Genomic DNA, 47,135 nt, shown 5'->3' on the forward strand with positions numbered 1-47,135 from the left:
AGACGAAGCATCTCCTGCACCTTCGCCGCAAGCCCATCGTGGCCACAGCGGAAGTCGATCGGCCGCGTCGCGATGTAATTTTCAGATCGGCACGGGCCGCGATCATCGTGACGCTCGCATCGCGCGGATCACACGGGACAGCTGCTCGCCATCTATGGCTGTGTCCGTCCGCAGCACGACATCGCCGATCGAGATCTCGAGCTTGATCGCCGGAACCTGACGCTCCTCCAACGCACCTTCCACGACCAGCGGCGCGAATGTCGGCTGCGATGCATCGCGCGGCGGCAACATGCCTCGCTGTCGAAACCGCCGCCGCCAATCGTAGATCTGCCAGCGCGTCGCTCCGTGCTTGCGCGCCACCTCGGACACCTGGGCACCGGGTAACAGACTCTCGGCGACGATCCGAGCTCTCTCGGCTTCCGAACGTACGCGGCGCCCCGATGGTCCTTCAAGAACCTCCAGCCGGCTCACCGACCCCCTCGTTGAGCCGTCCAAATGGACGTCCTTTTTGCTGTCCAATCCCATCCCAAACCTCCGTCCAAGCCGGAGGCTTCTTTCGCACGTTCATTCGAATTCTGAAGCAAGGGTATCGGCTTCGCGCTTACTGTGTTCGTTGCTGGACATAAAGACCTCCTGTTCGGCTCGACAGTGGGGACTGAATAATCTCGCACGCAGCTCCAGGCGGCTAGTCCAAAAACTGCACTACTGCGCGCGCACCTTCTGTGCTACTTTGCGACATGCACCTGTATGGCCAATATTGCCCGGTAGCACGTGCAGCCGAGATTCTTACGGATCGCTGGACCGTGCTCATCATCCGTGAGCTTCTCGCGGACGTAAAGCACTTCAACGAACTCGAGCGCGGTCTCCCTCACATGTCGCGCACGCTACTTACCGAGCGGCTGCGGCGGCTGGAGCAAACGGGCGTACTGGAACGGCGGGGCGCATCGCGCGGTAAGCCGACCGAATATCGTCTGACACCGGCTGGACGCGAGCTCCAGCAGATCATTGATCTATTCGGCGAGTGGGGAGCGCGCTGGGCCTTCGGTCCTCCACGACCGAGCGAGCTTGATCCGATCATTCTCCTGTGGTGGATGCGCCGGCGGGTCGCTGCGGATCGTTTTTCACGCCGTCGCGTCATCCAGTTTGAATTTCGCGGCGCACCGCAGCGCGCCTACTGGCTAGTCATCGATCCCAGCGATATCTCAGTCTGTCTGAAGCATCCCAGGTTCGACGTGGATGTGGTCGTAACCGCCAACATTATGACCTTTTACCAGATCTGGCTCGGCCGCTTGTCCTTGTCGGACGCCGTACGCAAGAACCTCGTCCATCTTGACGGTGCGCCGGCTGATATCCGCGCGTTCCCAAGCTGGTTCACCTGGAGTCCCATGGCGGAGACCGTTCGCGCGGCATCAGCGGACCGTCGTATAGCGCGTATCGGCCAATCTCGACCACCAAGGCTGGAGACGAAGGCGCCCCGGATAGCCTCGTAAGCCGTCTCAGTCTTATCCGTCAAGCAACCCGCCTTCAGGCTCCTTGCGTAGCACAATCGCCGCCCGGGATGACCACGCTCCATGACCGCTTTGGGTCACAAGCCGCCGAACTGGCAACCGGCTGCAAACTTCCGGTCTAACCTTATGAGCCGACATGCAGCGACACCGCCCAACGGAAGCGATGGGCCAAGAGGCGACATCACTCGATTACCTCATCGGCACGGCCGAGCAGCATCGCCGGCATTTGGAGGCCGAGCGCTTTCGCGGCTTTGAGATTTATGACCAACTCGAATTTGGTAGGCTGGTAAAAAGGGATGTCTCCGGGATTGGCGCCTTTTAGAATCATAGCGACAAGGCTGGCGAGGCGGCGATAGACGTCCACCTGATTGATCGAGTAAGCTATCAGTCCACCAGCGTCGGCAAATTCGCGGAGCGGATAGATTGTTGGGATCCGGCTCTTCGCCGCCAGTTCAACAATCATCGCTATATAGGCAGCGTGCTCAGGTTCTTCAGATATCATTAGCGCATCCGTTCGATCTTGTTCCAGCGACCTGAAGACGCGCTCATACTCTGCCTCGTTAAAGGCGTTGCCCAATATAGCCGGTGACAACGCAATGCCCGCTCGTTTAGCCGCCTCTCGCGCCGCCGCACCTCTCGCATCCTCCCAGAATGGTCGTGATGCAAGGTAACCGACGGTGGACAGCTTCTGCATCGCCTCGACCAGCAGCCCCATACGTTTCCCAATAATGTCTAACCCTCCGGCGATAGTAACGCCTGTGATGTTGCCGCCCGGCCGCCCGATGTTTGCTACGAGTCCCAAAGCAACCGGATCGATGACTATCGTCACAATCGGGATTGTCGTCGTCGCCATTTTAAAGTCCAACGATAGACGACCGCCCACCGCTAAGATCAAGTCGGGATTTGTGCTGACGACATCGCGCGCAAGTGCGGGATAGCGATCGGTTCGCCCTTCTCCAGAGTACCTCTCCACTCCGAGGTTTTTGCCCTCGACGTAGCCAAGACGACCTAGCTCGTCGAAAAACGCGCCGTACCACGGTGGACCGCTCACGGTCATTCTGCTGACCTTGCTCGCCGACTGAACGAAGGCCATCCGCTTAATCTTCGCCGATTGCTGCGCGCGGGCCGCAAGCGGCCACGTCGCGGCCGTGCAGCTGAAAAGCGTGATGAAATCGCGCCGTCGCATACATCCCCCTGAGGGAAAACTTCATCGTCGCCTCAACCCTAGTACCTTGCGACGACGGGTGGAAACGAAACAGTCAATTCGACCCAGATGCTGCCACCCCGATGTCCGCTCCGGGTCAAAAGCGTCGGTCTAGCGCTCGGCTGCAAACTTCCGGTCTGCCTCCGTGAGCCGACATGTAGCGGCACCGCGTCAACGGAAGCGATGGGCCATGTGCGGAACTATTCAATCACCTCGTCGCCGCGGGCGAGGAGTGCTGCTGGTATCGCGACGTCGAGCGCCTTTGCCGTCTTGAGGTTGACTGCCAGCCACAGCTTGCTTGGAAATTCGATGGGGAGGTCGCCTGGGTGTACCCCCCTGAGTATCTTATCCACAAAATAGCCTGTGCGGCGATAACACCAGCGCAAGTCAACGCCATAGCTCACAAGGCCCCCGTGAATAACATGCTCGCGGTATCCGAACACGGTCGGCAGCCGCCTTTCAAGGGCAATGGCACCGATCTGCTCGCATCGGACAAGGAGCAGATTGGTCTGAAGGACTACGACAACATCGACCTTTTTGTTTGCGAGCGCAGCGAGCGCACCCGGAATATCGTTCGGCGTATTGGCGTCGGCTTCAACCACGCTAAGGCCTATAGTTTGGCAAGCTGCCTTCAAGTCCTCGACCTGAGGCGGGCCCTTGGGATCGCTCATGTTGGTGAGCAGTCCCACGTATCTTGCCCTCGGCGCAATTTCCCGCGCAAGTTCGATTTGCTTGGTCGGCAATCCCGAGATGTAGGGTTCGATGCCCGTTACATTTCCCCCCGGGCGAGCTTCGCTGGCAATCAATCCGAGATGAACCGCGTCTGCGAGTGCGCCGCAAACAATCGGTATCGTCGATGTCGCCTTTCGGGCCTCGACGGCTTGCAATGTCGCGGGCGCGACGATGACATCGGGTTTGGCTAGGGCCACCATCTCTTCCATGGTTGCTACTCGATCAGAAAACATGTCAAAGCGCTTTATGACCTCCACATTCCGACCATGCTCGTATCCGAACTCCGCAAGACCCTTAACAAAATTGCCGTACACCAGGTCTAAAATGAATTGCGGCACGTTTACGCCTGCAGGCGCACCTGCGGGCGGAGCTCCCGCCCACGCAATGACCGGCCGTTTTCGCGCAGGCTGAGCGCTCGAGCCCCGACTAAACAATGTCGATCCTGCTGCAGCGCCAAGAACGCCGAGATTTCCAATAAATTCTCGCCGTCGCATGTGTCCCCCCTCGTACGGGCCACGCCGTTGCGGGGCAAGGTTAGCACGTTGCAGCAGTCTATGCCGGCAATTTAGGGAGCTCGTTACCCGGCGACATTCGTGTGAGGGTGGTCGAGATCGATCAAATGCGGTCTTGTTCTACGATTGCAACAGGGTCTGCTCCGGGTCACAAGCGGTCCTTTAACGGCTGCGCGCACCAGGTCAGCTGCGGGCCAAAACCGGACTCACGGTGTCATACACATGTGTCGCGCGTAGTCTATTGCTGCGATCTGCTTTCAAGCAGCCGGTCGCGGACGTCCTCCGATACAAAACGCTCCGCCCGCTGCCATGCCTCGTCGTTGTCGCCGCGGAACTGGAAGTATTTCCTAAACACGATGCGCTGAGATTTTGCATCGATAGCAACAGTCTGCGCAAACTGCACCAGCGTGCTCATCTTATGGAAGCCGCCGATGATCAGGATCTGCGCGCCGGCCAGTGACGCAGCGCGCAGCCGATCGCGCAACATTGGTCCATCGGTCGGGCAATTTGAAGCGCAGGAGGACGGCACAAGTTTAAAACGGTGGTCCGCCGTGACATCGTCCCGCAGCGCGGTCATGAATGCCCGCAATCGCTTTTCATGTACGGCCGTCTGATCGGTGGGCTCGTTCGACGTGTCTCTATACTTGAAATCGTCGACGGAGACAGCCAAAGCGTGGCTGGCGGTCTCGGCGGATGCATCTGCGATGAGGCTGGTTCCCAGAAGCAGACCGGCTGTGGTAACAGCGTGCAGGATTGAGCTGTGGCGCATCGTGATGACTCGATCTCCTCGGCTAAGCCCATCTTAGAAGATCGATTCTTTCCGTCTCCTGTCGAAGAAATTAATCCTTGGTAACGCTACGCGGCCGCCCATCCCAGCGCAGCGCGAACGTCTGCAGTGAGTCACAAGCGGTCCTCAGCCGCATGCACACGGCGGGTCGGCTGAGGGCCAAAAGGCGATCATGCGGGATATTACTCTATCAAGAGCAGCCCCCGCTTCTCGTCGCCGTCGAAGGTATTAACAGCGTCGAACAGCCGCTTCCGCTCGACGAGCCAGGGCTGGAAATCGAGATTGACATCGAGCACGAAAACGAGGTCTTCGGCTTCCAAATAGCCCCCGATTGGCGAATGGTGGCCACTCCCAGCACCGAAAATTTGAGCGCGATCGAAATTCACGATGTAGCGTCGCCCCGGATCGTTGGAGCGACGGAGATGCTCCAGAAACAGGGTCTCGCTGAGTTCACGCAAGACTGTAACTTTCCGGCTGGTGTGGGACTGGGCGACTTTGGCCAGCTCGTCGAGCGTGAGACCCATGATGCATACGCCTGTCCAGCAGCTCCACGTGCGGGCCAACACCTTGCCCTCCGTCCTCGCCGCCTCGCCAAGAGACCGGTACGTATTCGCAACAGCGGCAGGTCCGCAGCGAGAGCCATTTGATTGCCAATCAACATGTCTTTGGAATGTGGCTGCCACGGGCAGGTGCCACGCACGCTCTATGAGTTCAGGCGTACGTGTTACCGATGAAGCTATGGCTTCTGATGGAACGTGCGATCGGCTGACCACCAGGGCCCCGGCCCACACCAGACCCACGGCGAGAACCATGCTGCTGATGCTGACGCGGTGCCATCGCTTCATCGGTCAAAACCTTTGGCGGCAACGACGACATCGGCCGGCAAAATGATATTCAGTAGCCTATCGGCAGGAAGAAATTTCATGTGCGCGTCCGTTCGGGCTGAAAATGCGACCGCATCTCGACGGGGCCGACCAAGTCTTCAGGAAAAGCGACAGCCAATCGGACCCTTTTTCCGCGACATCGCCGACACGTTTCAGCGTCGCGATCCAGATGCTAGATTTCCGACCCTACCCCGTATAGGAGGACGACATGCCCGATAGCGTCTACAAGGTCATTGAGCTGGTCGGCACCAGCACCGACTCGTGGGAGAAGGCGGCTGCCAATGCGGTCGAGCAAGCCGCTAAATCCCTCCGGGATCTTCGCATTGCAGAGGTGGTCAAGCTCGATATGCAACTGGACGACAAGGGAAAAGTCGAGGCCTATCGCACCAAGCTCAACGTCTCGTTCAAGTTCGAAGGCACCTGAGCCTCAAGCACCTCGCCCTTGCGGGCGAGGATGCCTCATGGGAAAAGGCGCGTTGCGCGGTCCGCCCAACCGGGCGCTGTGGTCTATCGCGGAAGTTGGCACTGGTCCGACTGGGACCGATATGCTCTGATGCGGGGAGCGTATGGCGCGTGGTGGACCCATGTACATGGTCATTCGCAAATACACGAAGGTTCGTTCGGTGGCGGACGCCGCTCGTCGCGCCAAGAGCGGCGTCGGTGAGATCCTGAGGCAATCGCAGGGATTTAGATCTTACCATGTGCTGGATGCGGGCGACGGTGTCGGCATCGCCATGATGATATTCGATGACCGCGAAAGCGCCAACGTAGCAAACGCCAAGATACTGGCGTTTGTTCAGGCAAGTCTACATGACCTCGATCTTGGGGTTCCCGAAATCACCAGCGGCGAGCTTTTGGTTGACATAGAGTCTGATGGGTTTTCGATCAAGTAGCCTCGCCAGTTGCGTGGCGGTGCTGCCCCTGCTCATGTCGTCGACCTGATGTCACCCTCGCGTTTGCGACAGTCGCGCGCCCTGGATCTGCGCGTGCCGCCGGTCAGGATTTCACGGAGGATGCTTTTCGAGGAGCAGCAACACATGAAGCAACACACCTTCGAAGCTTCCATCACGGCGATCTGCTGGACACCGCTCGTGCTTATGGGCAGCGCGACGCCCCCAAGAGATCCCGATGAAGATGAAGAGGATGAGGAGGATGAAGATGACGAAGGCGGCGATGACGAACCGGCGGTCGTGCGCGAGCCGGACGAAGACTAGATTGACGCGTGTTCGGCCGTCGGTGCTATAATATCCCCCATGGGCTGGGATGCGAAAGACATAGAGCTCCTCACCAGGCTCTGGTCCGCAGGACATAGCGCGGCGCAGATAGCGCGGCGGCTCGGGTGCAGTCGTAACGCGGTCTGCGGCATGCTGACCCGTCAGGGCCTGAAGCGCGGTCACAAGTCGCTCACGGCAAGGCCCAAGATAAGGCAGACACCGAAGCTGAGGGCGACGTCGTCGGCAGCTTGCGCCCTTCCAGTCGCAAAGAAGGTGTCGCGGAACGCAGCGGAGAGGCAGCAGCCTAAGCAATTCAGCAAGCAGCAGCTTTACGAGATACTGGCTGAAGCGGTCAAAAATACCGGCTAAGAGGTCACCGCGAGCGCCGTTGCGCTGCGCTCAGTATTCGGCTCGGCTCGGCAGTTCGGGGGTCGTGCACCTTCCCAAGTTCGTCTGCTTCGGGTCAAAATCGGTCCTGCCATCGTTTGAATTGAATGCAAGTACGTCTTCAATCGTCTAGAAGCGGACGTCGGATTGGAAGGTCTCCGAATCGAAAATGACCAGCCTCACTAGCTGAGGAGGTCAACATGACCGATATCCCAAGCACCATCCCTGCTGTCTCGAAACACGTTCCTTGGAACAAGGGCAAGGTCGTCGGCGCAAAGCCGCCGCTCCGTCCGAAGCACGTCTGGTCAATCCGAACCAAGCTCCAGGTCGAAGGCCGAATGCGCGATCTGGCGCTGTTCAACGTCGCCATTGATAGCAAGCTGCGCGGCTGCGACGTCGTAGCCTTGAAGGTCGATGACCTTGCGCCCGGCGGATATGCCGCCGACCGCGCGACCGTCCGACAAAAGAAGACCGGCCGGCCGGTCAAATTCGAACTCACGGAATCGACCCGGCAGGCAATCGACGGACTACCTGCGGCTTACTGGCAAGAAGTCAGGAGAATACTTGTTCACTGGCCGGCGGCGGAGTGGACATATGACGACCCGCCAGTACGCCAGGCTCCTGTCTCACTGGATCGCTGATATCGGACTGGACCCGCACTTGTTCGGGACGCATTCCCTTCGCCGGACCAAGGCGACCTTGATCTATCGCCGAACCGGCAACCTGCGAGCCGTACAGCCCTACTGGGGCATACCAAGATCGAGAGCACCGTCCGATATCTAGGCATCGAGGTCGACGACGCCCTCGCGATAGCGGAACAAGTTGACGTCTGAACTTCGGGGGCGGAGCAGACGTACTCTGCGCTGCCCTCACAGACGGCTACGGGCCACAAGCGGGCATAGCTGCGGGATGTCCTGTCAGTGATTGGTCTCGTTCTGTCTTCGGATCAGAGACATGTCCGAGACGCGGGTAGCGATGGGCAATCCATGCTGTCTAAGACCACTCCATCCGACCCATAACCCGACGAGGCCGAACAAACTGGCCGCAGGAAGAACCCAGGTCATCCTTCTGGCGCCGAACGCAGCGGCCATCGCAGCGCAAAATACCGCGACCAACACGATGGGAAGGACATATGGCCAGTTTCCGACAACTCCGTCCAACCCCCTTCGGCCAATAAGCAGTAGCGCAATCACTCCGAAGCAACTCATGCCTAAAAGGAGGACATTCCCGCCGATGTCCAACACAAGACCTACCCCGTGCTGTGGGATGGATCGGCCGCCGAGCATGAGTTCGTAAAGACGAACGCCCGAAGCATAGGTCATAAGAAGACAGAACAACCCGAATACTAAGCCGACCGTCTTGAAGAGAGGCCTTGCTGTGTGTACATCCATGCCGGGCACCCATCGCGCCTGTGAGGCGTTATCGAAAACAGCCTTAGTTCTCGGCGAAAGAATCGAGGAGCGCACGAAACCGCTTCCTAATCTCGTCCGCTTGGGAAACGTATTTGCGACTAAATTCTAAATTCAGAACGCCGTATTCTGCGCCGGTGTGCTCGGCGAGAGTGCAGTAAGGATTCTTGTCGGAGATCTTGTTGCAGGCAAAAATCAGAGGTCCCTCGGTCGTACCTCTCATAAATAAATCGGAATCCGCCTGGCATAGCTTGTAATCGGATTCGACCTCTCGAAACTGACCTTGGCCTTTCTGTTCACACCGACTCTCCCACTGTCGCTTTCGCTCGGAAAAATCCAACTCTTCCTGTCCTCCTCGGATCGTTGCGCTCAGCTGATCATGGAAGCCGTCGCGATATGGATGCTCAATAAATCCATCAGCATTGTTCGCGTTCCTAGGCGTCAAGCCGGGGAGCAGGACGTGAATTTCGAACGTCGTCGTTAGAGGATTGGGGGCGACAGCTGACCGATCTAGATCCACGAGGTAATTGCGCGGCACCTTGTATACTTTTTTGCCAAAAGGGATCAAAACCACCGTGGTGCTACTGGACGGATGCTCAAGCAGTTGATCTGCGCTAAACGCATTCCGTTGTACCATCTCTGCAAATGACCCCCGCTTATTCAAAAGTGGATCTGGATTGCCGGGATGAATAAACAATCGGTAACTGAGGAATAGGCCCGCTATCAGCACCGCGACCGCGGAGGAAATGACCCACTTCATCACGTCGGATGTTTCGGCGTGAGTCTCGCGGTATTGCCTACGTCCAAATTCAGGCATGTTCCCTGCTCGGCTCGCCTCCACTGAGGCACACCTTCTTGGTTGCAGTTGGTTAGTCCGTCAACCAAGAACCGGGCAATTACTCAATTTTCCATGAACAGCGAGGTCCGCTGTGGGTCAGAAGGCGAAATGCTGATCTCGCCTACCTTGGTCTGCTTTACCCCGAGAAGCGGCGCTTATTGAGCGCGCGCCCAAGACCCGCTCCTGACGACCAGGAGCGCGCGCATCGCACGGACGAATGTCCCACTCCGCCCGATCGGTCGTCCGGGGAAGCGGCATGGCGCGGCGGCATGGCGGGACCCCGCCTGAATTCCCGGCGCGCTTGAGCGAACGTCGCGAGCATGGCGCCACGACGGCGGTCTGGCTGGAGGATCTTTCCGGCATCGTCAACCCGGCCCCAACCCTGTCGCCTCCCTCGGGTTTGCTGCGGTCTGCGCCCCCGGCGGTCCGCTTCAAGGCCAAGTCGCAAGCGACCGGAGACCGCCGATCTCGGCAAGGCCCGGCCGCGTCCGGCGCAGGGCCCAGTAGCGTGGCCCCGCTTGTCCGCAACCGAACCTCGCTCGCCTGGCGGTCCCCGGACCTTGAAGCGGCCCTCATCCCGGCGGCGCTGGGCGACCGCACCCGAGGGGAGAGCCGGCAGGGGCCAGACCAAACCCGACGGCGAAACCAGAAAAGGACTTCACCATGACCAAGACCGCTCGCGCACCCCGCACCAACGTCCGCGTCGTCCCGCTTCGCCGCGGCACCACCATCGAAATGGTCCGGCTCGTTTGCCCGGACGCAGCCCAGGCCACCCGCATCGCCGAGAGCTTCGGCCTCCCCGTCCTCGACAGCGACGGCATCCGCGACCTGCATCAGCGGCTCATCAGCGAGACCGCCGACGCGCTCGGCGAAGGCGTCAACGAACGCGCCATGCAGATCCACCTGCAGCGAATCGTCGGCTCCTATGTCGGCTCGGCCCACGGCGCCGGGCAGTTCTACAGCCGCGCCGTCACCGAAGCGCGCGAGGCGACGGCAAAGCTCGCCAACGACACGCGCGACGAGGACCTCGACGGACCTGTCGGGTTCGAATCCGCGGCCCAGCGCAAGCGCGAATTCGCCGCCGAGGTCGCCGTTCAGGCACACGCACTGCGCATGGCGGCCGAAGGCGCCATCGCCGCCTACGAGCACGTTGTCGGCGAGAGCTGGAAGCCGTTCGAGCGCCAGCCCGACCAGCCGGGCGAAACCGTCAGCCGCAAGGCGGCCGAGGTTCAGATGGCGGCGTTCGGGTGACGCCGCCGGCGGGGCTTCGGCCCCGCCATTCTCTTTCACGATCGGATATCGGCCGGTCCCTGCGGGCCGGCCGTTTTCATGTCGCACGGCGCGGCGGCGCAAACGAGCAAAGAGAAATGAATCGGGATGGAGCGCACGTCGCGGCCCGTACCGGCTTTCGGTCGATGCTCCGGCCGGCGCGGCAGCGCAACGGCTTTGCCGTCCTCCACTGCGTTCCGGTCCGGCGTCTCTCCCCTCACCCCGACCACCAGCGTCACCGGATGCGCGGCCCCGCAGGCCTTCGCAGCGGACCGCCGTGACGGGCCGCGACGGGCGCGGCCTCCAACGGAGGTTAGGATCATGACTGGTAAGGAAACCAAACCCCGCGCCGACATCTATGCGCGGATCACCGATCGCATCGTCGCAGACCTTGAGCGCGGTGTGCGTCCGTGGGTCAAGCCATGGAATGCGGCCAACGCGGCTGAGCGCATCACGCGCCCGCTGCGTCACAACGGCATGCCCTACCAGGGCATTAACGTGGTGCTGCTGTGGTCGGAAGCCGTCGCGCGCGGCTTCACGTCACCGATCTGGATGACGTTCAAGCAATCACTCGAGCTCGGCGGCCACGTCCGCAAGGGCGAGACCGGAACGATGGTGGTCTACGCCAACAAGATCACCAAGACCGAGACCGATGACCATGGCGACGACATCGAACGGACCGTTCCGTTCCTGCGCGCCTATACCGTGTTTTGCGTCGACCAGATCGACGACCTGCCGGATCACTATTACGGGTCGCCCGGCGCCGACCATCACGCCGGCGCAGCGCATCGCGCATGTGGACGCCTTCTTCGCCAACACCGGCGCGACCATCCGGCATGGCGGTGACAAGGCGTTCTTCGCACCATCGCTCGACATCATCCAGATGCCGCCATTCGAAAGTTTCCGTGACGCCGAGAGCTATGCCGCCACGCTCGCGCATGAATGCGTGCATTGGACTGCGCCGGCGCATCGCGTCAATCGCGATCTCAGCCGCTACGCGAAGGATCGCAATGAGCGGGCGCGCGAAGAGTTGGTCGCGGAGCTCGGAGCGTGTTTCCTCAGTGCGGATCTTGGTATCGTACCCGAACTCGAGCCGCGCGCCGATCACGCAAGTTATGTTGCGTCGTGGTTGGAGGTGCTGTCCAACGAGAAGCGCTTCATCTTTTCCGCGACCGCCCACGCTCAGCGGGCAGTCACCTATCTGCACGATCTTCAACCCAAGCCGGCCGAGATCGACCAAGCGGCATGAGGCGCAACGATCCGTGTCTCGGCCGCTTGCGCTCATCGTTCACCTTTCTAGATAATGACGAAGGCCTCATCTCACGGCGGGAGGCCTTTCCTTTGTGCGTCGTCATGCCTGTGCCGGCGGCTGGAGAGGCGGTGCTTCCCATCCCGACGGCGTAGGCGAGATGCGCCGGGCCGGTTCTTCTGGTTTCCGAGATGCCCGTCTGTTTCTGGGCGAGCGTCTTTCCGAAGCCGCAGAAGGCTGGTGTGATCACGATACGACAGTCCGGGGTTGTTATTGCGTCCGCTGGACTGGCGGAAAGCTTACGCGGCGCGCGCGAGTGCCTTTCACCAACGCGCCCGTCGTCGTGCGGTGTGGCTTGCCTGTGGCTCAGCCGTATCCTCACCGTTCGGCCTGTCGCGCCCAATGCGTCCTCGATTTGGCATGTCTAACCGAAGGCCGTCGTCGCTGCGCTCCGCCTCGATCAAAAGACCGCAACGGCCGTTCTCGGCTTTCTTCCCCTGGCCGCTGCGCGCCCATTCCTCGCGAGACAAGAAAGCCTCACCCTGGCCGTCCTCTACTGCGTGGCGGCCCTTCGGGTGCAGCCCGATCGCCTCCGATCAACGACAGCCATCGAGGTCGCGATGGTCGCGGCCCGAGAACGAAAGAGGACACGAACATGGCTACAATCGGCAACTTCACCGTCAACGGCAACGGCTTCGTCGGCACCGTCAAGACCCTCGCTCTAGGCACCGTCAAGACCAAGATCGTTCCGGCCGAACGCACCTCAGACAAGGCCCCGGACTACCGCATCTTCGCGGGCGCGAACATCGAGTTCGGCGCCATGTGGAAGAAGAAGTCCCAGGACACTGGCCGCGAGTACCACTCGGTCAAGCTGGACGACCCGAGCTTCCCGGCTCCGATCTACGCGACGCTGGTCGAGGTCGAAGGCGAGGAAGGCCACTCGCTCATCTGGTCTCGCCCGAGTCGCGACTGAGACGCCGCGCAGGTGGCCCCGCCGCGAGGCGGGGCCTTCACCCCGTAGGCGTAAGGTCGGCATGCGCTGCCTCATCGTGCAGCTTATCCCTTCACGGACAGCTGATGGGGAGACCGGCAGGGCCTCGTCGGCAGTCACACCGCATCACCTGCGGGCCGTGGCGACGGCCCACCTACGCTCATCCAAATAGCCGAGCCAGCGCATTCGATTGCTCGGCGAATTTTCGGGCGTTGGTGTTCCGAAGCCTTTCCAGGTTTTGCAGCTTCCATCGCACGCCGGGAAGCTGCTCCAAGTGCGGCACGCCCAGTAGCACCCATTCAGGCTCTGCGGCGACCAGCGACAGCAGGAAGCGGCGCTCATCGGCGCTCAGACCTTGCTGCAGTTCGCGCATCATTCGCTCGCGCGCTGCCAAGAGCGCGTCAAGTTCAACGGGCTCGGTGGTCATGCCCGCGAAATTGTGTTCGAACTCCTGGCGGAGATCCCGCAGCGATGGAAACAGGACCTCGTGCACCGGCCGGTTATGGCTCGCAAGATAGACGACGAAAGCGCGGCGAATGCCCGCCGTGATTCCCTCGTGCACAAAAAGCTGCGTGACATCGAACAGATCGCGGGGATGCTGCCGGTCCATCGCCGCAACCAGTTTGCCGCCATATACGTCTTCGAACGACACCACCGGGATTTCGAGATCCGCCTGCATCGTGTCGCGCGCGGCCTCTGTCAGCGACGCCATGTGCACCGGATGGACGGTGCCGCGCATGACGAAGTTGACCTCGATCTTGACCTCAATGCCCCCTCGCCGCACCATCAGCTTGGTCTCGCCGGATTCCGTCGCGGCCGGCGCATGGGTCAGAAAGCCCTGCTTCTGCAGGCGCGCTGCCGACTGACGGATGGCCTCGTTGATGCGCCGCAGAGCCTGCTCGCGCGGCAATGTGTGGTCGGGAAACACCAGATCGAGATCGACCGAGAGCCGCGGCATGTCGCGTACGAACAGGTTGATCGCCGTGCCGCCCTTGAGTGCGAACGTATCGTCGACGAGCACCAGCGGCGCCACGCGCGTCAGCAACCGCGCGCTGTCGAGGTAGACCTGGTTCATGGCTTCAGCACCAGGAGCCCGTCACTGGAGCGGGACACCCAGGCCCTGTCGCTGCCCTTGGGCAGTTGAGACGGATCGAGCTTGCTGGCCCAGGGCTGAGAGAGTTCGCGGCCAAGCTGCAGGCACAGACGCACGGTCTTGACGCTGGTGCAGCGCTTGAGCAGGTCTCGCAGCAGATCGGCACGCAGGCTGTAAGTGCTTTCGACCAGCTCGCGCGCTTCTTGCAGCGGCTGCCGGACGCCGACTTCGCTCAGCACCTCCAGCAATGCGCGTTCCGGCGCCGAGACGAGCGGGTCGTCCTTGCGGCTCTCGAAGGGCCGGACATGAAGCAGCGCGCCGGGTTCTTCCTTGAAGAGTCGCTTGCGGTGGTACTCGGCCGGGAAGCGCTGGGTGAACCATTCCGGAAGGCGTCCGGCTTTCCAGCCGTATAGATGGAGGACGGGCCGCTGGGGGACGTACTGGCGGATGCCGTGCCAGTCGAAGGCCGACTTGCCGCCGACATGCAATCCTTCGAAGCTCCGCTGCAGCAGGACGAGGCTCGGGTGCAAAGTGGGCGGATCGTTTGGCCGGCAATAGACGCCGCGTGCCAACCGTTGCAACCAGCCGGCACGGACATAGTGGACGGCAAGGTCGGCCGATATCCCGAGGGCGGCGAGGTCATCGGAGGTCAGCGGCGTTCCCGGCGCCAAGCGGGTATAGAGCCTGTTTAGCTTGTTTCTGTGGGTCGTAGCCATGCTACGATAATAGGAATAATATAAAACTTCTGCAAGCTTGAATTGGAGGTCGAAGTCGTAGTCAGGCTACGATAACCTGGATTAAGCTAAGAGAACCACGGCCAGGAACTGGTCAGCTGCGGTTGCGCTGCGCTCCGCGATACCCGCCAGGCACCATGTGGTGCGCAATTCGGGTCTACGCACCGGTGCACGAACGCGCCTACTCTCCGCTGACAAGAAACCGGCCGGCGAATACACCCCATGCAGAAGTCAGTGCTGGATCTTAATGTCGCCGATGCCGCGCCGACCGCGCCGATTCTGACCGGCTATGACGAGCAGCACCTAGTCACCTATCTCCGTCTGCTCGATGCCGCAGCCGATGGCGCCGACTGGAAAGAGGTCGCGCGGACCGTGCTGCATATTGACGTCGCGCGCGAGCCGGATCGGGCGCGCCGGGCGTGGGAAACCCATCTCGCTCGTGCCCGCTGGATCACCGAGCATGGCTACCGGGACCTGCTGCGGGGCGGGGCACCGCACTGAGGGCGCCTACAGAATCCCCCAGGCCCGATATCGTCCCCTGCCGGTCACCTCCCGCAGGTCAAGCTCGCCGACCAGGTCCTGAGCGGCGCGCGGCGTGATCTTAAGCTCCTTCGCGATCATACCGGCCGAGGCGATCGGCCGGGTCAGCATATAGTCGAGCAGCGCCGGCAGTTTTGACGTGGCGCGACGGCCGGCGAGTTTTCGGGTGAGCAGGGTTCGCTGGTTAAGCCAGCGGTCGTGGTCCTTGAGACCGGCCGCCGCGGCAGCGGTGATGGCCTCGAGTTGCACGGCGAGTCGCGCCGCCGCGTCGCGCGGCCGCCGGCGTTCGCGGGGGATGGCCTTCAACCCGTCATGCAGGCAGGGCAGATGCCAGCGGGTCTTGGCCCGCGCGCGCAACACGCTGGCTGCCAGCAGCCGGCCGAGCCAGGGCGTATGCTGCAGCGGGGCGATGGCGTCCCAAGCCTCAGTCGCAAGCGCGGCCGCGAGCGTCGGCGGCAATATGCGGGTCCGCTCGACCACGGCGCGCCAGTCGTCGAGACGCGCGTCCTCGTCCCAGTCGGGGTCGTAGACCAGCGGGTCCCGCTCGGACTGGGTGCGACTCCCGCCGGCGAGTGTCCGCTCCGCCTTGGCATTCGCGGCGTCGACCGCGGCGAAGGCGGCGGCTAGGTGCGGGTCGGACTCGATGCCGCCAAGCGGCGTGTCGAGATCAGCGTCTCCGCTATCGTAGCCGCCGACGAAGCTTCGCTCCCCTTCCTTTCGGATGCCCCTGCCCTCCTCCCACTCGCCCTGCCCGGTGCGGCCGCGCAGGCTGTCGAGCCCCGCCGGCGATGGCGCCCAATCCGGCTTCGCGTCGGCGATGCGGCGCCGGGTCCGTAGCACGGCGTGGGCGCGGGTGAGTTCGTGGGTCGGGGCGCGGATGTCCATGCCGGCGTCGTGGAGAACCAGATCTTCGAGGTGGACCAATTCGCCTTCCAGCCACAGACTGGCGCAGGCGTCAGTATAATGTGTGCGCGCAATCCAGCCGTCGCGGATCGGGCTCTTGGCCAGGCGTTCGTCGAGCCGGGCAAGCGCGTCCTCGGCGATGGCGAGTGGGCCGGCTAGCTGAGCCCAAGGCAGTGGATCGGGAATTGAGTAACAGTTTTGCAAGGCCTTGATAACCTTAACAAGAATCGTTCAAACGGAAGCTATCACGGGAATAACTTCGGTCATAGCGACAGGCTGGTTCCCCGTGGCGCTCGCTGTCAATAACCACTGCTTATCGATTGAGCAGGCCGTTAATGCGCATCAGCGATCCGAGGGCCGCTCCCCGGTAAACTCCCTGCCCTGGTCCGGACAAGCCCCCTTCTTTCCGCGCGCCGCGGCCGCCCCAGCCGGGTCGCTTAGGCGGCTTCGATATCGGTTTGCGGAAAGTCACCGCCCTTGAACATCAAGGGCTGCCCCAGATGCCGGGCGCAAGCGTAGGCAAAACAGTCCCCGAAATTGAGGCTCGCCGGATGCCGGCCCTTGCCGAATCGGTCGAAGGCGTCGAGAGCGAGCCTTGCCGTTTCAGCCGGCACCGCGACAACGGCGATCTCCATCAGCGCCAAATACTCTTCGATCGCTTCGGCGGCGGCGCTGACCGAAAGATCCAGCACGCGCGCGACCGCGACCGCCGCCTCCCATACCGCCAACGGTGACGTCAGACGCGTTCCGGTCTGCTGCAGGCGAGCCAAAAGCTCTCGTGCCTCCTCCTCGTCGGTCAGGAGCGCGGTCAAAGCCGAAGCGTCGATGAACATTAGGTGTCCTCATACAAACTGTCGCGGAACGCCTTATCGGCGGGCAGTCCCTTGGCGGCGTCGCCCCTCGCGCGTAGATCCCGGCAGAACTGGACGCCAAGGTCGACCAAAGACGGCTTGCCCTGCTCGCGCTCGAGCTCATGGGCGAGCGCCACGTGCACTGCTTCGGTGAGGCCGAGTTTTTTTAGCGAGGCCACCTTGCGAGCGAGCGCGTCGGTCTCAGGGTTCTTGATGTGGAAGGCCATGGCGCGCTCCTCTAGACCGCATCGTGTATACCTGTATATCATCACGGATACACCAATGGGAAGGGCCGGCCTCGTCGTTTGCGCCCCGAAGACGTGCGGCCTTCTTGACGTGTGAGGGCAACTTTTATGGTTAGTTGTCTATGAACACCTGCCCTCTCCCTCTCCGGATGCTGCTTCCCTTAGGGCTGTCCTCGCAGGCCGTCGGGACAATAACGACCATCCCACCCTCGCCCGCTCCTTCCTCTTTAAATTCTGCGCGGCGCGGATCGACGTCGACTACTGATGCGATACCGATCGTTGACCGGACTGGTGCGACGCGCCTTGGCGAATTGAGGCGACTGACGACCGCAGGTCCCAAATTGTTGTCAGCTGACAACATCCATCCTTGGTAGGGCCCTGTTGTCAGCTGACAACAATCGCCCAGGCGGGTCGCTGCTGTCTGCCATGATCCAACGGCGTCCATGGGGCAGATCGGCTTCGTTCGAGAGCCACGCAGCTCGATATCCGCGCCGGCACCACCATCGGGAGATCGTATTCATTCGGCGGCCTTGCCGCCTCGCCAAAGGAGCACCCCCACGCCGGACGCCTTCGGTCAACCTCCCGTTAAACGGGGCCTTCAACCGCGAGCTCGGCCGGGACCTCGCCCAAAGGTCCTGAATGCGTTCGCCTGCTTAGCCCCTCACGCCGGTCCATTGTTGCGCCGGCCGAAACGAGTCAACAGGAGGTTCCTGCGTGGCGATGCGATGCGGACTTTCGAGGAAAACCGTCCCTATGTGGAACCCGGGCGATCTCGGCGAGCGTTCCCGCGAATGGATCTGAAGGCCCGGCGTCGAGCTCCCCGCTCAAGATTGGATCCGCACCACGGCATCCCGGACGAGGTGGCGGCCCGTTGCCGTTCCTTTCGTCGGATCGCACGCGCCCGGGATGAAGGGATGATCGACGCTGCGGCACTCCTGCATCGTTGAAAAGGGCAGGAGGGTCTCCGTTGCAGCGCCGAGCCCTGAGGTCGATGTCGCGCCTGGCGATCCGTCGGTGTGGCCACACGGAAGTGCAAGAGAAGGGCCAGCGCGGATGACCGGGGATGTGTCTGCTCGGTTGCTTGCTACCTGTTCGTCCGGCCCCGGTGGACCCCCTGCGACAGTGCGGTTCTTCTGCTTGCCCTTTTTGGGGCGAGCGGCGGCGCAGCGAAGTGACGCGCCAGCCCCCCGATCAACAACCGGGAAGGTCCGGCGCGCCGCCGATCCAAGCGAGACGACATCGTCGCTTTACGGTGTCTTGCCATTCAGCGCGGGCGTCTGAGGCAGTTGTCGTGAACGAGGCGGGGAGGGTGCTTCTCGCGGGACCGCGGCGCCAGACGTTGGGCAATGGCGGGCAGGAGCCGACGCTACATGGCGGCGCGATTCTCTAGAATTTGCCCTACATGACCTGAGATCAGACCACTGAACGGAGGCTGCAAGCCGGGGCGTGTCCCGTCGCCCGGACTCCAGCAGTGGCAGCACCGTTCAGCGCAGCGGTTGGCGAGCTACAAAATGACGCTCTGGGACTCGTGAAGGCGAGCCGTCTCACGCCATAGTGGAGGCTCATCCCATTCGCGCTGAGCCGTTGTTGTCAGCTGACAACAACAGGATGCACCAAAAAAAGGGCCCGCGCGCCGTTTGGCACGTCCATCGAGCGTTAATAACTCGTTAACTCTTTAATTCTTGCTCAAATCACAGAATCGTGGCCATCTCTCCAGACGGAGACTAGGCGTCTGACGAGCAGAAACCGTCTTGAGAAGGCAAATGGCGATCTTAGCGGAAGATTCGGCTACCATGAGCGAGACTGCGTCTGCGCGGATCACTCGGCACGCGGGCATTCTTTCCGGCCAGCTTCGCTCGCTCGCGACAACTCTTTTCCCGCCTTCGGCGAGCAAGTCGCTCCGGTCGTTCACCTCTGGAGAGGTTGCGCGAATTGCGGGCGTGTCCGATGGGTACCTTCGGCAGCTCTCTCTTGACGGACTTGGACCGACCCCAGCGACAGGAACCGGGGGGCGACGGTCTTACACTCTGGGTCAGATTCATGAGTTGCGCGAGTATCTAGCCACTGCGCGGCCGCGCGAAGCAATGGAATTCCTTCCGCGCCGGCGCCCAGGCGACAAGCTCCAAATCATCACCGTCGCAAACTTCAAAGGCGGCTCCGCCAAGACGACGACGGCATTGTATCTGTCGCAATACCTCGCCCTTGCCGGCTTTCGGGTCCTCGCGATTGACCTCGATCCGCAAGCTTCGCTTTCAGCAATGTTCGGGTACCAACCCGAGTTTGACATTGGGGCGAACGAAACCCTGTACGGGGCCATCCGATATGACGAACATCGCCGGCCACTGCGCGAGATTGTCCGGCCGACCTATTTTGACGGGATAGGGCTCGTTCCAGGCAATCTCGAGCTTATGGAGTTTGAGCACACTACGCCTCGAGCAATGGTCGAGCGGCGAGAACGCGGACACGACCTGTTCTTTCGCCGCGTCGCCAGTGCCATCGACCAGGTTGCAGACGAATACGACGTCGTTGTTATCGACTGCCCACCCCAACTTGGTTACCTGACCATGGGCGCGCTAAACGCGGCGACCGCTATGCTCGTGACCATCCATCCGCAGATGGTCGATGTCGCATCCATGAGCCAATTTCTTCTCATGACGTCGGACCTCATGTCCGTCATCGAAGAAGCTGGCGGGCGACTCGATCACGATTTCATCCGGTACGTCATCACGCGTCACGATCCCAATGACGTGCCCGAAGCTCAAATCGTGGCTCTCCTCCGTACCCTCTTTGGTTCGGATGTGCTCCAGGCCACTGTGTGGAAATCGACCGCCATCGCCAATGCTGGTCTCACCAAGCAATCACTTTATGAGCTGGAGCGCGGCGCCGTAGGGCGGGGCGCCTACGACCGGGCATTAGAATCGGTCGACGCGGTCAATGCCGAAATCGCGCAACTTCTTAAGAAGGTGTGGGGTCGATGAGCAAACGTACTGACACTATCAAGAGCCTTTTCACGGCCCCGCAATCAAGTGCGTTGTCAGCTGACAACATGCCCGCTGCCTTGCCGCGGGTCTCGTCGGGCTCGGTTCGCTCGTTGAAAGACTCTTTCTCTGAGGTCGAGAAAGAGAACGAGGAGCTTCGCGAAAGAATTGCATCCGGGGCTGTGATACTTGAAATCGACCCCTCACTCGTCGATCCGTCGCCGCTGGCCGACCGTTTTCGCGATCAGGATGATAGCTCGTTCGAAGCGCTCAAACAGTCGATCGCACAGCGTGGCCAAGAGGTGCCCATTCTCGTTCGGGAGCATCCTGAAGCGAAAGGGCGCTATCAAAGCGCCTATGGTCATCGCCGCGTCCGCGCCACGCGCGAACTAGGTATTTCCGTCAAAGCGATTCTGCGACCGTTGACAGATGAAGCGCTTGTCGTGGCGCAAGGACTCGAGAACGCACCGCGCGAAGATTTGAGTTTCATCGAGCGCGCCAGCTTCGCGATGCATATCGAGGATGCCGGGCATAGTCGCTCAATCGTGCAAGATGCGTTGTCGGTTGATCGGGCGGAGGCCTCGAAACTTCTTGCCGTGGCTCGATCGGTTCCTGCCGAGATCATTCAAGCAATCGGGAAGGCTCCGAAAGTTGGCCGCGGCCGCTGGCAGTCATTCGCTGAATTGATCAAGGATTCCGCGGCGCTCAAACGTGTCAGAGCGGCGATCGCCGAACCTAAATTTGCAGAGCGCGAAACCGACGCACGATTTCTCGCAGCGTTCTCCGCAGCAACCCAACCATCTCGCGGGGAGCCCCGGAAAGAGCCGGACGAGAAGCCGGTCTTTTCCGTGTCCGGGGATAAGATTGCGCACGTGCGTCAGGCCGAGCGCGAATTGAAGCTTACCATCGACAAGAATGTCTCGACGACATTCGCGGCATTTCTTGTGGACCAACTCCCGGCCCTGTTCGACGCCTTTTCCAAGACGAGCAGTGGTCAGGAAAGTACCGAGACCTGACGGTCTCGTCCCGTAAACACGAACCAGGAGCAGACAAGGCAAAAGAAAAAGGCCCCCGAAACGGAGTTCCGGAAGCCCTTCTCTTCAAGTTTGGCGACTGACAGAGAATCACTTTCGCGAATCGCAGTCAAGAGTTTCTACGCGATTTTATCGTCGTTTCGGCGAGCGGATTTTCTTTGCCCAACTGAGGCAAAGACATGCAGTCACACTCTCCAACGACGCCCTTTGGGCGGCGATCGCTGACGCTTGCCCATGTAGCAAGCCAAATGGTCGCAACGGAACGTCCTCCCGAAAAGATCGTGCACAAATGGAAGATCTTCCACGCCATCTGCACGGCACGGCCGCGCCTTGGGGTGTCGGAGCGCGCGCTCTCGGTGCTAAACGCGCTCCTAACCTTCCATCCCGAGACCGCGCTGACAGGAGAGGATGACCTGATCGTCTTCCCCTCGAACCATCAGCTCGCGCGGCGAGCGCACGGCATGCCGGCATCGACGCTGCGCCGTCACCTCGCTGTGCTGGTCGACGCGGGGCTAATCGTTCGGCGCGACAGTCCAAATGGCAAGCGATATGCGCGGAAGGACGATGCTGGCGAAATCGAGCTCGCGTTCGGCTTCGATCTGTCACCGCTCGTTGTGCGATCGGAAGAGTTCGAGAGCCTGGCGGCCGACATTGAAGCCGAGGCCCGCGCACTCAAGCTCGTGCGTGAGCGGATTACACTGTGCAGGCGCGACATCGCGAAGATGATTGCAACTGGCATCGAGGAAGCCATCCCGACGCGAAGGGGAGGGCAGGGGCCTGCCGATTGGCAGGTCGTGCACGCTGCCTTCCGCGCGATCGTCGATCAGATTCCGCGCACGGCGACGCGCCAGCAGCTCGAGCCGATCGCCGACGAATTGTCTCAGCTCGCCGACGACGTACTCGATCTTCTGGAAACACATATTAAATCCAGGAATCCGGGCGCCAATGAGTCCCATTCTGAGCGCCACATACAGAATTCAAATACAGATGCCCTCGTTGATCTTGAACCTGTCTTCCGAGAAGGCAGGGCGGCGGGAGCTGAGCCCAAACCTCAACCCTCGCGAGTCGGGGAGGGGGCGTATCCGTTAGGAATGGTCCTGAGTGCCTGCCCGGACATCGTCGATTATGCGAAGGGCGGAGTTTCGAACTGGCGCGATTTCCTCGCGACCGCGGCTGTTGTGCGATCGATGCTGGGCATCAGCCCGAGCGCTTGGGAGGAGGCGCAAAAAGTTATGGGCGAGGTGCCCGCAGCCATCGTGGTCGCGTGTATCCTGCAGCGCGGGACGGCGATCAACTCCGCCGGCGGTTATCTGCGCGGCCTGACGCGAAAAGCCGAGGTCGGCGAATTTTCGCTTGGTCCGATCCTGATGGCGCAGATCAATTCTCGCCGACGAGACAAACAGCGGGCGTGAGGCGACGAGGCGCCGTTCTCAGACCTTGCCGTTTTCGTGTGGTCGAAGTTACCCGCACTGACCCAGCTGCTGTGCTGGGTCGACGCAAAGCCGTTCGGAGAGACCGTCATGACAAAACACCCTCCAATCATCCTCACGCCGTTCCCCCAGCCTCGTGATGAAGGCGCGGCGGAGCAACGGATGTACGTGGCGGGGTTCGCGGACGAGGCGGGCGGAGGCCTGGGGAACGCTGATTCCGTTGGATTCGGAGATGGTCGAGCGCGCCGTTCTGGGACAACAGACATTCACCGCTTGGTGCAACTCCGACGGTCGCATCCAACCGCAACCGCGTAGCGATAGTCTGTTTGAGGAGCTTCTGGAGAAAGGCCAGTTGAACGAGACGCCCCTTGATGAACTCGTCGCCGAAGCCATCGAGCAGGGCAAGAATGAACCCAATGAAGAGATCCTCGATATGTTCGAGACCCTGCATGAGCGGCTGGTGCGGGCGGAGGGCATGGTCGCTGACGAGATCACGCGGCGCGGACGATGCTCCTCGCGCCGCAGTCAGCGCGGTTCAGTGCTGTAGGGCCAGCTTGTATTAACGCGAGCACCGCGACCGCGCGCTGCCGATACTCCGACCGGTCGATGAAAACACAGAAAACCGACGACCGGGCCGCGCTCCGACTACTCTTAAGCTTCGCCGGACCCGGAAAACAGCGCCGTCGGTGGCGTCGCGCGCGGCGGCGGTAGAGTCCGACCGCCCGGGGCTCCCGGTCTGCTCTTGAGCTCGTATCGCTGGGCTAGGTCGAGTAGCCGACGCTTGGTGAACGGATCCGCGTTCTCCGCCAGATCGCGCGCCCGCTGCGCGAAGCCCCTGTAAAATTCTTCCATGACGCCACCCCGGAACTACTGAAAATCGGATTTCAGTGTGAGACGCGCTCCACGTCAAGCGGTCTGGTGCGTCGTCGATTGACTTGTGCTCGCGCCGCACGCGGAACTAAGCTGGTCCCGGCAGGCAAAAACCATGACTCCGCTCTACCTCAGCCGGAAGCTGTGTCCGAAGTGCGGTAAGCCGATGACGGTCGTGCCAGACGACGTCGCGCCCGGCCGGCCGCGCTACGTCTGCCCGGTCTGCGAGGACTATCCGCTGCGCGATCCCGCCGCCCGGAAGTGGGCGGAAAGCCCGCTGCGACCGCCGGCCAAATGACGTTCGATTTGAAATCGAGCCCGGCAGCCGGATTGCTGCAGAGGCCGATTGTGCTCATAACCCTCTCCAACGCTGTGGAGTTGCAACCCGGACGCCCAGCTTCGTTCCATCGCGTGCCGGCGGAATCGTCCCGGACTCGGAGACTGGCATGTCCAGCGAGGCTAGCATCTGTTTCACGCCTCGCAGGGCGGTCGGTCGCATGGATGCGGAGGGCGGGGGTGCATCCACATGGCGAGTACGTAGCCAGCCTCGTTATCGATCTTGCGATCGCGAGTTCGACGGGTGCGCCGACGTTGCTGACAGCGACGGTTTCTATTGCGGGTGATGACGCGGCGCTTAGGTGGCCTGCTTAAGGTGAACTACGTTTCGTTGCGACGCCCGTTGCCTTGATGCGGATGGCCTAAGCGACTAGGCCGCCTGTCTTCATTCCATGTGTTTTCGCGACGGGCACACCCATCAGCGTCCTCGATAGAGGCTGGTCTGACCGAAGGCCGATCCCGCTTTGCGGGCTCTCGATCTTGTCCCTGCAACGTCCGTTCTCGACTTTCTTCCCCTGGCGCTGCGCACCATTCCTCGCGGTCCAAGAAAGTCGCTGCCGGCCGCCCTCCATTTCATTTCGGCCCTTTGGGTGCAGGTCGATCGCCTCCGGTCTCACGACCGCCATCGAGGTCGCGATCGGCGCGGCCCGAGAAAACCAAGGGAATGCGACAATGGCTACCATCGGCACTTTCGCCTCCACGGGCAATGGCTTCTCCGGCGCGATCAAGACGCTCAACCTCAACGTCAAGGCCAAGCTGATCCGCGTCGACAACCCTTCCGACAAGGGACCGCACTTTCGCATCTACTCAGGCAACGTCGAGCTGGGCGCGGCCTGGCAGAAGACCGCCAAGGACACTGAGCGCGACTACCTCTCTGTCAAGCTGGACGATCCGAGCTTCCCGGCTCCGATCTCACCCTGATCGAGGTCGAAGGTGCGGAAGGCCTCCAACTGATCTGGTCCCGGCCGAACCGGGACTGAAGCTCCAGCCAGTGGCTCCGCCGCGAGGCGGGGCCGCTTCCCTTCTACCGGAGATACGATGATGACCGTCGACACCATTGAAGAATTGCGCGCCGAGCTGCGCGAATGCGTGTTCACGCCGGCGGAGCGCAAGGCGCTCGAAGTCGAACTGGCCGAACTCATCCGCCAACGCAACGAAGCGCTCGCAGCCGAGGAGGGGGCATGAGCCTCTTCGTTTTGCATCTTACGATGCACCGTCGTTAGGGGTCGCTCCTCCGTTCAGAACATCCTTGATGGCTTTAGCGGGCGTAAAAGTCAGCTTCTTTGAAGCTGCGATCGCAATCGTTGCGCCGGTTGACGGATTGCGGCCCTCGCGAGCGGGGCTATCCTTGACCTTGAACTTGCCGAACCCGGGGAGGCTGGTCTCATCTCCGCTCACGGCCGCATCAGCGATCGCCTTGAACACGCTATCGACGATGATTTTCGCCTGGGCCTTTGTCAGGTCGTTCTTGGCTGCGATCTTTTCGGCGATCTCATTGGCAGTCGTCATCGGACGAGCTACGTCTTGTTTCGATTTCGCTCGTCTGACATCAAGGCCGTGGAACAGATAGACCCCGCATCACAAGCAGGAGCCGTAGTCCGAAAAATTGTCAGCCTAGGACGGGTTTTCGTCCGCGACAGCGTACCGCGCCTCCGCTTGGCACGCTCCAGGCGTACGAATGCTTCGATCGCCTCCCACTACCATCCGAAGGTCTGCACCATGGTCTTGCCACTCGTGCCGATCCGGCCCCAATTGCGGATCAGCGACATTTCTCCGAACAAGGTGGGCTGCGTGAATAGCGCATAAAACCGCCGCATATTGTGCGCGGCATCGATGCGGCGCAGATGAAGCGTTTCTAGTTCGGTTTCGGCACGGACAGATTCTCGCTTCCTCGGGAAGCGGCGTCCAATGAGTTTTATGAATCGATCGGGGCAGATCGATTCATTTTATCGATAGGTCCATTGCGCCGGAAATGCCGCGATACGTCCTATTGCCGGATTGAATCTCTCCGCGATGGAGACTTCGCCATCGGGACGCGCGCGTCGCAATGCCTACCTTGCAATTGCGCCAGTCCTGATCGCAATAGCCGCCCGCAAGAGATCGGCTCTTAATTCAAAGCTCCTGCGGCTCTTAGGCTTCCTGCTTGGGCGAGCCCCTCCGGGGACGGCTCTACTCGCGTCGTCGCGGCGACGCTCCCGGAGCCCACAAGCGGTCTCGCGACCGCGTCGCAGAGCGCCCAGCAACGCAATCCCAGTCTCGCGTCCCAGAACTTCCTCCGCTCGAGGGCTATGGACTGACCTGACTCTTCTGGCAGGGGATTCGCCGGACGAATTCCGGGATCGTTCCGGTGATCGGATTCGCAAATCGCTGTTGGTTCAAACCAACATCCGCGAGGAAATGCCCCCGTGCCGTTAGATCCATTTCGGACCTTAAGATGAAGACCATTGTCATCAACAATCAAAAGAGCGGGGTCGGCAAGACGACGCTTGCTGTGCATTTGGCCTGGTTCATGGCGGAAGCAAATCTCCGCGTTCTTGTGATCGACGTTGATGCGCAGAGCAATGCGTCGGATACGTTGAGACACTACGCCGGTTCAACGATAGCCGCGGATCTGTTCAAGCCGGGAATACGGGTCGTACCTCGGGACGACGAAGGCCTAACGCTCGCGCCCGCCGATAGCTCGCTGACGGACCTCGATCGCAGCAGTGCGGCCGCCATAACGACTCTGCAAGAGAACCTCGCTTTCGCGTCGGATCAGTTCGATGCCTGCGTCATCGACACACCGCCATCACTTGGACTGCGCAGTGTCGGCTGTCTGGTTGCGGCGTCGCATGTGCTCGCCCCCATCTACCTGGAGGACTATTCAATCAAGGGCGTCAAAGGTCTGATGCAGACCGTGATCGGCGTGCAGAGGCGCTATGGCCGCCAGGATACGAAGTTCCTCGGGTTGCTGCCTTCGAACTTCAACACGAAATCGCCCCGTCAAAGGACCCATCTTGAGCAACTCTTGCGCGAGGCGGGCAAATATGTGTTCCCGGGCCAGATCGTTGCAAGGGACGGCTACGCCGAGGCCGTTGCGGAACGGCTGCCGGTCTGGAAGCTGAAGCGCCGCTCTGCTCAGGAGGCTGGTCGGGAAATCCGCGATGTTCTCGCCAAGATCGTCGCGCAAATGGACGAACCGGCACATGGCGCTTGATCTCAGCTTTAAGCAGCTCATCGACGCCGCGGAAGATGGTGCCTCCACAATCGGACAGCCGACTTGCATCGCCATCGACCGTATTGACGAAGATCCGGACCAGCCGCGTCGCAGCTTCGACGAACAGAAGCTCGAGGAGCTTGCGCAATCAGTTCGTCAGCATGGCGTGCTGCAACCGATCGTCCTGAGGCGAGCGACTGAGGACGGCCGGTACGTGATCGTCATGGGCGCGAGGCGGTATCGTGCTGCTAAGCGCGCCGGGATCCGTGACATCCCCGCTTTCATTCATGCCGCTGGTTCTGCGGACCGCTATGTCCAGATGATCGAGAATATCCAGCGCGACGACCTCAATGCCCCCGAAATTGCGGCGTTCATCGCGGGCCGCTTGGAACAGGGTGATAACCAAGCCGACATCTCGCGCAAGCTCGGCAAGCCCAGGGACTGGGTGTCTCGCTACGCGTCGGTCCAGAGCATGCCGGAGTTCCTCCGGTCGAAGCTTGCCGGCTCATCAATCCGTGCTGTGTATGAACTCTACCAGGCTTGGCGTGATCAGCCCAACGCCGTCGAGACTTTATGCGCAGCACAGGAGAGCTTCACCGACGCCCACGCCCGTCAGTTGGCTCGCAAAATTCGCAGCGAAGTCCGCGGCTCTCCTGCTGATTTCGCAGGGCCGCCTGGAGCTCAACCCGCACGAAGCCCGATCGCACCGCAAAAGGCATTGCGATCGGTGGACAAAGACCGCGTCACGGCGATCGCGGAAAAGCCGCCCAGTTCTTCGGTCGACCGCGACGAGAGAATGGCCACATCACTGACGATCAGAGTGCGTCACCAAGGTCGCGCTGGCTGTCTTCTGGTCGATCGACCCGCGTCTCAAGGCTCGCGGCACGCAGTACTGTTGGTTGATGGCGCAGAAAAGGCGGAAGAGGTTCCAGCATCGACCATCACAATCGAAGAGATCCTGTTCGCATGAAGCTTGTCTTGGACAGCCTTCTCAGAAACGCTGCTACAGTTGGTGCGCCGGCGGAGCGGATTTCCCATCCGAAGGATGGCGCGTTAGCGCAGCAGCCGGAGGCCGAACGCGCCCCCCACAGCGCTGTAGAGGGGCCGGAGGCTGCTGGAAAGCCGCGATCCACATGCTCGGTGCCAATATCGCCAATCGGCACGCGCGGGGTTCGTGGAGAACAAGGGTTAGGGGCGACGGTTGCGTCATTCCCAGAGGAATTCTCCGCGTCGATCGTCAGCTGGGTTGGATCACACCTGGGGCAACTCCCAAGCTTTGAATGCCGAGCCCGTTGGTTTGAACCAACATGGAGGGGGTGGAGAGATTCGCGCTTTCTAGTGCAGGATAGGCTTTGCGCCAGCGATGTATTACATCGCGATTGGGATTGGAGTGCATGGCTCTGATCTCGCTTCGTGTCTCTGACGAAGTCGCGGCTGAGTTCTCAGTTCTTGCCGCGGCTCAGGGCGGCAAATCCGCACTGCTGCGACGTCTCATTGCTGAAGCGCTAGCTGCACCAGCGCCGCGCATCTCGGCCTTGCCGGTCGGACGGCCGCAGAAGGTGACGGTACGATTCCGCGAGAGCGAGATGCGGCAGCTCGCCGAAGTGTCACATGAGCGTGGGATGACGCGAACCGGCTGGATTGTCGCGCTGGTGCGTTCGCGATTGGGGTCACCCGTGCAGCATTCCCCGAACGAGCATGATGCGCTTCGCGCGATCGTTCGTGAGCTCAACCGGATAGGCGGCAACATCAACCAGATCGCGCGGGCCGCAAACACCAGTGTGCAGCAGGGCAGGGCGGTTGAGCCGGATATATCCGTACTTCGAGAGGCCAAAGTGGTGATTGAAACAGAGCTTGCGCGACTCCGTAGTGCGCTGCACGGCAATGCGGATTATTGGGATGGGCGGCGATGAGGCGGCGCACTCGCCGCGGCCGACCGACCTGGCTTCCGAACTTCCGCCGATCTCGTATGTCTGGGAAACGCCCAATCGGCGCCCACGCCGGGCGGAGTGGGATATTCCCGATCCGGCAGCGCCCGGCCGCCTTACGCCGGCGATGCGGGCAAAGCTCGAACGCATCGTGCGCCGAGCACCAGAGGTGATGGTCAAGATCACCGGTCGCACAAAGGGCGTGGCGCATCTCAAGTCGCACCTGGCATACATCACGCGAAACGGCGAGCTCGACGCGGAAACAGAGCAGGGCGCGGCGCTGACGGGTCGTTCCGGATTGAAAGATCTGCAGCAACGCTGGGAGGATGACGCAGGTCTCGATGACAAGCGCCGCCGCGATGGATCGCTTTCGATCAACATCATTCTGTCCATGCCGGCTGGCACCGATGCGCTCGCTGTCAAGGATTCAGCTCGGGCATTTGCCATCGAGACGTTCGGGGACAATCACGACTACGTCTTCGTCCAGCACCTCGATGACAAGCATCCCCACGTGCACTTGACCGTTCGGTCTCTGGGCCATGACGGCAAACGCCTCAACCCCCGCAAGGCGGATCTTCAGGCCTGGCGAGAACGGTTTGCCGGCGAGCTCCGGCTGCGCGGGATCGCGGCGGAGGCAACGCCACGGCGAACCCGCGGACGGGCTCGAAAGGCTAACCGCGGGGCGGTCCTCGCTATGCGCAAGCGAAAGATCACGCCCGATGTCGACCGGCTTGCCCGTAGGGAGGTGCTTTCGGAGGTGATGGGCGGCAGGGCTGCCAAACACCCTTGGGACGAACAGATTAAGTCACGTCAGGACGCGATCCGGCGGCGATATCTCGACTATGCCGCCGAACTACAGAGCTCCGGAGTGGCAGCAGACCACGTGCTCGCGCGCGAGATCCGGCGATTCGTCAACGACATGCCTGCTGTCGAAACCCGCCGGCATGCGCTGAAGAAGGAGCTTTCGGAGCTAGCCAAAACTCGGCGCCGCAGCGCGGAGCAGGACGTCGGTAAGGAGGGCCAGACGAGAGGTCAGGAGCCGGCCAGATAGTTGGGCCGAATAGGTGGAGCAACGTGATCGTGCCGGAATAGCCTGGGCCCTGCGGTTGCCCGCCAATCCGGCGGCTCCGCTCTCGCACCGATGTTGACGTGCGCGCCGGAACCGACTTGTACTGGGCTTGGCGAACCGCCGAGGGGGAGGCATCCGATGACCAAGCTCGTGATAGACACCGATCCGGGCTGGGACGATGCCCTCGTCCTGGTCCTGCTGCTCGCCAAGGGCGACATCGACGTGCTCTGCGTCACCACGGTGTGGGGCAACGAGGAGATAGCAGATACCACTACCAACGCACGACGCATGACCTACTGCTGCGGACGTCCCGATATCCCCATCTATGTAGGGTGCATGCAGGCCCTCAAGCCGGTCTCAATCGAACGGCCGTGCCCGCCAAGCAGTATCGTGCGGGCGCTGCCCCCTCTCGGGACAGTCGTGAACGGAATGTACGCGCCCGAGATGCTAACAGCTATGGCGAGGACGCATGGGCCGGAGCTGACCATCCTCGCCATCGGGTCCATGACGAATATGGCCGCGGCCGTCGAACGCGACACGGCGGCGATGAAGTCGGTCGGGACTGTTGTGGTCACCGGGGGAACATTCACCGAGAAGAAGACTCACGAGTTCAATCTCGGCAGTGATCCGCTCGCCACCAACAAGCTGCTCGAAGCGGAATTGAACCCGGTGATGATTACGTTTGACCTCGAGATGACGATGAACAAGGGGGACGGGGCTCAGCAGACGATGAAGGATATGAAAACGAAGTGGGCGAGTTTCTACGCGGAGGTGATCCAGGACCAGCTGGATCAGGACAATTCTGAAGCAAACGAGGGCGTCTTTGACCAGCTGGCGGCCCTCTATGCCCTCCAGCCGTCACTGTTCACCCTTGAACCGACGAGGATTCGCGTCGAGTCTGGCAGGATCATCCGGGATCCGGCGGGCCACCCCGTCCGCCTCGCGACGAGCCTCAACATAGACGCGGCCTACGAGCTGCTTTTCAAGCGGCTCGCCTAGGCGTGCACACATATACGTCAGCTTCCGAAGGCTAAGCCGAAGTCGCCCGCTCGGTAAGCATCGACTGCTTATGCCCCCGAAGCGGAAGTCCCGCGACAATCCGATTTCGCGCCGCTATGGGGGCGTAGCGGACGTCAAACGGCGTCCCCGATTTATGATGGGGTGGACGGACCATTCCTGGCGTCGGCCCGATCTCCGCCACCGCGATCGCCGCCCTAGCGCCGCCGATCGAGACTTTCACCAAGGGGCGCGACTTTGCCGCCTGGTTGGGTCTCACGCCTCTTCAAAAATCGACGGGTGGCAAACAGAGGCTTGGCGCGACGTCCAAGATGGGGGAGCGAACGCTCAGGCGCCTCCTCATCATCGGCAGCAGCGCCGTTGTGCAACAGGCGAGCAAACGCGGAGCGCCAAAGGGTTCCTGGCTCGAACAGATGTTGACCCGCAAACCTCGCATGCTGGTAACGGTCGCACTTGCGAACAAGATGGCCCGGATCGTCTGGGCATTACTTGTAAAGCGCGAAAACTACAGGGCTCCGGTCTCAGCCAAGGCTTGATCTTGGGGGGCCTGAGGTCGTCAGAGATGTAGTCGGTCGAAGGAGGGTATGGCGCAACAGTCGGCGAGACGGGGCCGGAAGAACCAGGTGTACTCATCGTGCCCAGAGCACGCGTTTATGATTTGGTTTCGGTCCGCGAACTCCCATACGGGCCCGCAGCTTCATCGCTGCACCATCAGAGGCCGGACAGATGGCAGCATCCGACTACGTGCCGATCTTCTTCAAAAATCGCTTGCATCTCGCGGGGCGTCCACAGATGAGTACGCGCCCCGGTCTTCCGGTTAGATTGAGCGCCTCGCCTGGAATTCGACTTTGCTTCGACTTGGAGTGCACGATGTCCAACACGATGTCCAAAACAATTGCGATCCTCGCGCCTGGTGCCATGGGCAGTGCCGTGGCGCGCCGTCTCGGCGAGCACGGTGCGCGCGTGCTGACGTCGTTGAATGGGCGGAGCGAGGCGACGCGCAAACGCGCGGCGGATGCCGGCATGATCGGCGCCGAGGACGACGCGATCGCGGAGGCCGACATCATCCTCTCGATCGTGCCGCCGGGCGAAGCGGTGGCGCTCGCCGAGCGGCTGGCTGGGCTGATCGTCCGGCGCGAGAAGAAGCCGGTCGTGGTCGATTGCAATGCCGTCAACGTCGATACCGTGATGAGGATCGAGGAGATCATCGGCTCGGCTCAGGCGCCGTTCGTCGATGCCGGCATCATCGGGTTCCCGCCCCAGCCCGGCGGCAAGAGCCCCGCGTTCTACATGTCCGGCGAGCACGCCAAGGACGTCGCCGTGCTGAAGGATTTCGGGCTCGACGTGCGGATCGTCGAAGGGCCGGTCGGTGCCGCGTCCGCGCTCAAAATGTCCTACGCCGGTATCGTCAAGGGCCTCGCCGGCATCGGCTCGGCGATGGTGGTCGCGGCAACGAAAGCGGGGGCTGCCGATGCGCTGCGCGACGAACTCGCACGCAGCCAGCCCGCGGTTCTGGCCCGCCTCGAAGTCGCGCTGCCGGACATGATCCCGAAGGCCTATCGCTGGGTTGCGGAGATGCGGGAGATTTCCGGCTTTCTCGGCCCCGATCATCCGGCCAGCCAGGTTTACGAAGGCTTTGCGCGCTGGTTCGAGCATCTCGCCGAGGACGCGAAAGGCGACGCGGCGGATACCGATCTGATGAAGGCATTCGCCGCGGGCATCGCGCAGAAGAAATCCTGATTGTCCGGTCTCAGGTCACGGTCATCGATCATGTGCCGTGCACCGAGTCCAGAAAACCCTGGATGTCCCGATCGCGTCTCAAGCGCACGACCGGGACGTCAGCGCCATACTGCATACGCTCGGCCTCGATGACGGGCGCGCGCTCGGTGTCGTAGCGCCATGCCTCGCGCATCAATTTCCAGTCGAACTGTTCGGGACACCCCTCCGGGAGGTCAGGCCGGGTCTTGTCGCGATCGAAGGCGGAGCGCAAGAGAATGCGCCACTGGCAGAGCCAGCGCGGGCGGTCGATGACGACCAGCGCATCGGCGCGCGCCAGCGTGAGATCGAAGGCAAGTCCCGAGAAGCTGCCGTCGACAACCCATGCGTCGCCCGCGATCGCATCAGCGACGCGCGCCCGGAAGCTCGGCTTGTCGGATGGCTTCCATCCCGGCCGCCAGTAGAGCACGTCGAGATGCACCACGGGCAGCCCGAGCATTCGCCCGAGATTCCGGGAGAGGCTCGTCTTTCCGCTACCCTGACAGCCTACGACGATGATCCGGCGCATGATGGGAAGATTTCACAAAGCCAGCCGCGACGAAAGGGGGCACTTAAGAGCCGGGCTTATCCGCATCGTCATTGCGAGCGGAGCGAAGCAATCCAGAGTCCCTCAATGGAAAGATCCTGGATTGCTTCGCTTGGCTCGCAATGACGGGAAGGAGACGGCGCGTGGCCCATCTGTTATTCTTTGTGCGGAAGCGGTCACTCCGCATTGGGAGTTCGAATGAGAGTACTTGTGATCGGCGCGGGAGCGCTCGGAGGCTATTACGGAGCTCGCCTGGTCCGAGCCGGCGGCGACGTGACCTTTCTGGTGCGGGCCGGGCGGGCGGAGCAATTGCGGCGGAATGGATTGCAGGTCGTGAGCCCGCATGGCGACTTCGCCGTGCAGCCGAAGGTCATCCTGGCCAACGATCTCAAGGAAACGTTCGACGTCGTGCTCGTCGGGGTGAAATCCTACTCGCTCGACGATGCGATGGTCCAGTTTGCCCCGGCGGTCGGCGCCAACACGATGATTTTGCCGATCCTCAACGGCTTGAAACATGTCGACGCCCTGACTGCGCGGTTCGGTGCGAGGTGCGTCCTCGGCGGGCTCGCGAATGTCAGTGCCGGGCTCGATGCGGATGGCCGTGTCGTTCAGTTCATGGCCAATCAGACGATTGTCTTCGGGGAGATCGAGGGTTCGCTGAGCGAGCGTGTGCTTGCCCTGGAGACGCTGCTGCACGTGCCCGGTATCGACGTGCGCGCCAGCGAAGCGATCATGCAGGACATGTGGGAGAAATTCGTCCAGCTCAGCACGCTAGCCGGCATCACCTGCCTGATGCGTGCAAGCATCGGAGACATTCTGTCCGTGCCGAACGGCGAGCAATCCATTTTCCGCCTGTTTGCGGAATGCTGTGCCGTCGCGACGGCCTCGGGTTTTGAGCCGCGAGCGCCTTTCATCGAGTTTGACCGGAAGCTGTTCACGACCCCGGACTCCCCGCTCAAGGCCTCGATGCTGCGTGATATCGAGCGCGGTTCGATCACCGAGGCGGAGCATATCCTCGGCGATATGGCCAACCGGGCCCGTGCACTCGGCATCGACACGCCGCTGCTGGATCTCGCCCGGGCGCATGTGGCGGCCTATGAGATTGGGCGGCAACGAGCGGCCAGCTAACCCGCTCCGATCAGCGGGATCGCCTCGTTCCGCTCGTCCTACTCCTCGCGTTCGGGGGTCCGCTTCGCGCGGAGTGCATGAGCAATATTCGCGAGATGCTGCCGTCCATCGCGTAGCGCGAGATCCAAATAGGAGGACAGCAATGGGGAGTCACAAGCGGCAAACACTTCGAGCGCGGCCATGCGCTGATATTCATGTTCCGTGGCCCAAGCACGAACCGCCAGCGGCTCCGCCAATTTCGACCGTCTGCGCGCAAGAGCAAGAAGCGCTCGCCGACTTACGTATTCATTTTCGTCGCAAAAGAGACGTCCTAACAACGGTTCGACTTCACCAGCGATCAGTTCGGCGCTTCCGAGAGCATCTGCGAGTTGCCATCGCGCGTCTTGTTCTCCTGAATCGAGGGCTATCCTTGTCAAAGCTAGGAGATGAGTCGGCTTGGCGATCAACTCTTTCTTGAGGATCTCCATCTCATTGTCGCGAGCAAGAATATAGAGGAGCAGTTTGTAGACCGATGCGTCCCAACGCTGTGGAAGGCACGAATCGAGAAACGCCGTAAAGGCACTCGTGATGGCAGGCCATTGCTGATAGTTGCATTCCCATTCGCGAACTCTCTGCTGGACTGGCAAGCTATCGGCCCAACTGCGGAATGCTGAAACTGTCTCCGCGAGTCTGGCTTGAGTATTCGCGTCATGGCCGCTTGGCTTATCTGTCAATTTATCCCGCCCCGATCAGCGGGATCGCCTCGTCCCGCTCATACAGATACAGCAGGCATCGCAGTGCCTCGCCGCGCTCGCCCTTGAGTTTCGGATCGTCCTTCAGGATGCGCAGCGCCTCGTCGCGGGCCTGCGTGATGAGCTGGCCGTGCACCTCCGACCGGGCGATGCGGTAGCCGGGCAGGCCGCTCTGGCGCACGCCGAGCACATCGCCTTCGCCGCGCAGCTTCAGATCTTCCTCGGCGATGCGAAAACCGTCGGTGGTCTCGCGGATCACCTTCAGTCGCGCCTTCGACATTTCGCCGAGCGGCTCGGAGTAGAGCAGCAGACAGGTCGAGGCCTCCGAGCCGCGCCCGATGCGGCCGCGCAATTGATGAAGCTGGGCGAGGCCAAAGCGTTCGGCGTTCTCGATCACCATGATGGTCGCCGCCGGCACGTCGACACCGACCTCGACCACGGTGGTCGCGACCAGCAGCCCGATCTCGTGGGCGGCGAACTGGCCCATGACGCGGTCCTTCTCGGTGCCCTTCATCTGGCCGTGGACAAGGCCGACGCGGTCGCCGAAACGCTTCTGGAGGCTTTCGAAGCGCTTGGTGGCATTGGTTAGGTGCTCGGTGCCCTCGGCCTCGGATTCCTCGACCAGCGGGCAGATCCAGTAGACCAGCTTGCCGGATTCGAGCGCGCGGCCGATGCTGTCGGTGACCTCGCCGAGGCGGCTCATCGAGATGGTGCGGGTTTCGATCGGCTGGCGGCCGGCCGGCTTCTCCCTGAGCTCGCTGATGTCCATGTCGCCGAAATAGGTCAGCACCAGCGTGCGCGGGATCGGCGTGGCGCTCAGCACCAGCACGTCGACGGCCTCGCCCTTTGAGGTCAGCGCCAGCCGCTCGCGCACGCCAAAACGATGCTGCTCGTCGACGACCGCGAGGGCGAGATCGCGAAAGATCACGTCGTCCTGGATCAACGCATGGGTGCCGACGAGCAGGTCGATCTCGCCGGCTTCGAGTTGTGCCAAGAGTTCCCGCCGCTCCTTGCCCTTTTCACGGCCGGTGAGGATCGCGACCCGCATGCCCGCACGCTCGGCCAGCGGCGCGATGGTCTTGATGTGCTGACGCGCCAGGATTTCGGTCGGCGCCATCAGGGCGGCCTGCTTGCCGACCTCGGTGACGGCAGCGGCGGCGAGCAGCGCGACCACGGTCTTGCCGGAGCCGACGTCGCCCTGGAGCAGACGCAACATGCGCACCGGCTGTTGCAGATCGCTCGCGATGGCGGCTGCCGCGTCGCGCTGGGAGGACGTCAGCGCATAGGGCAGGGCGTCGATGATCTTGTTGCGGAGGTGCCCGTCGCCGGCGTTGCGCACGCCGGCCGGGCGGCGCAATTGGGCGCGAATCAGGGCAAGGGCGAGTTGCCCGGCCAGGAGTTCGTCGAACGCGAGACGGGACCAGAACGGCTGGTCGGGCAGAATGTCGGTGAGCTCAACCGGCTGGTGCACGCGGGTGAGCGCCTCGGCGATCGGCGGGAAGCCGCAGCGGCGCAGCACCTCCGGGCTGATCCATTCCGGCAGCGCCGGCAGCTTTTGCAGCGCCTGCGCGACAGCGCGGCGCAGCGAGCCGAGCGCAAGGCCCTCGGTCAAGGGATAGACCGGGTCGATGCCGGAGAGTTTTGAAATCGCCTCCTCGTCCAGCACCCGGTCGGGATGCACGATCTGCGGGATGCCGTCGTACATCTGGAGCGTGCCGGAGACGAAGCGCTTGTCGCCGATCGGCAGCAGCTTCTCGACATAGCCGGGCTTTGCGCGGAAGAACGTCAGCACGACGTCGCCGGTATCGTCGCTGGCGTAGACGAGGTAGGGCGCGCGGGCATTGCGCGGCGGGGGCGGGCGGTGGCGGTCGACCGTGACCTCCAGCGTCACCATAGTTCCCTGCACGGCGTCGCGGATCTTCGGCCGCGCGCGGCGGTCGATGACCTGGCTCGGCAAATGCAGCAACAGATCGACCAGCCGCGGCGTCTCATTGCGGCTGAGCAGATATTGCAGCAGCTTGTCCTGCTTCGGACCGACGCCGGGTAGGCTGGTCACGGGGGCAAACAGCGGATTGAGCAGGCTGGGGCGCATCAGGCGAACCTAGGATCGTTTTCGCTCGTCATGCCCGGCTTTATGCCCGGCATCCACGTGTTTTTTCGCGTCCCTGCGGCGGCAGCGGCCATGACAAATCGAGGGCTGACAGGGCCCGCCCGAGTGGCTATATCACCCCGGCCCGGCACGTCCGGGCTTTTGGCGTTTGACTGGAATTGAGACATGACGGGAACGACACGATCGAGCGACGGGCTGGACGACCGCCGCAAGCGGCTTCTGTTCCGCTGCTGGCACCGCGGCACGCGCGAGATGGACCTGATCCTCGGCCGCTTCGCGGATGCCGAGATCGGCAATCTGTCCGACGACGAGCTGACGCAGCTCGAGACCCTGCTCGAAGAGGCCGATCCCGACCTCTACGCCGCCATCACCGGCGACAAGGTGCTTCCCGCCGAAGTCATCGGCCCGCTGTTTGCGCGCATCAAGGCGTTTCCGATCGCGGACCGCGACGTATGAAGCAGGGGATGAAATCGCCGGCCGAGCTGCTCACGCCCGGCCGCGCGCTGACGCTTGCCAATGTCGCCGAGGGTGCCGAGGGCCTCGTCGTCTCCGATCTGGCGCGCGCAATCGCGGCGCGGCCGAAGAAGCCGGCCGTCAGCCTCGCGGTGATCTGCCGCGACGGGCCGCGGATGCAGCAGCTCGAACGTGCCCTGCAATTCTTCGCGCCCGATTTGCCCGTGCTGACCTTTCCGGCCTGGGACTGCCAGCCCTATGACCGCGTCTCGCCGCATGGCGGCGTCCTCGCGCAGCGCCTGACGACGCTGGCGCGGCTTGCGTCCCTGACCGGCAGCGACAAGCCGCTGATCGTGCTGACCACGGTGAACGCCGTCGTCCAGCGCGTGCCGTCGCGCGAGCTCGTCGCGGCGCAGGCGCTGTCGGTCGCGCCGGGCAACGTCGTGCCGATGGACACCATCATCGCCTGGCTCGAGCACAATGGCTACAACCGCTCCTCCACCGTGCGCGAGCCCGGCGAATACGCGGTGCGCGGCGGCATTCTGGACCTGTTTCCGGCCGGCCTGGAACAACCCGTCCGCTTCGACTTCTTCGGCGACAGCCTGGAATCGATCCGCACCTTCGATGCCGAGACCCAGCGCACGCTGCTCGACATGCGCGCGCTCGATCTCGTGCCGATCTCAGAATTCCAGCTCGTCACCGACACCATCCGCCGCTTTCGCATGGGGTATGTCGCCGAGTTCGGCGCGCCCGAGCGCGACGATGCGCTCTACGAAGCCGTCAGCGAGGGCCGCCGTCATCCCGGCATGGAGCACTGGCTGCCGCTGTTCCAGGACCGGATGGACACGCTGTTCGACTACCTGCAGGGCGCGGCGATCGCGATCGAGCCGCAGGCCGAGGACGCCATCCGCGAGCGCTTCAAGCAGATCCTCGACTATTACCAGGCCCGCCGCGATGCGATGGAGCATCCGGGCGGCGGCGCCATCTACAAGCCGCTGCCGCCTGACCGGCTCTATCTGACCGAGGAGGAGTGGGGCAAGCGCGAGAGCGGGATGCCGCTGGTGCGGCTGACACAGTTTTCGGTGCCTGCCGATGGTACCAGTGTGGTGGATGCCGGGGCACGCAAGGGCCGCGACTTCGCGCCGGAGCGCAACGACAACAAGGTCAACGTCTTCGAAGCCGTCGTCGCGCATGTGCATGGGCTGCTGACAAGCCGCAAGAAGGTGGTCATCGCGCTCTGGACGGAGGGCTCGAGGGACCGCATGACCTCGATGCTGCGCGATCACAAGCTCACCCCTGTAACCAGCGTCAACAGCTGGCGCACGGTGCAGGCGACCCCGCGCAACGAGACCATGCTTGCCGTGCTCGGCCTCGAAAGCGGTTTCGAGACCGACGAGATCGCTGTCATCAGCGAGCAGGACATTCTTGGCGATCGCCTGGTGCGGCCGCGCAAGGCGAGCCGCAAGCTCGACAATTTCATCTCGGAGGTGACGAGCCTCGCCGCCGGCGACATCGTCGTCCACGTCGACCACGGTATCGGCCGCTTCATCGGCCTGCAGACGCTCGACGTCGCCGGCGCGCCGCATGACTGCCTCGAGCTGCATTATGCCGCCGAGACAAAACTGTTCCTGCCGGTCGAGAACATCGAGCTGCTGTCGCGCTACGGCTCCGACCAGACCTCGGTCGAACTCGATCGTCTCGGCGGCTCCGGCTGGCAGACGCGCAAGGCCAAGCTCAAGAACCGCATCCGTGAGATCGCGGGCGAGCTGATCAAGATCGCCGCCGAGCGCCACCTGCACGAGGCGCCGAAGCTGCCGGTGCAGCCGGGCCTCTATGACGAGTTCTGCGCGCGCTTCCCCTATGACGAGACCGAGGATCAGCTCGGCGCGATCGAGTCCACGCTGAAGGACCTCGAGCTCGGCCGTCCCATGGACCGGCTGATTTGCGGCGACGTCGGCTTCGGCAAGACCGAGGTGGCCTTGCGCGCCGCCTTCGCCGTGGCGCTGGAAGGCAAGCAGGTCGCGGTCGTGGTGCCGACCACGCTGCTCGCCCGTCAGCACCACAAGACGTTCACCGACCGTTTCAAGGGTTTCCCGGTGCAGGTCGCGCAGGCCTCGCGCCTGGTGCCGGCCAAGCAGCTCAATCTGGTCAAGAAAGGCCTCACCGACGGTTCGGTCGATATCGTCGTCGGCACCCACGCGCTGCTCAGCAAGTCGATCAAGTTCCGCGACCTCGGCCTGCTGATCGTCGACGAGGAGCAGCATTTCGGCGTCACCCACAAGGAGCGGCTGAAGCAGCTCCGCGCCGAGGTGCACGTGCTGACGCTGTCGGCGACGCCGATTCCGCGCACGCTTCAATTGGCGCTCACCGGCGTGCGCGAGCTCTCGATCATCGCCTCGCCGCCGGTCGACCGTCTCGCGGTCCGCACCTTCGTCGCTCCGCACGATCCCCTGATGATCCGCGAGGCGCTGCTGCGCGAGCGCTATCGCGGCGGCCAGGCGTTCTACGTGGTGCCGCGCATCGACGACCTCGCCGAGGTCAAGGACTTCCTCGACAAGAACGTGCCGGAGATGAAGGTCGCGGTCGCGCACGGGCAGATGCCGCCCGCGGTGATCGAGGACATCATGACCGCGTTCTACGACGGCAAGTTCGACATCCTGCTGTCGACCACGATCGTGGAATCCGGTCTCGACATTCCCAATGCCAACACGCTGATCGTGCATCGCGCCGACATGTTCGGCCTCGCCCAGCTCTACCAGCTCCGTGGTCGCGTCGGCCGTTCCAAGCTGCGGGCCTATGCGCTGTTCACGCTGCCGGCGCAGCAGAAGATCACGGCGCAGGCCGAGCGCAGGCTCACCGTACTGCAATCGCTGGAGACGCTGGGCGCGGGCTTCCAGCTCGCCTCGCACGACCTCGACATCCGCGGCGCCGGCAACATCCTGGGCGAGCAGCAGTCCGGCCACATCAAGGAGGTCGGTTTCGAGCTCTACCAGTCGATGCTGGAGGAGGCGATCGTCAACCTCAAGGCCGGCGTATCCGAGCCCGCCGCCGATCGCTGGTCGCCGACGATCACAATCGGCATGCCCGTGCTGATTCCGGAGGACTATGTCGGCGATCTCTCGGTGCGGCTGTCACTCTACCGGCGGCTCGCCGACCTCGACAGCGAGGAGGAGATCGAGAATTTCGGTGCCGAGATGCGCGATCGTTTCGGCGTGCTGCCGGACGAGGTGCGCTATTTGTTCAAGGTCGCCGCGATCAAGGCGTTCTGCCGCCAGGCTAATGTCGGCAAGATCGATGCCGGTCCGAAGGGCGCCGTCATCGCCTTCCGAGACAATTCCTTCGCCCATCCCGATCGGCTGGTGAGCTTCATCCGCAGCCACGGCCAGGCCGCGAAGGTGCGGCCCGACATGAAGGTGGTGTTCCTGCAAGACTGGGAGACGCCGGAAGAGCGTCTGGCCGGCACCACCGAGATCATGCGCCAGCTGGCGCAGCTCGCGCAGAGCAAGAAGGCGGCGTGAGCGAGGTGCCGTAGGGTGGGCAAAGCGAAGCGTGCCCACCACCATCGTCAACTTTGGAAAGGGCACGGCGCAAGTGCGCCTTTGCCCACCCTACGGCAGCTCGCGAGGTAATTACGACGCCGCCCGCGACGCGTCGGCCGACAGCCGCCCAAGTAGCGACCTTGCCGTATCCGACGGCGACAGCGAATCCACCGAGACCACGGGATCGCTGCGCATTTCGTGCTTGCCGTTCGACGTGTGCCGCATCACGGCAGAGAGGCGGCGGGCGATCATGTGGGCGGTGCGGAAGTCGGTTTCGGCGAACACGACGATGACCGACCCGTCCTTCTGCGCCACGCCAAAATCCATCTGTCGCATCAGGCGGCTGAGAATGCGCGCGGCATCGAGCTGGGCGCGGGAATTGCCGGGATCGAAGGCGAAGCGTGCGACCGAGAGGCCGCCGCCGCGGGCCAGCGTCTGCTCGACCGCCTTGGCAAAATCGCGGGCAAAGGCCTCCACCGTGAGCAGACCGCTGCGCGGGTCGAGCCAGCCGCCGGCATCCATCGAGCGCAGCGTGCGGCTCAGCTGGGCTTCCATCGCGTGCTGGCGGATCAGGGGCAGCGCGTTGGCGGCGACCTTCGCCGGCTCGCCCGGGATCAGCTCGAGATTGGGCAAGTCATAAGCCTGCGTCAATTGATGCGCGGTGACGACCACGGGCAGGCTGCGGAAGCGAGTGTCCTCGGCGAGCACCGTGAGGAAGGCATCGGTCACGCGGGCGGTAAAACCTTCGGCGAGCACGACGCCGTCGAGGTCGCGGGTGTTGAGATGCTTGGCCGCGGCCTCGATCGAGAGCGCGCCGACGACGCCAATACGCTCGCCTAGCGCAACGGAAAGCGCGGGGTAAGCCGCGCCGCGACCGATCAGAAGCACCGTAGCATCGCGAACGGGATCAGCGTCCGGCAGCGCGACTTTCACCTCGGGCAGCCGGCGCAGCACCGTGGCATGAAGCGTGCGAATCCGTAGCGCGGCGCGAAGCCGTGCGATCAGGCGTTCGGAATGGCCGGCGCGCGAGGAGGAGAAGGGCAGGGCGTTGTGCGGGAGCGCGCCCGCCGCATCCAACGCCACGAAGGGAAGGTAAGGCGATTGCTCGGCGATCTTCCTGGCGAGCAGCGCCAGATGCGGCTCGTGCCCGGCATCCATCGCGGCGAGAACCACGGCCGGCTGCACCTCTTCGACCGCGCGCGTCGCGCCGGCCCAGCCGGTGTCGATCACGGGGAAGAATCGCGCCTCGTCCAGCGCCGCGATGAAGGCCGGCCGCTCGCCATTGGACACAAACAGGATCGGGCCGGCCTGGGACATCGAGAGACTCTGATCACGCGACAGGTGCCGCGCAATCTAGTCCGGCCGCCTTAATGCAGCGTCAATGGAACGGTCGAAATGACCCTCAACCCGGTCCGGAACGGTCGCGAAAAGCTTCGACCATCAGGGGGTTAAGCCCGAGTTCACTGAGCGCCTCGCGGGCGCGGGCATTGTCCTGGGCTCGGCCCGCGAGCCGGTGACCGGAGAGCCGGTCGGGCAGCGCGGTCAGCAGGGCGCCCTGGCCGAGCCGGCGCGCCCATTCCTGGAGGTCGTTGGAGAGGAATCGGTACCCGCCGACGGCCATGATCCCTGAGGGCGGCGCGGTGATGCAGATCGCGCCGCTGGGACGATCGAGCCGCGCGGCATAGCCGGTGTCGACATAGTCGCGTGGCGGCTGCGCGATCAGGCTGTCGCCAACCGGCTGCGGCGGGGCGTAGGCTGCGATCGGCACCATCGGGCCGCGCAGACCGAGCGTGCCCTTCGGCGTCAGCAGAATCTCGCCGGCGATCGACGAACCCGACTGCTCGCGCGGCGCGCCGTGCGGTCCCGGCATCACCGGTACCGGCATGCCGTCCTCGCCACGCCGGGCGCCGAACAATCCGGCCTCGCCGAACAGATAGACGTCCGTGAACGGCGCGTGCGGCGCGATCCATGCCTCGCTCGCCGCCACCTGCTCGGGCGCGCGCCACAGGCCGATGACGTTGCGCAAGGTCGGCATCCGCGCCGCCAGATCGGAATCGCCGAGCCGCTGGGCAAATTGCGCCGGTGCGATCAGCACGTCGCATTCGTGCACGTTGATCTGCTGCTCCAGCACGTCGTTCTCGAACGGATGATGCAGCGCCAGCGTACCGCCGCACAGCAGCCACACCGCGAGCGAGGAGGCGAGCCCTGCGAACGACATCGGCGTGAACGCCGCCATCACGGTCGCGCCCTGCCTGACGTCGGCTTCCAGCGACATCGCGAGCCCACCGGCGATCAGGCTGAAATGCGGTCGCGGCACCGGACGAAAGCCTTCCGCGGTAACGTCGAAGGAGATCATCGCCGCCTTGCGGCCATCCTGAATCACGGCGCGCGAGGTGCCGGGCGGACGGGCCTGCACGTCGTCGAGCGAGGCCATGCCTTCGGGCAGGTTGGTGCCGAAGCCGCAGACATGGCGGATCGAGAAGGCTTCCGCGGCCGCGTGCATGGCGAGATCGGCATAGCTGACGCCGTCGACCGTGCTCATGGTGACGATGGCGCGCGCCGCGGTACGATTGAGAGCGGCGGTCAGTTCGGCATGGCGCCAGAGCAGCGGCAGCGCCGCGACGACGAGGCCGGCGCGATGGGCGGCGAGCACGGTGAGCACGAACTCGACCGTATTCGGCAGCTGGATCGCGATGACGGAATTGGCCGGCAGGCCTGATTCGACGAAATAGGCGGACAGCGCCTCGATGGCCGTGTCAGCCTCGGCATAGCTCATCCGCCGCGGCTGGTGCCCGGTCACGCGGAACTTGTTCAGCGGGTCGAGCAGGGCAGTCGCGTGCGGCTGCCGCATCAGCGTGCGCTGAAACAGCGTGTCGAGCGTCGGCGATACGGCTGGCTGGTTCACGGCGTCACTTTGCTTGACGAGCTTGCGGCTGCCCCTTCGACCACCAGGTCTCCGGCAAATAGCCGGACAGCGAGGTGGCCTCTGGCCGTTCTATCCGATTCCAGCGCGCGATCCATTGCTCCGATACGTTAAACAGGGGGATTGTATAGAAACCGGAGATCAAAGCGCGATCGAGCGCCCGCACCGCCGACACGAAATCCGTATGTTCACGGGCTTCGAGCAGTGCGGCGATCATCGCATCCACCGCGGGATCCCGGGCCCCCATGTAGTTGCGGGTGCCGGGATTATCGGCGGCAGCGCTCCCCCAATAGAAATATTGCTCGTTGCCGGGCGACAGCGACTGGTCCCAGCGGTTCTGGATCATGTCGAATTCGTAGGCGAGCCGGCGCTGGTCGAACTGCACGGGATCGACCGATCGCACGCTCGGCTCGATGCCGGCGCGCTTGAGGTCGCGCTGGAACGCAAGCGCGACGCGTTCCTGGTCGCGGGTCGTGACCAGGATCTCGAAGGTGAAGGGCGCCTTGGTCGCGCGGTTGCGCAGCACGGTGCCGTCGAGATCGTAGCCGGCCTCCGACAACAGCTTCAGGGCCGCGCGCAGCGTGGTCCGGTCGCGGCCCGAACCGTCGGTCACCGGCAGGCGGTAGCTGCCGTCCATGATGTCAGGCGGAATCTGCGCGGCGAACGGCTTGAGCAGCTCGCGCTCGCGCGTATCGGAGGGATGGCCATACGCTGACAGGTCCGAGCCGGCAAAATAGCCGGCGACGCGCGAGTAGAGGTTGAAGAAGTAGTTGCGGTTGACCAGCTCGAAATCGAACAGCAGCGTCAAGGCTTGGCGGACGCGGATGTCGGCGAAGATGGGACGCCGCGTGTTGAACACCAGAAATTCGGAAGGTTGCGGCACGCCCGGCTTGAAGGTGTCGCGGATCACGTCGCCATTCTTCGCCGCGGGAAAGTCGTAGCCGTCATGCCAGCGCAGCGGCTCGTGCTCGATGCGGAAATCATAGAGGCCGCGCTTGAAAGCTTCGAACTGGCCGTTGGCCTCGCGAAAATAGTCGAGCCTGATCTCGTCGAAATTGTAGAGCCCGCGATTGATGGGGAGGTCACGGCCCCAATAGTCGGGATTGCGGGTGAGCGTCACGCTGGCACCGGGCCTCACCGCGGTGACGCGATAGGGGCCGGAGCCGACCGGACCCGTCAGCGTCGTCTCCTCGAAAGCCGCGACGTCGACCGCGTGTTTCGGCAGGATCGGCATCAAGCCGAGGATCAGCGGCAGTTCGCGGTCATTGGCCCCCGCAAGGTCGAAGCGGACGGTGAGGGGATCCGGCGCCTCGGCGCTTGCGACCTTGCCGTAATATTGCCGGTGGTTGGGGCGGCCGTGGTCGCGCAGCAGCTGCCAGGAGAACAGCGCGTCCTCGGCGCGGACCGGCTTGCCGTCGGAGAAGCGGGCGCGGGGATCGATGTGGAACGTGACAAAGCTCCGCTCGTCATCGGTCTCGACCGATCTGGCGAGCAGGCCGTAGAGCGTGAACGGCTCGTCATTGCCGCGCGCGAGCAGGCTCTCGATCACGTAGTTCCGCATCTGCTGCACGGCCAGTCCCTTGACGATGAAGGGATTGAGGCTGTCGAAGGTGCCAAGAACGCCCCAGGTCAGCCGGCCGCCTTTGGGGGCATCAGGATTGACGTAAGGCATGTGGGTGAAATCGGCAGGCATCGCCGGCTTGCCGTGCATCGCGATGGCGTGGGCCTCCTCTGCCCCCGCGCCGCTTGCCGGGAGCCCCGAGGCGAATGAGACCCCCAAGCCGAAAGCCAGGGTGCAGAGGCGGACGCAAAGACCTTCAGGGCGGCCCTCGAGAAGGCGCTGGAACATGAACATCTGCACACGTTGATTCGAGGACCGCGGGCCTGAATCCTATCACAGGGATTTTCCCGGGGGCGCACGCCGGCGCGCGGCCAAAGACGCTTGTCGGCATTGATCTTTTCGTCGGCCACGTTAAGAAGGCACGCAATCGCGCACGAGCGCCGAGCCGTCACTTATCCGCCTCATTTGACGGGGAGAGAGCCGCGCCCAAGGCGGCCAGGTTCGGTGCGTCGAAGCGGTTCGGGCACTTCCCGTTTAGAAAGGGTTTTCCGCAATGAATTTCCGTTACTTGGCCGCGTCCGTCCGGCCGCGCGGGCGACTTCTCGCCTTGTTGACGGCGACGGCGTTGGCCGCCCCGTTTGCCGCCGAGGCTCAGGCGCCGGCTCCGGGCGCGCCCGCGCCCAAGGCGGCTCCGAAGGCCGCTCCGAAGGCTGCCCCAAAAGCGCCGGCGCCGGCCGCTCAGGCACCCGCCCAACCGGCACCCGCCCAAGGCGCTCCGGCGCAGCAGGGCGCGGCCCAGCCGGCCGATCAGCAGATCCAGCTGATCTATGCCCCCTGGACCAAGTTCTGCCTCAAGGGCCAGGACGCCAACGCCAAGCAGGTCTGCTTCACCGGCAAGGACGGCCGTATCGAGTCGGGCCAGCCGGTCATCGCAGCCGTCATCATCGAGCCCGAAGGCGAGCCGAAGAAGATCCTGCGCGTGACGCTGCCGCTCGGCATGCAGCTGGTGCACGGCACCCGCATCATCGTGGACAACAATCCGCCGTTGCAGAGCCCGTATGTGATCTGCTTCCAGAACGGCTGCATGTCCGACTACGAAGCCACGCCCGAGTTCATCAACAACATGAAGAAGGGCCAGAACCTCGTTGTTCAGGCGATCAATGCCAACGGCGCGCCGCTG

General features: G+C 62.9%; 45 protein-coding genes and 4 pseudogenes. 28 read left to right on the forward strand and 21 right to left on the reverse strand.

Annotated features, from left to right (window positions below; translation table 11 throughout):
- Positions 1-102: 102 nt before the first annotated feature.
- Positions 103-471: a transposase gene (locus BRA1253DRAFT_RS01575; protein WP_245285822.1), complete on the reverse strand. Its 369-nt coding sequence runs from the start codon at positions 469-471 to the stop codon at positions 103-105.
- Between the two features lie 266 nt (positions 472-737).
- Here BRA1253DRAFT_RS01575 and BRA1253DRAFT_RS01580 point away from each other — a divergent pair, with 266 nt between their 5' ends.
- Positions 738-1,490 (forward strand): helix-turn-helix domain-containing protein, encoded by a 753-nt coding sequence (locus BRA1253DRAFT_RS01580; RefSeq protein ID WP_009859442.1) that lies wholly within the window; start codon positions 738-740, stop codon positions 1,488-1,490.
- 199 nt (positions 1,491-1,689) lie between these two features.
- Here BRA1253DRAFT_RS01580 and BRA1253DRAFT_RS01585 read toward each other — a convergent pair whose 3' ends face one another.
- The 4 genes from BRA1253DRAFT_RS01585 to BRA1253DRAFT_RS01605 all read right to left on the reverse strand — a co-directional run bounded on the left by BRA1253DRAFT_RS01585 (position 1,690) and on the right by BRA1253DRAFT_RS01605 (position 5,588).
- Complete coding sequence (locus BRA1253DRAFT_RS01585; RefSeq protein WP_009859443.1) at positions 1,690-2,694, reverse strand: ABC transporter substrate-binding protein; 1,005 nt, start codon at positions 2,692-2,694, stop codon at positions 1,690-1,692.
- A 218-nt stretch (positions 2,695-2,912) separates the two neighbouring features.
- Positions 2,913-3,782, reverse strand: a complete 870-nt coding sequence (locus BRA1253DRAFT_RS01590; RefSeq protein ID WP_035992221.1) for an ABC transporter substrate-binding protein — start codon at positions 3,780-3,782, stop codon at positions 2,913-2,915.
- A gap of 412 nt (positions 3,783-4,194) precedes the next feature.
- Positions 4,195-4,725: a DUF2380 domain-containing protein gene (locus tag BRA1253DRAFT_RS01600; RefSeq protein WP_009859445.1), complete on the reverse strand. Its 531-nt coding sequence runs from the start codon at positions 4,723-4,725 to the stop codon at positions 4,195-4,197.
- Between the two features lie 200 nt (positions 4,726-4,925).
- The gene (locus BRA1253DRAFT_RS01605; RefSeq protein ID WP_009859446.1) at positions 4,926-5,588 is read right to left on the reverse strand and encodes a phytochelatin synthase family protein; all 663 of its coding nucleotides are present in this window, start codon (positions 5,586-5,588) and stop codon (positions 4,926-4,928) included.
- A gap of 247 nt (positions 5,589-5,835) precedes the next feature.
- On the opposite strand from BRA1253DRAFT_RS01605, the gene BRA1253DRAFT_RS01610 reads away from it, so the two are divergent.
- The 5 genes and pseudogenes from BRA1253DRAFT_RS01610 (at position 5,836) to BRA1253DRAFT_RS01630 (ending at position 8,061) form a co-directional block, all read left to right on the forward strand.
- Positions 5,836-6,051, forward strand: a complete 216-nt coding sequence (locus BRA1253DRAFT_RS01610; RefSeq protein WP_009859447.1) for a dodecin family protein — start codon at positions 5,836-5,838, stop codon at positions 6,049-6,051.
- Between the two features lie 160 nt (positions 6,052-6,211).
- Entirely contained in the window at positions 6,212-6,520 is a 309-nt protein-coding gene (locus BRA1253DRAFT_RS01615; RefSeq protein WP_035992227.1) for a hypothetical protein, read from the forward strand.
- Between the two features lie 144 nt (positions 6,521-6,664).
- On the forward strand, positions 6,665-6,841 hold the full coding sequence (locus BRA1253DRAFT_RS44215; RefSeq protein ID WP_009859449.1) for a hypothetical protein: 177 nt from the start codon (positions 6,665-6,667) through the stop codon (positions 6,839-6,841).
- 39 nt (positions 6,842-6,880) lie between these two features.
- Entirely contained in the window at positions 6,881-7,210 is a 330-nt protein-coding gene (locus BRA1253DRAFT_RS01625) for a GcrA family cell cycle regulator (protein ID WP_035992233.1), read from the forward strand.
- A 218-nt stretch (positions 7,211-7,428) separates the two neighbouring features.
- Positions 7,429-8,061: pseudogene (locus tag BRA1253DRAFT_RS01630) on the forward strand (tyrosine-type recombinase/integrase).
- 601 nt (positions 8,062-8,662) lie between these two features.
- Here BRA1253DRAFT_RS01630 and BRA1253DRAFT_RS01640 read toward each other — a convergent pair.
- Entirely contained in the window at positions 8,663-9,454 is a 792-nt protein-coding gene (locus tag BRA1253DRAFT_RS01640; RefSeq protein ID WP_009859451.1) for a hypothetical protein, read from the reverse strand.
- Positions 9,455-10,138: 684 nt separating this feature from the next.
- On the opposite strand from BRA1253DRAFT_RS01640, the gene BRA1253DRAFT_RS01645 reads away from it, so the two are divergent.
- Positions 10,139-10,726 (forward strand): hypothetical protein, encoded by a 588-nt coding sequence (locus tag BRA1253DRAFT_RS01645; RefSeq protein WP_009859452.1) that lies wholly within the window; start codon positions 10,139-10,141, stop codon positions 10,724-10,726.
- Between the two features lie 35 nt (positions 10,727-10,761).
- Here the strand turns inward: BRA1253DRAFT_RS01645 and BRA1253DRAFT_RS43285 are convergent, their stop codons facing one another.
- Positions 10,762-10,983, reverse strand: coding sequence for a hypothetical protein (locus BRA1253DRAFT_RS43285; protein WP_157158513.1), 222 nt, complete (start codon positions 10,981-10,983; stop codon positions 10,762-10,764).
- 82 nt (positions 10,984-11,065) lie between these two features.
- On the opposite strand from BRA1253DRAFT_RS43285, the pseudogene BRA1253DRAFT_RS01650 reads away from it, so the two are divergent.
- Together BRA1253DRAFT_RS01650 and BRA1253DRAFT_RS01655 are read left to right on the forward strand one after the other, a co-directional pair.
- Positions 11,066-11,993 (forward strand): annotated as a pseudogene (locus BRA1253DRAFT_RS01650) (ArdC family protein).
- A gap of 655 nt (positions 11,994-12,648) precedes the next feature.
- Complete coding sequence (locus tag BRA1253DRAFT_RS01655) at positions 12,649-12,966, forward strand: DUF736 domain-containing protein (RefSeq protein WP_009859453.1); 318 nt, start codon at positions 12,649-12,651, stop codon at positions 12,964-12,966.
- Between the two features lie 178 nt (positions 12,967-13,144).
- Here the strand turns inward: BRA1253DRAFT_RS01655 and BRA1253DRAFT_RS01660 are convergent, their stop codons facing one another.
- Together BRA1253DRAFT_RS01660 and BRA1253DRAFT_RS01665 are read right to left on the reverse strand one after the other, a co-directional pair.
- Positions 13,145-14,059 (reverse strand): nucleotidyl transferase AbiEii/AbiGii toxin family protein, encoded by a 915-nt coding sequence (locus tag BRA1253DRAFT_RS01660; protein WP_009859454.1) that lies wholly within the window; start codon positions 14,057-14,059, stop codon positions 13,145-13,147.
- Positions 14,056-14,793, reverse strand: coding sequence for a type IV toxin-antitoxin system AbiEi family antitoxin domain-containing protein (locus BRA1253DRAFT_RS01665; RefSeq protein ID WP_009859455.1), 738 nt, complete (start codon positions 14,791-14,793; stop codon positions 14,056-14,058). Before BRA1253DRAFT_RS01665 ends, BRA1253DRAFT_RS01660 begins: the two co-directional genes overlap by 4 nt.
- Before the next feature lie 231 nt (positions 14,794-15,024).
- Between BRA1253DRAFT_RS01665 and BRA1253DRAFT_RS01670 the strand changes: the two genes are divergently transcribed.
- Positions 15,025-15,312, forward strand: coding sequence for a DNA -binding domain-containing protein (locus tag BRA1253DRAFT_RS01670; protein ID WP_305728423.1), 288 nt, complete (start codon positions 15,025-15,027; stop codon positions 15,310-15,312).
- Positions 15,313-15,318: 6 nt separating this feature from the next.
- Here the strand turns inward: BRA1253DRAFT_RS01670 and BRA1253DRAFT_RS01675 are convergent, their stop codons facing one another.
- From BRA1253DRAFT_RS01675 to BRA1253DRAFT_RS01685, 3 genes are all read right to left on the reverse strand, one after another.
- Positions 15,319-16,467 carry an RHE_PE00001 family protein gene (locus tag BRA1253DRAFT_RS01675; protein WP_371261298.1) on the reverse strand — a complete coding sequence of 383 codons (1,149 nt, stop codon included), beginning with the start codon at positions 16,465-16,467 and terminating at the stop codon, positions 15,319-15,321.
- A 224-nt stretch (positions 16,468-16,691) separates the two neighbouring features.
- Positions 16,692-17,087: a type II toxin-antitoxin system VapC family toxin gene (locus BRA1253DRAFT_RS01680; protein ID WP_009859458.1), complete on the reverse strand. Its 396-nt coding sequence runs from the start codon at positions 17,085-17,087 to the stop codon at positions 16,692-16,694.
- Entirely contained in the window at positions 17,087-17,332 is a 246-nt protein-coding gene (locus BRA1253DRAFT_RS01685; RefSeq protein ID WP_009859459.1) for a type II toxin-antitoxin system VapB family antitoxin, read from the reverse strand. Before BRA1253DRAFT_RS01685 ends, BRA1253DRAFT_RS01680 begins: the two co-directional genes overlap by 1 nt.
- A gap of 1,781 nt (positions 17,333-19,113) precedes the next feature.
- Between BRA1253DRAFT_RS01685 and repA the strand changes: the two genes are divergently transcribed.
- The 4 genes from repA (at position 19,114) to BRA1253DRAFT_RS01705 (ending at position 23,339) form a co-directional block, all read left to right on the forward strand.
- Positions 19,114-20,328: a plasmid partitioning protein RepA gene (gene repA, locus BRA1253DRAFT_RS01690; protein ID WP_009859460.1), complete on the forward strand. Its 1,215-nt coding sequence runs from the start codon at positions 19,114-19,116 to the stop codon at positions 20,326-20,328.
- Entirely contained in the window at positions 20,325-21,344 is a 1,020-nt protein-coding gene (repB, locus tag BRA1253DRAFT_RS01695) for a plasmid partitioning protein RepB (RefSeq protein WP_009859461.1), read from the forward strand. Before repA ends, repB begins: the two co-directional genes overlap by 4 nt.
- 197 nt (positions 21,345-21,541) lie before the next feature.
- Entirely contained in the window at positions 21,542-22,774 is a 1,233-nt protein-coding gene (gene repC / locus BRA1253DRAFT_RS01700; protein ID WP_009859462.1) for a plasmid replication protein RepC, read from the forward strand.
- A gap of 250 nt (positions 22,775-23,024) precedes the next feature.
- A complete protein-coding gene (locus tag BRA1253DRAFT_RS01705) occupies positions 23,025-23,339 on the forward strand; it encodes a hypothetical protein (RefSeq protein ID WP_009859463.1) in 315 nt (104 codons plus the stop codon).
- A gap of 104 nt (positions 23,340-23,443) precedes the next feature.
- Here the strand turns inward: BRA1253DRAFT_RS01705 and BRA1253DRAFT_RS45005 are convergent, their stop codons facing one another.
- Positions 23,444-23,644, reverse strand: a complete 201-nt coding sequence (locus BRA1253DRAFT_RS45005) for a hypothetical protein (RefSeq protein WP_009859464.1) — start codon at positions 23,642-23,644, stop codon at positions 23,444-23,446.
- 133 nt (positions 23,645-23,777) lie between these two features.
- On the opposite strand from BRA1253DRAFT_RS45005, the gene BRA1253DRAFT_RS01715 reads away from it, so the two are divergent.
- The 3 genes and pseudogenes from BRA1253DRAFT_RS01715 to BRA1253DRAFT_RS43290 all read left to right on the forward strand — a co-directional run bounded on the left by BRA1253DRAFT_RS01715 (position 23,778) and on the right by BRA1253DRAFT_RS43290 (position 25,183).
- The gene (locus BRA1253DRAFT_RS01715; protein WP_009859465.1) at positions 23,778-23,960 is read left to right on the forward strand and encodes a zinc ribbon domain-containing protein; all 183 of its coding nucleotides are present in this window, start codon (positions 23,778-23,780) and stop codon (positions 23,958-23,960) included.
- A gap of 710 nt (positions 23,961-24,670) precedes the next feature.
- Positions 24,671-24,978 (forward strand): annotated as a pseudogene (locus tag BRA1253DRAFT_RS01725) (DUF736 domain-containing protein).
- Between the two features lie 58 nt (positions 24,979-25,036).
- Positions 25,037-25,183 carry a hypothetical protein gene (locus tag BRA1253DRAFT_RS43290; protein WP_009859467.1) on the forward strand — a complete coding sequence of 49 codons (147 nt, stop codon included), beginning with the start codon at positions 25,037-25,039 and terminating at the stop codon, positions 25,181-25,183.
- An 18-nt stretch (positions 25,184-25,201) separates the two neighbouring features.
- Here BRA1253DRAFT_RS43290 and BRA1253DRAFT_RS01730 read toward each other — a convergent pair whose 3' ends face one another.
- Complete coding sequence (locus tag BRA1253DRAFT_RS01730; RefSeq protein WP_009859468.1) at positions 25,202-25,507, reverse strand: HU family DNA-binding protein; 306 nt, start codon at positions 25,505-25,507, stop codon at positions 25,202-25,204.
- Positions 25,508-25,695: 188 nt separating this feature from the next.
- A complete protein-coding gene (locus tag BRA1253DRAFT_RS46090) occupies positions 25,696-25,815 on the reverse strand; it encodes a WGR domain-containing protein (RefSeq protein ID WP_083869762.1) in 120 nt (39 codons plus the stop codon).
- Positions 25,816-26,432: 617 nt separating this feature from the next.
- On the opposite strand from BRA1253DRAFT_RS46090, the gene BRA1253DRAFT_RS01740 reads away from it, so the two are divergent.
- The 7 genes and pseudogenes from BRA1253DRAFT_RS01740 (at position 26,433) to BRA1253DRAFT_RS01770 (ending at position 32,948) form a co-directional block, all read left to right on the forward strand.
- Positions 26,433-27,194 carry a ParA family protein gene (locus BRA1253DRAFT_RS01740; protein WP_009859469.1) on the forward strand — a complete coding sequence of 254 codons (762 nt, stop codon included), beginning with the start codon at positions 26,433-26,435 and terminating at the stop codon, positions 27,192-27,194.
- Entirely contained in the window at positions 27,184-28,164 is a 981-nt protein-coding gene (locus tag BRA1253DRAFT_RS01745; RefSeq protein WP_009859470.1) for a ParB/RepB/Spo0J family partition protein, read from the forward strand. Before BRA1253DRAFT_RS01740 ends, BRA1253DRAFT_RS01745 begins: the two co-directional genes overlap by 11 nt.
- A gap of 424 nt (positions 28,165-28,588) precedes the next feature.
- Positions 28,589-29,107, forward strand: coding sequence for a MobC family plasmid mobilization relaxosome protein (locus tag BRA1253DRAFT_RS01750; RefSeq protein WP_009859471.1), 519 nt, complete (start codon positions 28,589-28,591; stop codon positions 29,105-29,107).
- Complete coding sequence (locus BRA1253DRAFT_RS01755; protein WP_009859472.1) at positions 29,094-30,173, forward strand: relaxase/mobilization nuclease domain-containing protein; 1,080 nt, start codon at positions 29,094-29,096, stop codon at positions 30,171-30,173. The genes BRA1253DRAFT_RS01750 and BRA1253DRAFT_RS01755 overlap by 14 nt, the downstream gene beginning before the upstream one ends.
- A gap of 156 nt (positions 30,174-30,329) precedes the next feature.
- Positions 30,330-31,190 (forward strand): nucleoside hydrolase, encoded by an 861-nt coding sequence (locus BRA1253DRAFT_RS01760; RefSeq protein WP_009859473.1) that lies wholly within the window; start codon positions 30,330-30,332, stop codon positions 31,188-31,190.
- Positions 31,191-31,360: 170 nt separating this feature from the next.
- Positions 31,361-31,744, forward strand: a pseudogene (locus BRA1253DRAFT_RS01765) (IS110 family transposase); the annotation flags it as partial.
- 346 nt (positions 31,745-32,090) lie between these two features.
- Positions 32,091-32,948, forward strand: coding sequence for an NAD(P)-dependent oxidoreductase (locus BRA1253DRAFT_RS01770; protein WP_035992465.1), 858 nt, complete (start codon positions 32,091-32,093; stop codon positions 32,946-32,948).
- Positions 32,949-32,976: 28 nt separating this feature from the next.
- Here BRA1253DRAFT_RS01770 and BRA1253DRAFT_RS01775 read toward each other — a convergent pair whose 3' ends face one another.
- Entirely contained in the window at positions 32,977-33,423 is a 447-nt protein-coding gene (locus BRA1253DRAFT_RS01775; RefSeq protein ID WP_245285843.1) for an AAA family ATPase, read from the reverse strand.
- Positions 33,424-33,708: 285 nt separating this feature from the next.
- On the opposite strand from BRA1253DRAFT_RS01775, the gene panE reads away from it, so the two are divergent.
- A complete protein-coding gene (gene panE / locus BRA1253DRAFT_RS01780) occupies positions 33,709-34,638 on the forward strand; it encodes a 2-dehydropantoate 2-reductase (RefSeq protein WP_009859476.1) in 930 nt (309 codons plus the stop codon).
- 38 nt (positions 34,639-34,676) lie between these two features.
- Here panE and BRA1253DRAFT_RS01785 read toward each other — a convergent pair whose 3' ends face one another.
- Positions 34,677-35,351 (reverse strand): hypothetical protein, encoded by a 675-nt coding sequence (locus tag BRA1253DRAFT_RS01785; protein WP_009859477.1) that lies wholly within the window; start codon positions 35,349-35,351, stop codon positions 34,677-34,679.
- 1 nt (position 35,352) lies between these two features.
- Positions 35,353-37,461 (reverse strand): ATP-dependent DNA helicase RecG, encoded by a 2,109-nt coding sequence (gene recG / locus BRA1253DRAFT_RS01790; protein ID WP_009859478.1) that lies wholly within the window; start codon positions 37,459-37,461, stop codon positions 35,353-35,355.
- Between the two features lie 183 nt (positions 37,462-37,644).
- Here recG and BRA1253DRAFT_RS01795 point away from each other — a divergent pair, with 183 nt between their 5' ends.
- Both BRA1253DRAFT_RS01795 and mfd read left to right on the forward strand, forming a co-directional pair.
- Positions 37,645-37,935, forward strand: coding sequence for a succinate dehydrogenase assembly factor 2 (locus BRA1253DRAFT_RS01795; protein ID WP_009859479.1), 291 nt, complete (start codon positions 37,645-37,647; stop codon positions 37,933-37,935).
- Positions 37,932-41,450, forward strand: a complete 3,519-nt coding sequence (gene mfd / locus BRA1253DRAFT_RS01800) for a transcription-repair coupling factor (RefSeq protein WP_009859480.1) — start codon at positions 37,932-37,934, stop codon at positions 41,448-41,450. Before BRA1253DRAFT_RS01795 ends, mfd begins: the two co-directional genes overlap by 4 nt.
- Positions 41,451-41,561: 111 nt before the next feature.
- Here the strand turns inward: mfd and BRA1253DRAFT_RS01805 are convergent, their stop codons facing one another.
- The 3 genes from BRA1253DRAFT_RS01805 to BRA1253DRAFT_RS01815 form a co-directional block, all read right to left on the reverse strand.
- A complete protein-coding gene (locus BRA1253DRAFT_RS01805; RefSeq protein WP_007590861.1) occupies positions 41,562-42,788 on the reverse strand; it encodes a hypothetical protein in 1,227 nt (408 codons plus the stop codon).
- Positions 42,789-42,873: 85 nt separating this feature from the next.
- Positions 42,874-44,376, reverse strand: coding sequence for a class I adenylate-forming enzyme family protein (locus BRA1253DRAFT_RS01810; protein WP_007590862.1), 1,503 nt, complete (start codon positions 44,374-44,376; stop codon positions 42,874-42,876).
- Positions 44,377-44,380: 4 nt separating this feature from the next.
- Positions 44,381-46,249: an extracellular solute-binding protein gene (locus BRA1253DRAFT_RS01815; RefSeq protein WP_007590863.1), complete on the reverse strand. Its 1,869-nt coding sequence runs from the start codon at positions 46,247-46,249 to the stop codon at positions 44,381-44,383.
- Positions 46,250-46,508: 259 nt separating this feature from the next.
- Between BRA1253DRAFT_RS01815 and BRA1253DRAFT_RS01820 the strand changes: the two genes are divergently transcribed.
- Positions 46,509-47,135: invasion associated locus B family protein (locus BRA1253DRAFT_RS01820; protein WP_009859481.1), on the forward strand; the 627-nt coding region annotated here is incomplete at its 3' end.

The sequence above is a fragment of the Bradyrhizobium sp. WSM1253 genome (assembly GCF_000244935.1).
Classification (GTDB): Bacteria; Pseudomonadota; Alphaproteobacteria; order Rhizobiales; family Xanthobacteraceae; genus Bradyrhizobium; species Bradyrhizobium canariense.

What these genes read in the sequence shown, in the direction of transcription:
- BRA1253DRAFT_RS01580 (WP_009859442.1), top strand. Translation starts at nt 738, where the DNA reads ATGCACCTGTATGGCCAATATTGCCCGGTAGCACGTGCAGCCGAGATT.
- BRA1253DRAFT_RS01585 (WP_009859443.1), bottom strand. Translation starts at nt 2,694, where the DNA reads ATGCGACGGCGCGATTTCATCACGCTTTTCAGCTGCACGGCCGCGACG.
- BRA1253DRAFT_RS01600 (WP_009859445.1), bottom strand. Translation starts at nt 4,725, where the DNA reads ATGCGCCACAGCTCAATCCTGCACGCTGTTACCACAGCCGGTCTGCTT.
- BRA1253DRAFT_RS01605 (WP_009859446.1), bottom strand. Translation starts at nt 5,588, where the DNA reads ATGAAGCGATGGCACCGCGTCAGCATCAGCAGCATGGTTCTCGCCGTG.
- BRA1253DRAFT_RS01610 (WP_009859447.1), top strand. Translation starts at nt 5,836, where the DNA reads ATGCCCGATAGCGTCTACAAGGTCATTGAGCTGGTCGGCACCAGCACC.
- BRA1253DRAFT_RS01615 (WP_035992227.1), top strand. Translation starts at nt 6,212, where the DNA reads ATGTACATGGTCATTCGCAAATACACGAAGGTTCGTTCGGTGGCGGAC.
- BRA1253DRAFT_RS44215 (WP_009859449.1), top strand. Translation starts at nt 6,665, where the DNA reads ATGAAGCAACACACCTTCGAAGCTTCCATCACGGCGATCTGCTGGACA.
- BRA1253DRAFT_RS01625 (WP_035992233.1), top strand. Translation starts at nt 6,881, where the DNA reads ATGGGCTGGGATGCGAAAGACATAGAGCTCCTCACCAGGCTCTGGTCC.
- BRA1253DRAFT_RS01640 (WP_009859451.1), bottom strand. Translation starts at nt 9,454, where the DNA reads ATGCCTGAATTTGGACGTAGGCAATACCGCGAGACTCACGCCGAAACA.
- BRA1253DRAFT_RS01645 (WP_009859452.1), top strand. Translation starts at nt 10,139, where the DNA reads ATGACCAAGACCGCTCGCGCACCCCGCACCAACGTCCGCGTCGTCCCG.
- BRA1253DRAFT_RS01655 (WP_009859453.1), top strand. Translation starts at nt 12,649, where the DNA reads ATGGCTACAATCGGCAACTTCACCGTCAACGGCAACGGCTTCGTCGGC.
- BRA1253DRAFT_RS01660 (WP_009859454.1), bottom strand. Translation starts at nt 14,059, where the DNA reads ATGAACCAGGTCTACCTCGACAGCGCGCGGTTGCTGACGCGCGTGGCG.
- BRA1253DRAFT_RS01665 (WP_009859455.1), bottom strand. Translation starts at nt 14,793, where the DNA reads ATGGCTACGACCCACAGAAACAAGCTAAACAGGCTCTATACCCGCTTG.
- BRA1253DRAFT_RS01680 (WP_009859458.1), bottom strand. Translation starts at nt 17,087, where the DNA reads ATGTTCATCGACGCTTCGGCTTTGACCGCGCTCCTGACCGACGAGGAG.
- BRA1253DRAFT_RS01685 (WP_009859459.1), bottom strand. Translation starts at nt 17,332, where the DNA reads ATGGCCTTCCACATCAAGAACCCTGAGACCGACGCGCTCGCTCGCAAG.
- repA (WP_009859460.1), top strand. Translation starts at nt 19,114, where the DNA reads ATGGCGATCTTAGCGGAAGATTCGGCTACCATGAGCGAGACTGCGTCT.
- repB (WP_009859461.1), top strand. Translation starts at nt 20,325, where the DNA reads ATGAGCAAACGTACTGACACTATCAAGAGCCTTTTCACGGCCCCGCAA.
- repC (WP_009859462.1), top strand. Translation starts at nt 21,542, where the DNA reads ATGCAGTCACACTCTCCAACGACGCCCTTTGGGCGGCGATCGCTGACG.
- BRA1253DRAFT_RS01705 (WP_009859463.1), top strand. Translation starts at nt 23,025, where the DNA reads ATGGTCGAGCGCGCCGTTCTGGGACAACAGACATTCACCGCTTGGTGC.
- BRA1253DRAFT_RS45005 (WP_009859464.1), bottom strand. Translation starts at nt 23,644, where the DNA reads ATGGAAGAATTTTACAGGGGCTTCGCGCAGCGGGCGCGCGATCTGGCG.
- BRA1253DRAFT_RS01715 (WP_009859465.1), top strand. Translation starts at nt 23,778, where the DNA reads ATGACTCCGCTCTACCTCAGCCGGAAGCTGTGTCCGAAGTGCGGTAAG.
- BRA1253DRAFT_RS43290 (WP_009859467.1), top strand. Translation starts at nt 25,037, where the DNA reads ATGATGACCGTCGACACCATTGAAGAATTGCGCGCCGAGCTGCGCGAA.
- BRA1253DRAFT_RS01730 (WP_009859468.1), bottom strand. Translation starts at nt 25,507, where the DNA reads ATGACGACTGCCAATGAGATCGCCGAAAAGATCGCAGCCAAGAACGAC.
- BRA1253DRAFT_RS46090 (WP_083869762.1), bottom strand. Translation starts at nt 25,815, where the DNA reads ATGCGGCGGTTTTATGCGCTATTCACGCAGCCCACCTTGTTCGGAGAA.
- BRA1253DRAFT_RS01740 (WP_009859469.1), top strand. Translation starts at nt 26,433, where the DNA reads ATGAAGACCATTGTCATCAACAATCAAAAGAGCGGGGTCGGCAAGACG.
- BRA1253DRAFT_RS01745 (WP_009859470.1), top strand. Translation starts at nt 27,184, where the DNA reads ATGGCGCTTGATCTCAGCTTTAAGCAGCTCATCGACGCCGCGGAAGAT.
- BRA1253DRAFT_RS01750 (WP_009859471.1), top strand. Translation starts at nt 28,589, where the DNA reads ATGGCTCTGATCTCGCTTCGTGTCTCTGACGAAGTCGCGGCTGAGTTC.
- BRA1253DRAFT_RS01755 (WP_009859472.1), top strand. Translation starts at nt 29,094, where the DNA reads ATGGGCGGCGATGAGGCGGCGCACTCGCCGCGGCCGACCGACCTGGCT.
- BRA1253DRAFT_RS01760 (WP_009859473.1), top strand. Translation starts at nt 30,330, where the DNA reads ATGACCAAGCTCGTGATAGACACCGATCCGGGCTGGGACGATGCCCTC.
- BRA1253DRAFT_RS01770 (WP_035992465.1), top strand. Translation starts at nt 32,091, where the DNA reads ATGTCCAAAACAATTGCGATCCTCGCGCCTGGTGCCATGGGCAGTGCC.
- BRA1253DRAFT_RS01775 (WP_245285843.1), bottom strand. Translation starts at nt 33,423, where the DNA reads ATGCTCGGGCTGCCCGTGGTGCATCTCGACGTGCTCTACTGGCGGCCG.
- panE (WP_009859476.1), top strand. Translation starts at nt 33,709, where the DNA reads ATGAGAGTACTTGTGATCGGCGCGGGAGCGCTCGGAGGCTATTACGGA.
- recG (WP_009859478.1), bottom strand. Translation starts at nt 37,461, where the DNA reads ATGCGCCCCAGCCTGCTCAATCCGCTGTTTGCCCCCGTGACCAGCCTA.
- BRA1253DRAFT_RS01795 (WP_009859479.1), top strand. Translation starts at nt 37,645, where the DNA reads ATGACGGGAACGACACGATCGAGCGACGGGCTGGACGACCGCCGCAAG.
- mfd (WP_009859480.1), top strand. Translation starts at nt 37,932, where the DNA reads ATGAAGCAGGGGATGAAATCGCCGGCCGAGCTGCTCACGCCCGGCCGC.
- BRA1253DRAFT_RS01805 (WP_007590861.1), bottom strand. Translation starts at nt 42,788, where the DNA reads ATGTCCCAGGCCGGCCCGATCCTGTTTGTGTCCAATGGCGAGCGGCCG.
- BRA1253DRAFT_RS01815 (WP_007590863.1), bottom strand. Translation starts at nt 46,249, where the DNA reads ATGTTCATGTTCCAGCGCCTTCTCGAGGGCCGCCCTGAAGGTCTTTGC.